A 57,671-nucleotide genomic window follows, 5' to 3' on the forward strand; every position below is an offset into this window, starting at 1 on the left:
CGCGTCGTGGTCGGGCCTGGCGGGAGCCGCGAGGAACGAGCGGCGGATGGTAGACGCGGCACCACCACCCACCCCGCCCACCCCACCCGACCACACGCCGTCGCACCCAAGAACCACGGTTCTACCTCGCGGAACCGCGGTTCTACCTCGCGCGACCGGGGTTGCTTCTCGGTCGGTCAGAGGGCGTCGTTCATGGCCTTCGCGAGGGAACGCAGGCGGGCGGAGTCGAAGAGGTCCTCCAGAAGGACGACGTTGCCCGACGAGTCCCCGAGCGGCACCTTCCAGTTGGGGTACTCCTGGTCCGTGCCGGGCTGGTTCTGCGAGCGGCGCTCCCCCACGGCGTCGGCGAGCGAGACGCCGAGCAGGACGGCGGGTGTGCCGCGGATCAGGCGGTGCAGCGCCTCGACGAGCTCGCGCTCGGACGGGTCGTCGCCCACGAGCCCGCGCTCGCGCAGGAACGCGACCATGGCGTCGCGCTCGGCGCGGGCCGCGCGCCGCACGTCGGCGACGTCCTCCGTGAGGACGCGCAGGCGGTCCCGCAGCTCGACGTGCTCGCCCGCGAGGTACCCGGCCGTGGGCGGCAGGTCGTGGGTCGTGACGGTCGCGAGCGCGAGGCGCCGGTAGTCCTCCGGGGGCAGCGGCCGGCCGTCGTCGGTCTTCTCGAACCACAGGACGGACGTGCCGAGGACGCCCCGGTCCGCGAGGTAGTCACGGACCCAGGGCTCGAACACGCCGAGGTCCTCGCCGATGACCATCGCGCCCGCGCGGTGCGCCTCGAGGCACAGGATGCCGACGAGGGCCTCGTGGTCGTAGCGGACGTAGGCGCCGGCGTCGGCGCGCGCGCCGCCGGGGATCCACCACAGGCGGAAGAGCCCGATGACGTGGTCGATGCGGATCGCGCCCGCGTGCCGCAGGACGGTCCGCAGCATGTCGCGGTAGGGCGCGTACCCGGCGCGGGCGAGCGCGCGCGGGTGCCAGGGTGGCTGGGACCAGTTCTGGCCCTGCTGGTTGTACATGTCTGGCGGCGCGCCGACCGAGACCCCGGTGGCGAGCACGCCGCGGTGCGCCCAGACGTCGGCGCCCTCGGGGTGCACCCCGACCGCGAGGTCGTGCATGATCCCGACCGACATCCCCGCCTCGCGCGCGGTGCGCTGGGCGGCCCGGAGCTGCTCGTCGGCGACCCACTGGAGCCAGCAGTAGAACTCGACGCGGTCGGCGAGCTGCTCGCGCAGCGCCGCGACGGTCGGGCCGTTCGGGTCGTACGCGCCGGGCGGCCAGTCGCGGTCGCCGTAGTGGTCGGCGAGCGCGCACCACGTCGCGAAGTCCTCGAGGCCCCGACCCTGCTCGGCACGGAAGGCGTCGAGCGACGCCTGTCGTGCGGTCGAGCGCGGCGCGGCGAAGACGACCTCGAGCGCCGCCTTCTTGGCGTCCCAGGCCGCGTCGCGGTCGATCGGGCCCGGGTCGGTGTCGAGATCGCGCACGGGGTCGAACGCCCACTCCACGAGCGAGCGGTCCGCCGCGGACAGGTAGCCGGTCTCGCGGATGTCCTCGACGCGGATGTAGATCGGGTTGACGAAGCGCCGGCTCGTCGGCAGGTAGGGCGACGGCGTCATGGGGGTGCGCGGCTCGGCGGCGTGCAGCGGGTTGACGAGCACGAAGTCGGCCCCCGCCTCGCGCGCGGACAGCCACGCGAGGTCGGCCAGGTCGGCCAGGTCGCCGACGCCCCACGACGCCCGCGAGCGCACCGAGTAGAGCTGGGTCATGAAGCCCCACGCACGCCGCTCGGCGACCGCGGCCGGCAGCTCGAGCCGCTGCGGCGTCACGACGAGCGTCGCGCGCGCCTGCGTGCCGTCGCTCTCGGCGTGCAGGTCGTGCCACCCGAGGGGCAGGTCGGCCGGGATCTCGAACGTCGCGCGTCCCACGCGCCGGCCGTCCACCGTGCGCGGCTCGACGAACACGTCGAGCTGGCCGAGGTCGCGACGCTCGCGCGGGGCCCGGGCGGCGTGGTGCCCGGACGCCTGCCCCCCGTGGCGCGACGGCTCCGCCTCGAGCTCGACCCAGACCTCGACGGCGGACCCGTCCGCGACGTGGACGGGGAGCGGGACGGCGTCACCCTGTCGCACGACGACGGTCGGCGGGAGCATCTGGCGCCACGCGTCGTCGCGCGAGTGCTCGAGGCTGACCGCCACCTTCTCGGGCGACGACGCCGGGACCCCGAGCGCCTCGAGCACGGCGACGAGCGTCGAGGCGCGGACCTGCCGCCTCGTCCCGTCGAAGTCCCAGAAGTCGGACGCGACGCCGTGGGCGTCGGCCAGCTGCACCAACGGCTCGGGCAGGTCCGTCTGCGGGGGTTCGCTCACGCCTGCATCCTGCCAGAACGCGGGCCCGCGAGCAGCGCGTTCGCTCGGCGCGCCCAGGGACCGCCCAACGCGTCCGGGTACCCTGCGCTCATGTCCCACCCCGTCCTCGCCCCCGTCCTCGGCCTGCCCGCGGACGCACCGCCAGAGGTGCGCAACGGTTTCGACCCGAGCAACCCCGACGACTGGTTCGAGTGGTTCGTCGGGGTCCCGCTGCGCGTCCTGCTCATCATCGGCGTCGGCGCGATCGCGCTCGCGCTCGTGCGCCGCCTCATCCGCAGGATCACCGAGCACATCGCCGAGGGCACACCCGCCCTGCGCAGCAAGCGGCTGAAGGGCGTCGCCGAGTCCGGGGTCGGCAGCGTCCTGCTGCGCGCGAACCCGCTGGCGTCCGCCCGACGGGCCCAGCGCGCGCGGACGGTCGGCTCGGTGCTGCGGTCCGTCGCCAACATCGTCATCGGGGCGACGATCGTGCTCCTCGTGCTGAGCGAGCTGGGCGTGAACATCGCACCGTTCCTCGCCTCGGCGGGCATCGCCGGCGTCGCCCTCGGCTTCGGCGCGCAGAGCCTCGTGAAGGACTTCCTGTCCGGGACGTTCATGCTGCTCGAGGACCAGTACGGCGTCGGCGACACCGTCGACTTCGGCGAGGTGACGGGCACCGTCGAGGAGGTCGCGCTGCGCGTCACCAAGGTGCGCGACGGCAACGGGACCCTGTGGTTCGTGCGTAACGGGGAGATCCTGCGCACCGGGAACAAGACCCAGGAGTGGGGTCGCGCCGTCGTCGACGTGCGCGTGGCGTACTGGGCGGACGTCGAGGCGGTGCGCGCGGCGCTGCTCGCCGCGGCAGAGGACGTCGGGGCCGACCCCGTGCTCGGCACGTACTTCCTGGAACCCCCGGAGGTCACGGGCATCGAGTCGATGACGGCCGAGGCGCTCCAGCTCAAGGTGCAGGTCAAGACGCAGGCCGCGATGCAGTGGGAGGTGGCGCGCGCGCTGCGCGCCCGCGTCCGGCAAGGGCTGTCCGACGCGCGGATCCCCCTCGCCGGGGCGCAGCAGGTGGTCGTCCTCGACCACTCCCCGTCCGTGCCCGACGACCGGCCCGACGACGGTCCCGGCGCCTCGGCGCGGGACGAGCAGGCGGCGCGCGACCGCCGCGGCGCCGCGGCGGCGGCCGTCGTGCAGGACCGCACCGGCGGCACGGCCGGACCGACCACCTGAGGCGGGTGGCGCCGTCGGGCACGGGGTCCGACGGCGCCGGCCCTCCGCTCCGGGAGGGCCGCCGGGGTCAGCGCAGTCCGTCGAGCTCCGCCGCGAGGTTGTCGGCCTCCGGGCCGACGATGACCTGGACGACACGGCCGGAGCGCACGACGCCGAACGCGCCGGTCGCCTTGAGGCGCGCCTCGTCGACGAGCTGCGGGTCGGTCACCTCGACGCGCAGGCGCGTGATGCACGGCTCCAGGTCGACCACGTTGCCCTGGCCCCCGAGGGCTTCGAGGATCTGCTGTGCCTTCTGGTCCGAGGGGGTGCTCATCGAAAGTGTCTCCTGAGGCGAGTCGCGAGTGGGATCCGCGCGGGGGATCCGGGGTGTCGGGGTGCCGTGCACCCGGTATCAGCCTAGTCTCCTCGCGAGGTTGTCACCGGATCGACGCGGGCCCGCAACCGCGGCGCAACAGACGTGTGCCGGGTGCGTGCGACGGTCGGGACGGTGGCGGGCACGCGTGCGCACCGGCCCGGGCACCCGGGTCGCACGCCCGAGGCGGACAGGAGCGAGGGTCGTGACGGGCGGACTTCAGGACGAGGCACGGCAGGTCATCACGGGCATCGGTGTGTGCCCCGGGACGGTGGTCGGGCCGGTGGTGCTGATGCCGGAGCCGATCGCGGAGCCCGCTCCCGGGCTGCGGATGGGACCGCGCGAGGACCACGAGGCGCAGGCCCGGCGCGTCGACGCCGCGGCCGCGCAGGTCGCGACCGACCTCCAGCGCGCGGCGGACGCCGCCGACGGCGAGACGCGCGACGTGCTGGAGGCGACCGCCGCGATGGCGGGCGACCCCACCCTGGCGGCGGACGCGCGACGCCGCGTCCTCGAGGAGCACCTGGTGCCCGAGCGCGCGGTGTGGGAGGCCGCCGAGGAGGTCGTGCGGCAGTTCACGGAGCTCGGCGGCTACTTCGCCGAGCGTGCGCGCGACGTCGCGGACGTGCGCGACCGCCTCGTCGCGGCGCTGACGGACCGCCCGGCGCCCGGCGTGCCCGAGCACGCGGAGCCGTTCGTGCTCGTCGCGCCCGACCTCGCGCCGTCGGCCACCGCCGCGCTCGACCCCGCGCGCGTGCTCGCGATCGTCACCGACGGCGCCGGCCCGACGTCGCACACCGCGATCGTCGCGAACGCCAAGGGCATCCCCGCGGTCGTGGCGGCGACCGGCGCGAGCGCCGCGCTCGCGCCGGAGGACGTCGTCCTCGTCGACGGCGCTGCCGGGACCGTGGTCGTGCACCCGTCCGAGGAGCAGATCGCCACGGCGCGCGCACGGGCGCAGCAGGTGCGCACGTTCGACGGCACCGGCCGGACGCGCGACGGGCACCGCGTCCAGCTCCTCGCGAACGTCGGCGACCCCGCGGGCGCGGCGCCCGCGGCCGCGGCGGGCGCGGAGGGCGTCGGGCTGTTCCGCTCCGAGTTCTGCTTCCTCGACCGCGAGCAGCCCCCGACCGTCGAGGAGCAGGTCACCGCCTACCGCACGGTCTTCCGCGCGTTCGGCGGGCGCAAGGTCGTCATCCGGACGCTCGACTCCGGGGCGGACAAGCCGCTGCACTTCCTCACCGTCGACGACGAGGAGAACCCGGCGCTCGGCGTGCGCGGGCTGCGCACCGCCGCGCGGTGGCCAGAGCTGCTCGAGCAGCAGCTCGACGCGATCGCCCGGGCCGCCGCGGCCGAGGAGGCCGAGGTGTGGGTCATGGCGCCCATGGTCTCGACCGTCAGCGAGACCGAGTGGTTCGTCGAGCGCTGCCGCGCCCACGGCCTCGACGTCGCGGGCGTCATGGTCGAGGTCCCGAGCGCAGCGCTGCTCGCCGGGCCGATCCTCGCGCGCGCCGCCTTCGCCTCGATCGGCACGAACGACCTCACGCAGTACACGATGGCCGCGGACCGGCTCCTCGGGTCGCTCGCGGAGCTGAGCGACCCGTGGCAGCCCGCCGTGCTGCGGCTCGTCGAGGCGACGTGCGCCGGCGGCGCGCAGCAGGGCCGACCCGTGGGCGTGTGCGGCGAGGCGGCCTCGCAGCCCGTGCTGGCCGTCGTGCTCGTGGGCCTCGGGGTGTCGTCGCTGTCCATGACGGCCCGCGCGATCCCGGACGTCGCCGCGCTGCTGCGCGAGGTCGACCTCGACGAGTGCCGCCGCCTCGCACGGCTCGCGGTCGAGGCGGAGAGCGCGGCGGAGGCCCGCGCCGTCGTCCGCGAGAACCTCCCGGTGCTCACCGCGCTCGGCCTCTGACGCGGAGCGCGTGGCGCGACGTTCGTCGCCGCGAGCGCGGCGCGTCCCGTGTGACGTGCGCCGCGGTCCCCGTGCTCGGGCCGGACAGCACCGCGCCCGGTGCGATGATGGGCCGGTGACGACCGAGCCCAGCCCCCGCACGTCGCTGCCCGTCGCCGGCACGTCCGACGGCACGTCCGACGGCACGGCGACCAGCGCGACGAGCGGCACGACGACCGGCACGACGAACGACGCAGCGCCGGTGCGCCCGAGCCGCACGTTCTACGACGAGGTCGGCGGCCACGAGACGTTCGTCCGCCTCGTCGACGCGTTCTACGAGGGCGTCGCCGACGACCCGGTCATGCGCCCGATGTATCCCGAGCAGGACCTCGGGCCGGCGCGCTGGCGCCTCACCGCGTTCCTCGAGCAGTACTGGGGCGGCCCGACGACGTACAGCGAGCAGCGCGGGCACCCGCGACTGCGCATGCGGCACGCCCCGTTCAAGGTCAACCCCGACGCGCGCGACCGCTGGCTCGCCCACATGCGTGCCGCCGTCGACACCCTCGGCCTGCCGCCGATCCAGGAGGCGACGCTGTGGGACTATCTGGAGCGCGCGGCGCACTCGCTCCTCAACACCTTCGAGGACTGACCGACCCGCCGCCCGAGCGAAGGAGCCCCCACCCGTGACCCCCGAGCCCACGCCGCCGTCGACCTCCTCGGCCTCCCCCGGCCCGACGTCGGACGCCGCCCCGCGCGAGCAGGTCCCCAACCCGCTGAACCACCTCCTCGACGTGCTGCGCCTCGAGCGGGTCGGGGACGGCGACGGGTCGGCCGCCGACCCCGAGCACTTCCGCGGGGTCTCCGTGCACCAGCCGACGGGACGCGTCTACGGCGGTCAGGTGCTCGCGCAGGCGGTCCTCGCGGCCGGCCGGACGGTCCCGGGGGGTCGGCTGCCCCACTCGCTGCACGGCTACTTCCTGCGGCCCGGCGGTCTCGACGTGCCCATCGACTTCGCGGTCGAGCGGCTGCGGGACGGGCGCTCGTTCAGCGCGCGCCGCACGCACGCGATCCAGCACGGCAAGCCGATCCTGTCGATGATCGCCTCGTTCCAGGAGGACCAGGGCGGCATCGAGCACTCGTCGCCGATGCCCGACGCCCCCGCCCCGGAGGAGGTGCCGTCCGCGCTCGACGTGCTCGGCGGCATCGACCACCCGATCGCACGGTTCTGGTCGCACCACTCGGCGTTCGAGCTGCGCCACGTGGGCGGCTCGCTCTACCTCGGTCCCGACCACGAGCCCAAGGACCACCAGATGGTGTGGATGCGGGCGCGCGGCGACGTCGGGGACGACCAGCTGCTGCACCGCGCACTCATGGCCTACGCGTGCGACCAGGTGATGCTCGAGCCGATCCTGCGCCAGTCCGGCACGAGCTGGGTCACGCCCGACATCTCGATCGCGAGCCTCGACCACGCCATGTGGTGGCACCGCGACGCGCGCGTCGACGAGTGGCTGCTCTACGTGCAGTCGGCGTCGAGCGCCCAGGGCGGCCGCGGGCTCGGCGCCGCGCGCGTGTTCGCGCAGGACGGGACGCTCGTCGCGTCCATCGCGCAGGAGGGCATGGTCCGCCTCCCGGCGCTGTGAGCACCGGGAGGCGGACCTCCCTCACCGCTGTGTCAGCCGGGTGTCAGCCGGTGTCAGCCGCACGCGACCGTCGGTGACGACGGCGGCGCGCCCGTGCCGATGAACCCGAACGACGTCGAGCCCCCGGCGGCGAGCGTGCCGTTCCAGCCGACGTTCGTCGCGGTCAGGACGCTCCCGCTCACGCTCGTCGTCGCGTTCCAGGCCTGCGACAGACCTCCGGGCGCGAGGTCGAGCGAGACGGTCCAGCCGGAGAGGCCGGAGGTGCCGGCCGTGACCGTGACCTCGCCCTGGTACCCGCCCTGCCACGACCCGCGCGTCGCGTAGGTCGCGGTGCACGCGCCGGGCTCCGGCCCGCCGTCGTCCGCGAGCGTGGTCGCCTCGGCGGCGAGGGACGCGGGCGAGACGTTCCCCGCCGCGTCGCGCGCCCGCACGGTGTACCGGTACGTGGTCTCGGGAGCGAGGTCCTCGTCGGTGTACGAGGTGCCCGACGCCGTGCCGACCTTCACCCCGTCGCGCAGCACGTCGTAGCCCACCACGCGCACGTCGTCCGTCGACGCCGTCCACGACAGCGACGCGGTCGTCGCCGTCGTCCCCGTCACCGCGAGACCGGTCGGCGTGGTCGGCGGCTCGGTGTCCGGCTCCGTCGGGACGTCCTCGCCGAACAGCCGGTCGTAGTCGGCGAGCGCCGTCGCGACCGCGGTCTGGGCCCAGAACCGGTGGTAGGTGAACTCGGGGGCGGGCCCGCCGTCGAGGTGCGCCTGGACCTTCGACCACTGCGGGTCGTCGAGGTAGAACGACCGCAGGTCGAGGAACGACACGCCGGGCTCGATCACGTCACCGTTCGGCATGGTGCCCGACCACCCGGCCGGCACGTACGTCCCGTCCCCGGTGCTCGACGTCAGGACGTCGTCGAAGCGCGCGTAGTCCGCGCGGGTCTCGGTCGTCGCGACGCCGAGCGGGTCGCTGTTCTGCTCCCAGATCGCGTCGAGCAGGTCGCGCGCGACCTGCTGCGCCGCGTCGTGCTGCGGTCCCTCGCCGCCCGCCGCGTAGTACATGAGCGAGCGGGCGAGCGCGCCGGCGACGCCGACGTCCTGGCCGTAGCCCGTCACCTCGACGCTCAGGCCGGCGTTGTCGCCCGGGTTCTCGGGGTCCCAGTCGTCCGGCTGGCCCGACCACGCGAGGTTCGAGGGGATCTGCCACGAGTCGTCCGTGACCGTGACGTGGTCGATCACCCACGGCACCCACCTGTCCAGGATCGCCTCGGCGCGCTCGTCACCGGTCTCCTCGTAGAGCTGCGCGATCCGCTCGACCCCCCAGCCCTGCATGCCCATCCACGAGTTGGACGGCGGGTCGTGGTACACGGGCGCCTCGGTGTACGCCATCCCGTAGAACGTCGCGACGTCGTCGGGGCGGTCCGCGTAGTGGCCGTCCCACGAGTTCGTGCTGCCGCCCGCGATCCCGCCCTCGGGCGACTGGAGCCACTGGAAGAGCTCGATCTGGCGGTCGAGGCTCGTGCCCCAGTCGTCGCTCGCCGTGGGCGAGGCCGGCTGGAGCGCGGGGTCGTTCGCGAGCGCCCAGGCCGCCATCGGGTTCTGGTACCCGAAGTGCGCGTGGCTCGACCCGATGCGCCAGGCCCACGGGCCGGAGGTGTCGAGCGCACCGCCCCACGCGTAGTACCAGGAGAGCAGGTAGTGCGCGCTGCTGCGGCCCGACCCCGCGGCGCACGACGTGGACTCGCAGCCCGGCGTCTTGAAGTACTTGTCGAACAGCGCGTAGCGCAGGTAGTCGCCCATCTTCGAGGCCTTGCCGACCGTGTCGGCGACGGCCTCGGGCTGGCCCTGCTCGGTCGCGAACTTGTTCGCCCAGTAGGCGGCCTCGACGGCGCGTGCGTCGGCGTCGGGCGCGTTGGTGTACTTCCACTGCTTCGCGTACGACGCGTCGCCCGTGAAGAGGTCGAGGTAGCCGTTCTCGCCGCCGTAGCTGAAGTCGTCGATCGACGGCTGGGGCACCGTCTCCCAGACGGACTCCTGGGGCCCGCGCTGGAACGTGTTGATGTACGACGTGCCCTCGTGGTCCGGCCCGAGCAGCCTCGACGAGCCGGGGGCGGCGCCGAAGCCGTACACGTTGTCGACGTCGGCGAGCCAGTGCATGCCGTAGACCTCGGGCGTGCCGTACGTCGACCGCAGCTCGGCCGCGATCGGGTCGGAGCCGACGGACACCGACGTGTCGAGCCGCGACGGGTACTGGCTCGGGTGGTCGAACTCCGGCGCGTACGTCGCGGGCTTGGCCGGGTCGTACGCCCCGTTGGTGGGCTGGTTCTCCGTGGTGGGGATCATGTACGCCTCGAGCGTGTCCCACGCGTGGTTGAACGGCTCCCAGTCGCCGGTCACCTGGCCGTACGACGTCTCGAGCCACAGCCAGAAGGAGTACGCCTCCGACGTCGTCTCGTGGCCGTAGTCCGGCGCCTCGACCATGAGCGTCTCGACCGCGTGGTACGGGATGCCCTGGGGCGAGAAGTACCCGTTCGCGGGGTCGTGGATCTTGGCGTACAGCTCCAGGAAGCGCTGCGTGTACTCGCCGTCGACGAGCGCCGCGGTCGTGCCTGCCGTCGTCGACCGGGACCCCGCGGGGTCGGCGCTCGCCGGGGGGACGGTGGCGAGCGCAGTGAGCGCGACGCCCGCGGCGAGCGCGGCCGCCGTCGTGCGCCGGCCCCGCGCGGCTCGCGCGTGCGGGGCGGTGGGTGGTGGCGCTGCGCGCCGGGACGTGCGTGGCATCGTGCTCCCTCTCGTCGTCGAGCCCCGCGGCGGCGGTCGCGGGGGCGCCGCCGTCGGCTCCCCCACCCCCACGGGTCGATCGACTCTCGGCGGGCGCGACCGGCCGTCACAACGCACGAAACGTTTCGGACGACGCCGACCACGGCACGACGGTGCCGTGCGCACGCGCCCGGCGCCGCGCGAGCGCGGCCCCGGCACGGCGCAGCACCTCGATCGCGTCGGGCGCGCCGGTGACGTCGCCGAGGTGCTCGACGAGGGCCGACCCGCACGCCCCCGCCGCGCGAACCGCGGCGTGGCGGGCCGCGTCGTCCGACACGCCGTCGAGGAGCACGACGAGGTCCGTCGGGGCCAGCGCGCACAAGGAGCCCGCCGGGCCCAGCGCGTCGCCGAGCCGGTGCAGCGCCGGGACCGTCGGCGGTGCGTCGAGCCCGACGGCGAGCACGTGCGCGCCGTAGCCCGCGACCCGGCCGCCGCGCCCGATCGCCTGCTCGAGCCGGTCCACGAACAGGGCCCGGTGCAGCACGCCCGAGTCGGGGTCGACGAGCGCCCGCTCGCGCAGCTCGCTGCGGTACCGCTCGACGTCGGACAGGACGGCCAGGGCGCCCACCATGCGGGCCGGGCGTCCGCCGGCGTCGTGCACGGTCACCGCGCGGCACCGGACCCGCACGTGCTCGCCGTCCGCGCACCGCAGCCGGTGCTCGACGTCGAGCGGCTCGGTCGTCCCGGCGAGCTGGGCGGCGACGGCGGCGTGCACCGCCTGCACGTCGTCGGGGTGCACGCGGCCGAGCCACTCCTCGGGGTCGTCCCGGAGGTCGGCCACGTCGCAGCCCACGATGCGCGCCCACGCCGGCGACCAGCGCACGGTGCCCGTCTCGACGTCCCAGTCCCACGTGCCGTCGTGGGACGCGATGGACACGAGCGCGGCCCGCTCGGCCCCCGCCTCGACCTCGAGCGCCAGCTCGCGGACGCGGTCGGCCGCGTCGGCGAGCGCGTGGCGCTGCTCCTGCAGCGAGCTGACCAGGGTCTCCCGGTCGAGCGCGACGGCGAGCATCGCGGCCCAGTGGTTGTACCGCTCCCGGGTGCTCGTCGTCCGCGTGTCCACGAGGCCGCCCACGACGAGGAAGCCCCAGTCCGAGCGACCGAACGCGACGGGCGCGACGACCGTGAGCGACCGCGGGTCGAGGAGCTCGCGCGGCGGGAACTGCGCGGTCGGGAAGACCGACCCGACGAGCCGCTCGACGGCCGTCCCGCCGCCGCGCACGCCCACCACCCGCAGCACACGGCGGCCGGAGCCGTCGCCGACGTCCTCCCACAGCGCGAGGGCGGCCGTCCCGCCCACGCCCCGCGGGAGCCAGTCGAGGCGCCGCAGCCCTGCCTCGTCGCCGCGCAGGAGGCCCAGGTCGACCTCGTACAGGTCCACCAGGTCCTGCTCGAGCCGCCCCGTGCGCGCGACCGTCCCGTGCGCGCACCCGCGGGCGACGGCGACGACCACCTCGGCCGCGGTCGCCCGGACCGCCGCGGCGCGTGCCGCGGCAGAGCTCGCCGGGGGGTCGCGGTGGGTGCCGCGCGACAGGACGTTCCGGCCGAGCTGGGACGCACGCGCACCCGGGCGTCGCCGCCGCACGTCGCGCACGAGCGCGGCGACCTCGGTCTCCAGGGCGGGCACGATCTGCTCGAGCGCCTCCTGCGACGGGCGCAGGGCCGCCGTCCGGTCCGCGAGCGAGCGCAACGCCGCGGCCGGCGGGACGGCACCCGTCTCCGCGGCGCCCCGGAGCAGGTGGCGGAGCACCAGGAGCCACGCGTCGACCGGCGCGGGACGCTGGCCACCGTCCGGCCCGCGCCGGCGCAGGACGCCGCGCGCGTCCGACCGTTCGAGGACGGAGGCGAAGACGACGCGGGCGACGTCGTCGAGGGGCCGGTCCGGGTCGGACGGCACCGGCACGGCCGCGGACCGGGCGGCCGGTGCGCCGATGAGCTCGCCCTGCGTCCCCTCGAGGCACCCGCACGACTCGCGCCGGATGAGTGCCGCACGCCCCAACCGGTTCTCGCGCCCGACGCTCTCCCCCCGGGCCCGTGCGACGAGCAGCTCCGCCACGCGCTCGCCGACCTGGTCGTGCAGGGGGTCGACCGTCGACAGCCGCGGACGCGAGCGCGCGCCCGAGTCGGCGTGGTCGAACCCGACCACCGCCTGCTCCGCGGGGAGCTCGAACCCGCTGGCCTGGAGGCCACGCATGAAGCCGATGGCGTTGCGGTCGGTGGCGGCGAGCGTCGCCGTCGTCGGCAGGCCCCGGGCCGCGAGCCGCCGCGCGACGGCCTCGGCGCTCGCCTCCTGGTTGTCGCGCGTGCGGTACACCCACGACGGTGACCACGCGAGGTCGTGCGCCGCGAGCGCCGCGCGGTAGGCGTCGTAGCGCTCGAGCGTGTCGCGCTGCTCGGTGTTGCCGACGAAGCCGATGCGCCGGTGGCCGTGCTCGACGAGGTGGTCGACGGCGGCGCGCACGCCGCCCGCGTTGTCCGGCGACACCGTCGGAGCACGCAGCCCCTCGGCCCGCACGCCCAGGAGCACCAGCGGGACGCCCGAGGCGTCGAGCTCGCGGAGCTCGGCGTCCGCGAGCGCCGTCGTCATGACGACGAACCCGTCGAACGACGAGCGCCCGAGCAGGGGGCGCCGGCCCGGAGGGCCCGGGAACTCGTCACGGTCGAGGTCCGGCGGGTACGTCTGGAGGGCGACCACCCGGTGCCCGTGCGCCCGCAGGACCCGGGCGATCCCCGCCAGGGACCGCCCGAAGTAGAAGCCTCCGACCACGGGGCACAGCACACCGAACGTCAGGTGCTCCCCCGCCTGTCTCGGGCGCCTCGTCGCGTCCGTCGACATCCTCGTCACCGTCCCCCGCCACGTCATCGTCACCGAGTCCTGGTAGGCATCATGCACCCAAACCGGGCACAGTGTGGGAGCGTGACCACCAATTCCCCGGGCGGGATACCCACGCCACGCGCCGCCGGCCCCGCCGAGCGGCGCATCACGATCACCGACGTCGCGCGCGCGGCGGGGGTCTCGATCGCCGTCGTCTCCTACGCGCTCAACGGCCGGCCGGGCGTCTCCGAGCGGACCCGTCGGCACGTCCTGCGCACGGCGGCCGACCTCGGCTGGCGCCCGAGCGCGGCCGCGCGCTCGCTGCGTGCCAGCGCGCGCAGCGTGGCGCTCCAGGTCGTGCACGCGGCGGAGGGAGCCGCCGGGCCCGCCCGCGCCCTCGCGCTCGGCGCCGGCATGCGCGCCGTCCTCGCGGAGCACGACCTCTCGCTCGGCCTGGAGGTGGTCGGCGACCGCGACGAGGGGGCGCGCGAGCTCGAGGCGGGCTGGTCCGAGCGGAGGCACGCGGCGTTCGTCGTGGTCGACGCCCACGCGCACGACCCCCGGCGCCGGGTCGCGCACGATGCCGCGATCCCGCTCGTCGAGGTCGCGCCCGGCGCACCCGGCGCACCCGGCGCCGACGCTCCGGGCGCGCGGACCTGGTTCGCGGGCGACGCGGACGCCCGTGCCGCCCGGTACCTCGTCGAGCTCGGCCACCGCCGGATCGCGGTCCTCGTCTCCGACGCGCAGGACGAGGTCGCCCGCGCACTGGTCGGGGCGGCGCGTGACGCGGGCGGCCCGGAGGCGCGGGTCGACGTCGTCGAGTGCCGCACGTGGGAGGAGACGCGTTCGCGCGCCGCGCGGCTCGTGGCCCACGACTCGCGGCCCACCGCCGTGCTCACGGACACGGACGTCGCGGCGCTCGCCGTGCTCGAGGCGGGCCGCAGCCACGGGTTCGAGGTGCCCTGGGACCTGTCGGTGCTGTCCGGTGAGGACTCCGCGACGTGCCGCCTCGTCGCCCCCGCCCTCACGGCCGTGCACCGCCCGTTCGAGCGGCTCGGAGCGCACGTGGCGGACGTCGTCGTCGCGCGGCTCGGCCTCGGGCGCCCGGTCGCGCGGCCCGACGCCGACCCTGCCTCGGCGCGCCCCGCCGTCGACCGCGACCGCCCGGCGTCGCGCCTGCTGCTGCGCGGGACGACCGCGCCACCGCGGAGCGCCTAAACGTTTCAGGCGGTGGCCGACGTCGCCTCCCGTTCGTCACGTTGTCCCCGCCGGGCAGAGCCGCCCGGTGCGCGGACCCGTCCGCGCCCCAGGACCCTTGGAGGACCACGTGCCATCCCGATCCAGCCGACCGCGCAGGGGCGCGGCCGTCGCCGCGTCGCTCGCGCTGCTCGCCGCCCCGCTCGTCGCGACCGCCGCGCCGGCGAACGCCGCCGAACCGCGCGTGAGCAACCCGTTCGCGGGTGCCACGCAGTACGTCAACGACTTCTGGTCCGCCAACGTCGAGGCCGCCGCCGACCGCGCCGGCGGCGACCTCGGGTCCCGCATGCGGGCGATCGCCGACGAGCCCACCGCGGTCTGGATGGACCGCATCAGCGCGATCGAGGGCAACGCCGACGGCCCCGGTCTGCGGTACCACCTCGACGCCGCGATCGCGCAGAAGCAGCCCGGTGTGCCGATGGTGTTCAACCTCGTGATCTACGACCTGCCCGGCCGCGACTGCTACGCGCTCGCGTCCAACGGCGAGCTCAAGCCGAACGCCACCGACATGGCGAGGTACAAGACCGAGTACATCGACGTCATCGCCGACATCCTCGACGACCCCGCCTACGAGGACCTGCGCATCGTCGCGACGATCGAGCCGGACTCGCTGCCGAACCTCATCACGAACATCAGCACCCCCGACTGCCAGGCCTCCGCGCCCTACTACCGCGAGGGCGTGAAGTACGCGCTGGACGCGCTCCACGACGTCGGCAACGTGTACTCCTACATCGACGCGGCGCACGCCGGCTGGCTCGGCTGGCCGAGCAACGCGGGCCCGGCGGCGAAGCTCTTCAAGGAGGTCGTGCTCTCCACCGAGGCGGGCTACGCGTCCGTCGCGGGCTTCGTCACGAACACCGCCAACTCGACGCCGCTGCACGAGCCGTTCCTCGAGGACGTCCAGCTCGGCAGCACGCCGGTCCGCTCGGCGACCTTCTACGAGTGGAACGCCGACTTCGACGAGGCCGACTGGACGGCGCACCTGTACGACCTGCTGGTCGCCGAGGGCTTCCCGTCGTCGATCGGCATGCTCATCGACACGTCGCGCAACGGCTGGGGCGGCGAGGACCGCCCGACGGCGGTGAGCACGTCGACGGACGTCAACACCTACGTGAACGAGTCGCGCGTCGACAAGCGCATCCACCGCGGCGCGTGGTGCAACCCGGCGGGCGCCGGGATCGGCGAGCGTCCGCAGGCCTCGCCGGCCGGCTTCCCCGAGTCGCACCTGCACGCGTACGTGTGGGTCAAGCCTCCGGGCGAGTCCGACGGCGCGTCGTCCGACATCCCGAACGACCAGGGCAAGCGGTTCGACCGCATGTGCGACCCGACCTTCGTCTCGCCGAAGCTCGCCAACCAGCTGACGGGCGCCCTGCCCGACGCCCCGCTCGCGGGCCAGTGGTTCGAGTCCCAGTTCCGGATGCTCGTCGAGAACGCGTACCCGGCGATCGAGGGTGACGGCAGCGGCGGCCCCGCGGACACGACCCCGCCGTCGGTCCCGACCGGCCTCACGGTCGGGGCGACCACGACGTCGTCGGCGAGCGTGAGCTGGACCGCGTCCACCGACGACCGTGCCGTCACCGGCTACACCGTGCTCGTCGACGGCGTCGCGGTGGCCACGACGGCCGCGACCTCGTTCACGATCACCGGCCTCGACGCGGGCACCTCCTACGCCGTGACCGTCCGGGCGCGCGACGCCGCGGGCAACGTGTCGGCCGCGTCCGCGCCGCTCACCGTGACCACGGACGAGGGCGGCGGCGGGGACGACCAGGCACCGTCCGCCCCGACGGGGCTGCGGGTCTCGGGCGTGACGACCTCCACGGTCGCGCTCGCGTGGAACGCGTCCACCGACGACACCGGCGTGACGGGCTACCGCGTGTTCCGCGACGGGACGCAGGTCGCCGAGGTCTCGACGACGTCGTTCACCGACACGGGCCTCGCGGCGGGCACGGCGCACGTCTACGCGGTGCGCGCGGTCGACGCGGCGGGCAACGTGTCCGCGACCTCCGGCACGGTGACCGGGACGACCGAGGACGACACCCCCACCCCGGTGGGGGCCTGCACGGTCGCGTACACGGCCAGCTCGTGGAACACCGGGTTCACCGGGTCGCTGCGGATCACCAACGACTCCGCCACCGCCCTGCAGAACTGGACCCTGACGTTCGCCTTCGCGAACGGCCAGACGATCACCCAGGGCTGGTCCGCGCAGTACGCGCAGTCCGGCTCGACCGTCACCGTGACCCCCGCGGCGTGGAACACCACCCTCGGCGCGGGCGCGAGCATCGAGGTCGGCTTCAACGGCTCCCACTCCGGGACCAACACCGAGCCGACGTCCTTCACCCTGAACGGCGCGAGCTGCACCGTCGCGTGACCTGACGGCCGGCGGTCGGGGCGCTGCGCCCGGCCGCCGGCCGTTCTCGGGTGGGCCGCCCCCCGGGAACGAGAACCACCGACGTCCGGCGAGCGGTTCGATATCGATATCGAACGCCGGCTCCCGCGCGTCGGACCCGATCACGACAGAGGGTCGCGACGTCGGCCCGGACTGGAGAGTGCACCATGCGCAGGACCAGCCCCAGACGATCTCTCGCGACGACGCTGGCGACGGCGGCGCTCGTCGCCGCGGCGGTCGTCCCGGCCGGCACGTCCGCGACCGCCGCCACGGAGCCGCTCGGCGACGCCGCCGCCCGGCACGGCAGGACCGTCGGCTTCGCGCTCGACCCGAACCGGCTGTCCGAGACCGCGTACCGGACCATCGCCGAGCGCGAGTTCTCCCTGGTCGTCGCCGAGAACGCGATGAAGTGGGACGCGACGGAACCGCAGCGCGGGACCTTCCGCTGGGGCGGGGCCGACCAGGTCGCGGACTGGGCCGACGCGCAGGGCGCGGACCTCTACGGGCACACCCTCGTGTGGCACAGCCAGCTGCCCGGCTGGGTCGAGGGCCTGTCGGGTTCCGCGCTCCGCTCCGCGATGGTCGACCACGTCACCGCGGTCGCCGGCCGGTACGCGGGCCGGGTGGACGCGTGGGACGTCGTCAACGAGGCGTTCGAGGACGACGGCTCGCGGCGCCAGAGCGTCTTCCAGCGGCAGCTCGGCGACGGGTACATCGAGGACGCGTTCCGCGCCGCGCGGGCCGCCGACCCGGACGCCGACCTGTGCATCAACGACTACAGCACCGACGGGATCAACGCGAAGAGCACCGCGATCTACGACCTCGTCGCCGACTTCAAGGCCCGCGGGGTGCCGATCGACTGCGTCGGGTTCCAGGCCCACCTGATCCTCGGGCAGGTCCCGTCGACGATGACGCAGAACCTCCAGCGGTTCGCCGACCTGGGCGTCGACGTGCGCATCACCGAGCTCGACATCCGGATGTCCACGCCCGCCGACGCGTCGAGGCTGGCCCAGCAGGCGTCCGACTACGCGAAGGTCTTCCGGGCGTGCCTCGACGTCGACCGCTGCACGGGCGTCACCCTCTGGGGCATCACCGACCGGTACTCGTGGATCCCCGGCGTCTTCCCCGGGCAGGGCGCCGCCCTCGTCTGGGACGACGCGTACGCGCCCAAGCCCGCGTACGCGGCGATCGCCGAGGTCCTCGGCGCCCGGGACGACGGGCCGGGCGGCGGCGAGCCCGCCGCGGCCTGCACCGTCGCTTACACGGCGAGCTCCTGGGACACGGGCTTCACCGGGTCCGTCAGGATCACCAACGACTCGGCGGCCGCGCTGCACGGCTGGACCCTGACGTTCGCCTTCCCCGACGGGCAGACCGTCACGCAGGGCTGGTCCGCGCAGTACGCCCAGCAGGGCGCGACCGTGACCGTCACGCCGGCGCCGTGGAACACCACGCTCGGTGCGGGCGCGAGCGTGGACATCGGCTTCAACGGCGCCCACTCCGGGATCAACTCCGAGCCGGCCTCCTTCACGCTGAACGGCGCCGCCTGCGACGTCGCCTGAACGACGAGCGACGTCCGGGGCGCGCAGGGGTCGAGGCGCTCGGCTGAGCGGGACCACCCCCCCGGCAGGGCGGGTCGTCCGGCGGCGCGTGCCACCGGTCTGACGCTGTCCCCCTCCGCTCGGCGCGCACGTCGTTCGACGTCCGCGGTCCTCTCCAGCCGTCGCCCGAGCCCGGATCGGCTACCGCGCTAGCACGGCACCTTCCAGTCGGGTCGCGACGTCGTCGGCGAGCCCCATCCGGTAGAGCGCCGCTCGCGGGCCGCTGGAGAACTGCTCTCCGACGAGGACCTGTCTGCCTGCGGTCCCGACGAGGTAGTCTCCGCCGCTCCCTCCCTCCAGGACCTGCTGAGCCTGCTGCAGCAGCGGAGCCAACGCCGCGAGCGCGAGATCCTGGTAGCCGGGCTGGGCCCAGACCGCCGTCGTCGTGCCGAAGGGGCGTCGCGCGACGGTGAGTCCCTCCGCCCACGGCATCGGGAAGACGGAGGCGCGGAACCGGCTGCGGTCGAGCAGGACGAAGGTGGTGGGCAGATCGGTGGTCGCCGCGACGCCCGAGATCCTGCCGTAGCGCACCTGTGCGCGCACCTCGGCCCGCAGCAGCGGGAGCGGTCGGTCGTGCGCGAAGGCCGGACGGCCGGCGTAGCGGCCGCGGATCTCGCCCTGGACCTGCGTCGCACGGTCGCGCTCGCCGGGACCCCGCCAGGAGAGCTGACCGAACAGATCGGGCTGGATCGTGCGCCGCGCCTCGTAGACCCAGCCGTTCTCACGGGCCCAGGAGAGCCGCTCCTCGGGGAACCCCACGATCACTCCTCCGGTGTCGATCTGTCGTGCGGGAGCCGCTGCTCGCCTTCACGGAGCACGGCTCGGGATCGGTCTCGTCGCTAGACGGACGTCGCGCCCGTGGCCGGCGCGGTGCCGGCGACGACCGAGGCGACGCTCGCGGCGAGCGCCAGCCTCCTGACGGCTGTCTCGGGTCGTGGGTCGTCCATCGCGGCGATCACGACGCGGTCGCCCCCGACGCACACGAGGAGCGGGAGATCCGCATGACCGGCGACGACCTCGACGACCTGCGGCACCCAGTCCGGCTCGGGGCCCGGGCCGGCCCACTGGCTCACCCCGTGCCGGGAGCCGCGGAGGCGAACGGGTTCGGCCTCGTCCATCCAGGCCGGTCGGAGGCCGGTCGGGTCGACTCCCACGGCCGTGACCATGCCGAACCGCCCTGCACCGGTGGGCGCCGCGACCGAGACGACCTCACGGCGGCTCCGGCCGAGCCGCGAGGCCACCATCCCCTTGAGCTCCCACGTCTCGACGCGTCCGTGCTCCGTGGTCGTGCGATGCCGGACACCCACGACGTGCCAGCTCCGCGAGACGACGAGCCCGGCCTCGGCGTCGTCCCACTGCGCGCTCGCCTCGTACGCCCAGCCGCGCGACCGGGCCCACGCCGCGCGCGCCCGCCCGATACGACGATCCACGACGTCTGCGCCGGTCCGCGCCCGCAGCACGAAGAACGCGGCGACGAAGACGGCGATGATCCCGGCCATCGCGAACGTCGGAATCGGAGGCTCGAGGTCCTGGAGCAGGGGGACGCTCGCGATCACCGCGACGACGCAGAGGCCGGGCAACAGCCTCGTGACTCCAGCGGCCCGGAGCCATGACCGACGGCGCAAGCCGTGGTCCTGCTCCACCCCCGCCGCCCTCGAGCCGGTACTACCGGGGTCTGCCCTCAGGTGCACGGGGGAAACCGTAGCAGCGGGTCCGATGCTCGTCGCCGCGCGCTCGCCGGGGGTCGGGACCGCGTCCCGCAGGGTTCCCGCACGGCTCCGTGACGATCGGGCCGCACGACGGTTCCCCCCTGAGGACGGCGGTGGCCGGGCCGGGCTGCGACCGCGGCCCCGCCACCCCACACTGACCGGGTGCGACTGCGCCGCGTGTCCGTGAGCTCCCCCGGGTACACCCGCCGCCCGAAGGGCGACGGGTGGCTCTTCCTCGACGTCGAGGGCCTGCCCCTCGCCGACGAGGAGGAGGTCGCGCGGTGCACGCGCCTCGCGGTCCCGCCCGCCTGGACCGACGTCTGGATCTGCCGCTACCCGAACGGGCACATCCAGGCGTTCGGGCGCGACGTCGCCGGCCGCGGCCAGTACCTGTACCACGAGCAGTGGCGGGCGCGGCGCTCGCGGCGCAAGCACGACCACGTGCTCGACGTCGGCCGGCGCCTGCCGGCGGCCCGGCGCCGCGTCGCGCGCGACCTCGCCCAGCCCGGGATGGGCCGCGACAAGGTGCTCGCCCTCGCGTTCCGGCTGCTGGACCTCGCGTACTTCCGCGCGGGCGGCGAGATCTACGCGAAGCAGAACAACAGCTACGGCCTGGCGACGATCCGCAAGGAGCACGCGCGGGTCCGGCGCGACGGGAGCGTGCACTTCCACTACCCCGCGAAGTCGGGCCAGGTGCGCGACGTCGTCGTGGACGACCCCGTGGTCGCCGAGCTCGTCACGACGCTCAAGCGGCGCCGCGGCGGCGTCGAGCTGCTCGCGTGGCGCGAGGACGGCCCCGGCGGGCGTGCCGTGTGGCACGACGTCACGAGCGCCGACGTCCAGGCGGGCATCAAGGAACGGCTCGGCGACGACGCGACGCCCAAGGACTTCCGCACGTGGCACGCGACGGTCCTCGCGGCCCGCGCGCTCGCCGACGCCGGGGCCGCGCCCGCTTCCGAGCGCGCGCGGCGCAGGATCGTCACGGGGATCGTCAAGGACGTCGCGGAGGAGCTCGGGAACACGCCCGCCGTCGCGCGGTCCTCGTACATCGACCCGCGCCTGTTCGACCTGTGGGAGCGCGGCGAGACCATCGGGTCCACGCGGTCGCAGACGCGCGCGGAGCGCGAGCTCCTGGAGCTCCTCTCGTGAGGGCCGCGGTCACCGGCGTCACCGGCTACGTGGGCGGGCGGCTCGTGCCCGAGCTCCTGCGCGCGGGGTTCGAGGTGCGCGCGCTCGCGCGACACCCCGAGCGGCTCGCGGGGCGAGAGTGGGTGCACGACGTGGAGACGGTGGCCGCCGACGCCGCCGACCTCGAGCAGACCCGCGCGGCGCTCGAGGGCGCCGACGTCGCGTACTACCTCGTGCACTCGCTCGGCACCGGGAGCACGTTCGAGGCGCGCGACCGCCGCACCGCGCTGACGTTCGGGCGCGCGGCGCGCGAGGCGGGGGTCGGGCGGATCGTGTACCTCGGCGGCATGTTCCCGGACGTCCCGGAGGGCGAGCTCTCGCGCCACCTGGCCTCGCGCAAGGAGGTCGGCGAGATCCTCCTCGCGTCGGGCGTCCCGACGACGGTCCTCCAGGCGGCGGTGATCCTCGGCTCCGGGTCCGCGTCGTTCGAGATGATGCGCTACCTCACCGAGCGGCTCCCGGCCATGACGACGCCGAAGTGGGTCGACAACCGCATCCAGCCCATCGCGGTGCGGGACGTGCTGCGCTACCTCGTCGGGTCAGCGACGATGCCGCCCGACGTCTCGCGCGCGTTCGACGTCGGCGGGCCCGACGTCCTCACGTACCGCGACATGATGCAGCGCTACGCGAGGGTGGCCGGGCTCCCCCGCCGCGCGATCGTCAGCGTCCCGGTGCTCACGCCGAAGCTGTCGAGCCTGTGGGTCGGGCTCGTCACGCCCGTGCCGTCGGGCATCGCGCGGCCGCTCGTCGAGTCGCTCCAGCACGAGGTCGTGTGCCGGGAGCACGACGTCCGGCGGTACGTGCCCGACCCGCCCGAGGGCCTCCTCGGGTTCGAACGCGCCGTCGAGCTGGCCCTGGAACGCGTCCACGACGGCGAGGTGGTGACGCGCTGGTCGTCCGCCTCGGTTCCGGGAGCGCCGTCGGACCCGCTGCCGAGCGACCCCGACTGGGCCGGCGGCTCGCTGTACGTCGACGAGCGGCGGACGGTCGTCGACGCGCCGGCCGACGTGCTGTGGCGCGTCGTCGAGGAGATCGGCGGGCAGGGCGGCTGGTACTCGTGGTCGCTCGCGTGGCGCGTGCGCGGCCTCCTGGACCGCGCCGTCGGCGGGCCCGGGCTGCGCCGCGGCCGGCGCGACGAGCGGCACCTGCGGGTGGACGACGAGCTCGACTGGTGGCGCGTCGAGGCGATCGAGCCGGGCCGTCGTCTGCTGCTCCGGGCCGAGATGCGCCTCCCCGGGCTCGCGTGGCTCGAGCTGCGCGTCGACGAGGCCGCGGCCGAGCTCCCCGACGCGACCGACCCCGACGCGCCCGGCCCCTCGCCCGAGGACGCGAGCGGGCCCGGTCGGACCTACTTCGCCCAGCGCGCGCTGTTCTACCCCCACGGCCTCGCGGGCCAGCTCTACTGGTGGGCGGTCAAGCCCTTCCACGGCGTCGTGTTCGGCGGGATGCAGCGCAACGTCGCCGCGGCGGCCGAGCGCGCGGCCGACGGCTAAACGTTTCGGTCTCGCGCCCCTCCTTGACCCCGGCTCCGCCGCCTCCGGACAGTGGCGTCGACCTGCGTCGACGCGGACGCAGCCGGACCGAGAGGCAGCCATGCACCCACGACCCACCGCGGTCCTCGCCACGGGCGCCCTGCTCGTCGCGAGCCTCGCGGCCACGACCCCGGCCTCGGCCGCGCCGACCCCGGCGTCGAGCGCAGGGCCGGCCCCCACGGCGGTCGCCGCGGCGGCCGCCGAGCCGAACTACGCCGAGGCGCTGCAGAAGTCCCTGTTCTTCTACGACGCCCAGCGCTCGGGCGACCTCCCCGACGACTTCCGGGTGACCTGGCGCGGCGACTCCGCGCTCGACGACGGCGCCGACGTCGGGCTCGACCTCACCGGCGGCTGGTACGACGCGGGCGACCACGTGAAGTTCGGGCTGCCCATGGCGTTCACCACGACGATGCTCGCGTGGGGCGCGATCGCGAGCCCCGACGGGTACGCGGCGTCGGGCCAGCGGGACGAGCTCCTCGACTCGCTGCGCTGGGTCAACGACTACTTCATCAAGGCGCACCCCGAGCCGGACGTGCTGTACGCGCAGGTCGGCGACGGCGACGCGGACCACAAGTGGTGGGGCCCCGCCGAGGCGATGCAGATGGCCCGGCCTGCGTACAAGGTCGACCGGTCGTGCCCCGGCAGCGACGTCGCGGGCGAGACGGCGGCAGCCATGGCCGCGTCGTCGATCGTCCTCGCCGACTCCGACCCGGCGTACGCCGCAGAGCTCGTGGAGCACGCGGAGCAGCTCTACGCCTTCGCCGACGCCTACCGCGGCAAGTACTCCGACTGCGTGCCCGTGGGCGCGTTCTACAACTCGTGGTCCGGATACCAGGACGAGCTCGTGTGGGGCGCGTACTGGCTCTACGAGGCGACGGGCGACGCGGCGTACCTCGCGAAGGCCGAGCAGGAGTACGCCGGTCTCTCGCGCGAGAGCCAGACGAGCACGCCGTCGTACCGCTGGACGATCGCGTGGGACGACAAGACGTACGGCGCGTACGCGCTGCTGGCCCAGGCCACCGGCAAGCAGCAGTACGTCGACGACGCGAACCGGTGGCTCGACTACTGGACCACCGGGTACCAGGGGTCGCGGGTGCGGTACTCCCCCGGCGGCCAGGCGTTCCTCGACTCCTGGGGGTCGCTGCGCTACGCCGCGAACACGGCGTTCGTCGCCCTGACGTACGGCGACTGGCTGCGCGGGCGCGGCGACACGGCCCGGGCGCAGACGTACCAGGACTTCGGCGAGCGCCAGATCGGCTACGCGCTCGGCGACAACCCGCGCGGCGCCTCGTACGTCGTCGGGTACGGGGAGGACTCGCCGCAGAACCCGCACCACCGCACCGCGCACGGCTCATGGCTCGACTCGCTCGCCGAGCCCGCCGCGACGCGGCACGTCCTGTACGGCGCGCTCGTCGGCGGCCCGGGTGCACCGGACGACGCCTACACGGACCGCCGGACCGACTACGTCGCGAACGAGGTGGCGACGGACTACAACGCGGGCTTCACGTCGGCGCTCGCGTTCCTCGTCGGCGAGCACGGGGGCTCCCCGCTCGCGGACTTCCCGCAGCCCGAGGCCCCCGACCAGGACGAGTTCTTCGTCGAGTCGCGCCTCAACCAGCCCGGCACCGCGTTCACGGAGATCAAGGCCGTGCTGCGCAACCGGTCGGCCTTCCCGGCGCGCGTGCTCGACGACGTCCGCCTGCGGTACTGGTTCACGCTCGACGCCGGTGCCGACCCGGCGACCCTGCGCGCCACGACGAACTACTCCGAGTGCCCCGGCGCGACGGCGAGCGTCGGCCACGCGGGCGGCGACCAGTACTTCGTCGAGATCGACTGCTCGGGCTCGGTCGTCTACCCCGGCGGCCAGTCCCAGCACCGTCGCGAGGTGCAGTTCCGCGTCACGGCGAACGTCTGGGACGCCTCGGACGACTGGTCGTTCGCGCAGGTCCCGACCGGCGACGCCCTCACCAAGAACGCACGCATCACCCTCTACGAGGGCGACGAGCTGCTGTGGGGCGCCGAGCCCGCCGCCGGGCCCGTCGAGCCGGACACGGCGCCGCCGTCGACGCCCGGCACGCCGACGGTCTCGGCCGTCACCGCGACCGGGGCGTCCGTCGCGTGGGCGCCCTCCTCGGACGCGGGCAGCGGCGTCGCGGGGTACGACGTGCTGCTCGACGGCGCCCGGGTCGCGACCACGTCGGGCACGACCCACGCCCTGGCCGGGCTCGCGCCGGAGACGACGTACCGCGTCGCCGTCGTCGCGCGGGACCGGGCCGGGAACGCGTCGGCGCCCGGTCCCGCGGCGACGTTCACGACCCCGGTGACGTCCACGGGACCGGCGCCCGGCGCGTGCGCGGTGCGGTGGTCGTCGAGCGACTGGGGCTCCGGCGGGACCGTGACGCTCCGACTCACGAACACCGGGACCACGCCGCTCGACGGCTGGACGCTCGCGTTCGCCCTCCCGTCCGGGCAGACGGTGACGAACGGCTGGAGCGCCACCTGGACGCAGTCGGGCGCGGACGTCACCGTGCGGTCCGCCGCCTGGAACGGCACCCTCGCCCCGGGGGCGTCCGTCGAGGTCGGCGCCAACGTCGCGCACGGCGGGGTGAACACGCCACCGGCGCGCTTCGCGCTGGTCGGTGCCTCGGGCGAGACGGCGTGCACCGTGGGATGAGACCGACCGACCGCGGTGACCGCGGCCCGCGCCGGGTGCTGCTCCCCGGCGCGGGCCGCGGTCACCTCCGGCGGCGGAAGGCCAACGGCTCCTCGACGAACGGCTCCCACGCCGCCCGCTCGACCTCGGTGATGCGGCGGGGCGCCCCGGTCGCCGCGTCGACCACGACGATCGTGGTCGACGCCTTCGCGTAGGGCGCACCGCCCGAGGTGGGACCGGTGCGCTCGAAGCGGGCGGCGCCGTCGTGCACCTCGTAGCAGACCTCGAGGCTCGCGCCGCCCAGGTGCCCGATCCACAGCTCGACCCGCACGGGCGTGCGCGTGAAGCCGAGCGGGCGCAGGTACTCGATCTCCTGCCGCGCGACGAGCGTGTGGCTCGTCGCGGCCGGCCCGGTCTCCAGGACCGCCGTCGGCCAGGCGTCCTCGCCGGCCTCGGGGTGGGTCCAGAACGCCGTGATGCGCGCGTCCTCCAGCAGGCGGAACATCTCGACGTTGTTCACGTGCGCGTACGCGTCGAGGTCCGACCACCGCAGGGAGACGGGGACGTGCAGACGGGTCATTCGGAGGTCCTCTCGCTCGACGGGGCGCGGCTGACGTTACCTTGTGACCGGCGGGTCAGGAGGCCGCCACGAGGGCCGCGGCGCGACAGCTCGCGAGCGCGGACAGCTCCTCGCCCACCGGGAGCCGCACGAGGCGGTCCGCGACCTGCCCGACGGCGTCGCGCAGCCGGCGTCGGGCCCGCGCCGCCCGGCGACGCCCGCCCACGGACGCGGCGGCGCGCGAGAGCAGGGCGACGAGGACGCCGACGACGACCCCGCCGAGCGCGAGCAGGGTCGGCCACGGCAGCTCCGGGGCGCCCGGTCCGCCGAGCGTCAGCACGGGCGTCGGCGGCTCGGGCAGGCGCAGGTAGGTGAAGCCCCACAGCGCGGCGAGCCACAGCAGCCCGGCGACGAGCGCCGCGAGCACGAGCCACTGGACCGCGCCCACGACGCGCCACCACACGGGGCGGCGCGACGCCTCGAGCTCGGTCCCGGCGACCGCCTGGTCGAGCGCGTCGGCGAGGTCCGCGGCGCCCTCGGAGGCCCGACGGCGCACGGCGAGCGCCCAGTCGCCCGGAAGGCCCGCGGTGGCCTCGGCCGCGTAGTCGCGCACGGCCGTCTGCGCGCCGGCGCGCAGGGCCGCGCCGACCGCGGGGAGCGACGTCCGGGCGAGCTCGGGGCGCACCTCCGCCTCGCCTGCCCCGAGCTCCTTCGCGGCGCGTGCCCGGGCCGAGCCCGGCGCGGGACCGGTCCGCAGCCCGATGCGCCGCAGCGGGTCGGGCCGGAACCGCCCCACCCAGCGCGTGACGGGCCAGCCGGTCGCGGCGCGCGCGTCGCGGACCGCCGAGCCCCGCACGGCCGCGACCACCGTCGGCACGCCCGCGGCGGCCTCGAGCGCGTCCACGAGGCCGTCGCGCGCCCGTCGCGCGGCGCGCTCCGGGACGGGTTCGCCGCACGCGGCGGCGACGCGCCGGGCCACGCCGCGGACGTCGGCGGCGAGCCGGTCGTTCGCCGCACGCCGTCGGGCCGCGGCGTCCGCGAGCAGCCCGCGCAGCTCGTCCAGACCCTGCCCCGTGCGCGCCGAGACCCCGAGGACGCGCGCGTCGCCGAGCCCGTCCTCCGCGGCGAGCCGGCGCAGGTCGGCGAGGCACGCGTCCGCGTCGGCGGGCGTCAGCCGGTCGACCTGGTTGAGCACGAGCACGACGACCGAGCCGTGCCCCGCGAGCGGACGCAGGTAGCGCTCGTGCAGCGCGGCGTCCGCGTACTTCTGCGGGTCGACGACCCACACGAGCAGATCGGCCCGCTCGACGAGCCGCTCCGCGCGGACGCGGTGCTCGACGACGACCGAGTCGTGGTCGGGCAGGTCGAGCAGCACGAGGCCGCTCGTGACCTCTGCGGCGCGCCGGCCCTTGAGGAGCGCGCGGAGCCCGCCTCCCGGCCGCGCGTCGCCCGGGTCGCCCGACGTGAGGGGCGTCCCCATCTCGTGCCGACGGCGTACCTCGAGCCAGTCGAGCAGCGCTCCCGCCTCGGGCGACCCGGCGGGTCCCCACACGGCCGCGATCGGGTGCGACGTCGTCGGCCGCTGCACCCCGACCGTCGCGAGGTCGTCCCCGGCCAGCGCGTTGAAGACCGACGACTTGCCCGAGCCCGTCGCGCCGGCGAGCGCGACGACGGTGTGGTCGGCCGAGAGGCCCGCCCGCTCGCGGGCACGCGCGACGACGGTGCGCGCGTCGGCGAGCAGGTCGGCGTCCACGCGCCCTTCGCCCGCGCGGACGGCGGTCTCGAGGGCGGTCGTGCGCGCGGCGAGGTCGATCGTCATGCGCGCTCACCGCCCAGCAGCCGCCGCCAGAACCCGGGGCGCGACGTGGGCTTCGAGCTCTCCTCGCCCGGCCCCGCGACCGGCTCGTCCTCCGGCGCCGCACGCCACCCCGCGCCGCGCAGGAGCCGCGCGGCGTGCCGCCCGACCGCGACGCGTCCCGCGTCGGGGCCGGTGCCTCGCGCGGAGCGCTCGACGCGCGCCGCCGCCTCGACCGCCCGCGCGGCCTCGCGCACCGAGCGCGCCGTCTCGTCCGCGTCGGCGGTGCCGAGCGCGTCGAGCTGGGCCGTGTAGCGCCGGGCCTCGTCGTCGAGCACGGCCCGCACCCGCTCGGCGAGACGCTCGCGCGCGGTCCGCGTGAGGCGCCGCACGGCGTCGTCTCCGAACACGGCCTCGAGCAGCTTCTGCGCGAGGATCGCCGTCCCTCCGGCGATGCCGACCTCGGCGCCCGTGAGGCCACCGGTCGACGCGAACACCACGACCATGAGGCTCAGCCCGAGCCCGTTGATCCCGAACGACAGCGCGCGTGCTGCCCCGCGCTTGCCCGCGCCCTGCTCGCGCACGAGGTCGAGCACGTCCGACTGCCAGCCCCGGATCTCCTCGGCGACCCGGGCCCGCACGCCTGCCGACGAGCGCGACAGGTCGAGCCCGTCCAGCAGCGCCGTGCCGGCAGGGTCGGCGCGCCACCCGCCGTACGCGCGCTCGGCGGCCGCGTCGGCCGCGTCGAGCACGACGGCCTCCAGCCCGTGCGCGATCGCCTGCTCCACCTGCGGCGCCTGCGCCGGGCGCCCACGGAAGAACGCCGCGACCGCGTCCCGCACGCGCCCCACGCCCTGCTCCACGGACCGGAACAGCTCGCTCGTCCCGACGAAGTCCTGCCAGCGCGCGAGCACCTCGCCGCGCAGCAGCGCCCCGTCGCTCGTCGCGGCGTCCACGGTCGCCGCCGCCTCGTCGTACGCACGCCCGACGACGGCCCGCAGCCGCGCGTCGGACGTCGCCTGGGCGTCGGCCGCGCCCGCCACGAGCACGGCCCGGCGCACGAGGTCGTCCACGACGCCGTCACGCGTCGCGGTCGCGACCCGGTCGCGCGCGTCGCCGTCGGCGCCGAGCGCGGACAGCCACGACGCGACCTCCGCGACGGAGGGCTCCGGGAGGAAGCCGTCCACCAGCTCGGACTCCCCCACCGCGAACAGCGGCGCGGCGTCCAGGCCGTTCTCGTCCATCATGCGGCGCAGGTCGTGGGCCACGGCCTCGGCGCCCGGGTCGACCCGGTCGAGCACGATCGCGACCTGCGCACGACGCTCGGCCGCGCGGTGCAGCAGGTCCCACGGGACGGCGTCGGCGTAGCGCGCGGCCGTCGTGACGAAGAGCCACAGGTCCGCGGCCGCGAGGAGCTGGGCGGCGAGCTCGCGGTTCGCCGTCTCCACGGAGTCGACGTCGGGCGCGTCCACGAGCGCGAGGCCCTGCGGCAGCGCGTCGCTCGCCACGAGCCGCAGCGTGCGCGTCGGGTCGGGCTGCGCCGCGGGAGCGGTCCCGCCCGGGGTCGCGTCGCCGCCCGGGCGCGGCCCGTGCTCGCTCACGCGCGCGAGGCCCGGCAGGACGCGGTCGGTCGAGAACCACCGCTCGTCGAGCGGGTGGTGGACCAGGACGGGCGCGCGCGTCGTCGGGCGCAGCACGCCGGGCGCCGACACGTGCTCGCCGAGCAGGGAGTTCACGAGCGTCGACTTCCCCGCGCCGGTCGACCCGCCGACGACGACGAGCAGGGGCGCGGCGTGCGAGCGCAGGCGCGGCAGCAGGTAGTCGTCGAGCTGGTGCACCGCGAGGTCGAGGTCCTCGCGCGCGGCGCCCGCTCCCGGCAGGTCCAGCGGCAGCCGCGCGGCCGCGAGCCGGCCGCGCAGGATCTCCAGGGACTCCACCAGCCCGGCCGTCGCCCCGGCGCCCGCCGCGACCCCGCCGGGGCGCGGGCCGTCGGCCATCGGCTCGGGGACGCCGCGGACCGCGTCGTCTCCGGGGTCACCGCTGGCCGTCATGCCGCCAGTCTGCCGGAACGCCGCTGGTCAGGCCCGGCGGGACACGGTCAGGTCTCCGCCGGCGCGCCCGAGGCCGACCCGCCGGCACCAGATCGGCCCGCCCGGCACGGCGTCGAAGCGTCGGTCGGGGCCGCACGGGTCGCTCTCGCGGCTGCGGCTCACTCCCCCAGGCGGCGCCGGAGCCACGCGACCCCGACCTCGGCCTGCGTCCGCTGGAACGCCCGCACGTGCGGGATCCCCGGGGGCGCAGGGTCGAGCGAGGACGCGAGGAAGTACCCCGTGAGCGCGGCGAGGTAGCAGGTCACGGCGTCGGGCTCGACGTCCCGCGGCAACGGGTGGCGCCGCAGCACCTCCTCGGGCGGCGGCCCGCCCTCGACCTGCACGGCCGGGAGCATGCCGACCGCGTCGCAGAACGCGGCGCCGCGCGCGGCGTACGGCCAGTCGACGGCGACCGCGACGGACCCGTCGTCGGGCCCGAACGCGGCCCGGTCCACGAGCAGGGCGTTGTCGCCCCGGAGGTCGCCGTGGACGAGGTGGTCGCCCGCCGTGGCCTCGGGCCACGGCTCGGCGAGCGCCGCGAGGCGGTCGAGCCGGGCCGTGACCCACGGGTCGTACGTGCTCAGGCCCCGCGGACGGCGGTCCGCGAGGTCCTCCCACTCGCGCCACCCGACGGTCTCGGCGAAGCGTGGGAGCGGCGAGTCCGCAGGGACCTCCACCTCCGCGACACGGCGCGCGAGGTCGGCCACCGCGGCGAGCTCGTCGTCCCGCCACGGCGTCGCGACGGCCCGTCCCGGGACGGCGTCGAACGCGAGCGCGACCCACTCGCCGGCCCCGTCGAGGGTGCCGTCGAGGACCCACCGGAGCGCGGGCGCCGGGGTGCCCGCGGGCAGCGCCGCGGCGACGCGCGCCTCGAGCCGGTACAGGTCGCGGGTGAACGCGTGCTCGGGCCCGACGGCCTTGACGAACACGGCGCCGTCGCTCGTCCGGAGCGTCGACGCGAGGCCCTGCGAGTAGCCCCCGTCGTGGCTCGTCCACCCCGAGACGTCGGTACCGAGCCGGGCCTCGACGGCAGCGCGCACCTCCGGCGGGAGGTCTGTCCAGGACGGCCGCACGCGCGACGGAGCGAGGTCGAGGGTCATGCGACCCGATCCTGGCGAGGGTTCGAGCGTGCCGTCAACGCGTTTCCACGCCTCTGCGCCGCCCGGCCGCAAAGACCCACGGACGCACGGACGCCGGGCGGGACGAGTCCCGCCCGGCGTCGTGGTCGATCGAGGTCGCGGCGTCAGTCGCGCGTGAGCTTGCGGTACGTCACGCGGTGCGGGCGGGCCGCCTCCGCGCCGAGACGCTCCACCTTGTTCTCCTCGTAGGACGCGAAGTTCCCCTCGAACCAGTACCAGCTCGCCGGGTCCTCCTCCGTGCCCTCGTACGCGAGGATGTGGGTCGCGACCCGGTCGAGGAACCACCGGTCGTGGGACACGACGACGGCGCAGCCGGGGAACTCGAGCAGCGCGTTCTCGAGCGAGCCCAGGGTCTCGACGTCGAGGTCGTTCGTCGGCTCGTCGAGCAGCAGGAGGTTGCCGCCCTGCTTGAGCGTGAGCGCGAGGTTGAGACGGTTGCGCTCGCCGCCGGACAGCACGCCCGCGGGCTTCTGCTGGTCCGGACCCTTGAACCCGAACGACGCCACGTAGGCGCGCGACGGGATCTCGACGTTGCCGACCTTGATGAAGTCGAGGCCGTCGGACACGACCTCCCACAGCGTCTTCTTGGGGTCGATGCCGCCGCGCGACTGGTCGACGTAGGAGATCGACACGGTCTCGCCGACCTTGAGCTCTCCGCCGTCGAGCGGCTCGAGCCCGACGATCGTCTTGAACAACGTCGTCTTGCCGACGCCGTTCGGGCCGATGACGCCGACGATGCCGTTGCGCGGCAGCGTGAAGCTCAGGCCGTCGATGAGCTGACGCCCGTCGAAGCCCTTCTGCAGGTTCGACGCCTCGAGGACCACGTTGCCCAGGCGCGGGCCCGGCGGGATCTGGATCTCCTCGAAGTCGAGCTTCCTCGTGCGCTCGGCCTCGGCGGCCATCTCCTCGTACCGGGCGAGACGAGCCTTCGACTTGGTCTGGCGGCCCTTCGCGTTGGAGCGGACCCACTCGAGCTCGTCCTTGAGGCGCTTGGCGAGCTTCGCGTCCTTCTTGCCCTGGACCTGGAGGCGCTCCTGCTTCTTCTCCAGGTACGTGGAGTAGTTGCCCTCGTACGGGTAGAGACGCCCGCGGTCGACCTCGCAGATCCACTCTGCGACGTGGTCGAGGAAGTAGCGGTCGTGCGTGACGGCGAGGATCGCGCCCGGGTACGTCGCGAGGTGCTGCTCGAGCCACAGCACGGACTCGGCGTCCAGGTGGTTCGTGGGCTCGTCGAGCAGCAGCAGGTCCGGCTTCTCGAGCAAGAGCTTGCACAGCGCGACGCGGCGGCGCTCACCACCGGAGAGCACCGACACGTCGGCGTCCGGCGGCGGGCAGCGCAGCGCGTCCATCGCCTGCTCGAGCTGGGAGTCCAGGTCCCACGCGTCCGCGGCGTCGATCGCCTCCTGGAGCGTGCCCATCTCCGCGAGGAGCGCGTCGAAGTCCGCGTCGGGCTCCGCCATGAGCGCGGAGATCTCGTCGAAGCGCTGCTTCTTGGCGAGGATGTCCGCGACGGCCTCCTGCACGTTGCCGAGCACCGTCTTCTCCTCGTTGAGCGGCGGCTCCTGGAGCAGGATGCCGACGCTGTAGCCCGGGGAGAGACGCGCCTCGCCGTTCGACGGCGTGTCCAGGCCGGCCATGATCTTGAGGATCGTGGACTTCCCGGCGCCGTTGGGGCCCACGACGCCGATCTTGGCGCCGGGCAGGAAGTTCAGGGAGACGTCGTCGAGGATGACCTTGTCTCCGTGCGCCTTGCGCGCCTTGTACATGGAGTAGATGAACTCAGCCACAGCCTGTCGTTCCACCGTTTCGGTCGGGAGAGGTACGGGATTCGTCGACCACTCAGCCTACGCGGTCGGGCCGCCGGGGACGCGCCCGACGGCACCGCGACCCCACAAGATCCCGGCACCGCCCGCGCGACCCCGTCTCAGACCGCTGCCGGCTCCTCGGCGTCGACGTCCTCCCCCTCCGTCGCGGCGCGGGCCGCGGCGTCCGCCGCGGAGCTCTCCCCCGACGGCTCCCCGGCCTCGCCCGCGAGCGCCGCGCCGACGTCCGCGAGCGTCCACGGGTCGTCGAGCGCCGGCGCGTCGTGCGCCGCGAGGCCGGGGTCGTCGGCCCGGCGGTCCGGAGCGTGGGCGCCGTCGGCGGTGGCACCGGTCGCGTCACCACGCCGCGCGCCGTCGTCCTCGCGCCGGTGGACCGTGCGCGCGAACCGGGCCTCCCCGAGGGACAGGTCGGGTCCGAGCGCCGTGGCCTCCACGACGAGGCTCGTGCGCGGGCCGTCGGGGCCGTCCCACTCGTCCAGCGAGAGGCGTCCCGTGACGACCACGGGGTCGCCCTTGTGGAGGGACAGCGCGACGTTGCGCGCGACGTGCTTCCACGCCTTGACCGTGAACCACAGCGTGCGGCCGTCGACCCACTCGCCGCGCTCGCGGTCGAGGTAGCGGCGCGTCTGGGCGATGCGGAAGCTCGTGAAGTCGTTGCCGGACTGCGAGCGGAAGAGCGTGGGCGTGGTCGCGACGAAGCCGGACAGCGTGACCGTGACGTCACCGGGCATGGTTCCTCCTGAGGTCGGCGGCCGGGCTGGTCCCGGCCACCGCCTCAGGGTGCGGTGGGGGCGGCGGCGCCGTCCGTCGTCGTGCCACCGTCTGTGGACGGGCCCGTGACCTCCGGGCCTGTGGGTAGCCGTAGAGCCCCGGTGAGCGGTGCCGCGGGGGCCTTGTCCCGAGCGGACTGTGCCAGCTCGCGCACCTGGCGGTGGGTGTCGAGCAGCGCCTGGGTCGGTGTGCCCATCGCGTCCTGCACGACCCGCTCGATCGCTCCCCGGCCGGAGGCGAGCACCTGCTGCTCGCGGCGTCGCGCGAGCGTGCGGCGCACCTGGAGCGCCACGAGGAACGCGACCACCGCGCCGAGCACCGCGACCGCGGCCACGACCGCGCACACCGTGACGAGGGTCCTGCCGAGGTCGAGCACGCGCAGCGAGCCCAGCACGGCGAGCACGCCCGCGACGACCCCGATGCCCAGCGCCGTCCACGCCGCGCGCCGCGTCGGCCGCGAGGACGACGGACCGCGCGTGTCGAGGGGGATCTTCGCGAGCGACGAACGCGTCGCCTCGGCCACCTTGGGCGCCGGCGCGACGGCGTCGTCGAGGGCCTTCTGCCAGCCGGGCCGCAGCGACCGCCCCGCGCGCGCGAGCCAGCGCGAGCGCGAGAGCGCGACGGCGTCCGGCTGCGGCGGCGAGAACTCGGGCCGCCCGTACCCGTTGCGCACCGCGGCGCCGACCTGGCCGGCGACCGCGGCGAGGCCCGTCGCGTCGGCGAGCGCGTCGACCTCCTCCTCGACCGCCGTGCTCATGGTCCACGGGACGTCGCCCGGGAGCTGCTCCAGCAGGAGCGCGCCCGCCCGGTCGAGCTCACCCGCGACGCGGCTGGCGGCGACGCTGCGCCGCGCGACCGCCTGCTCGAGCAGCGAGCGCAGCTCGTCGAGCCCCTCGCCCGTGCGCGCGGAGACGGTCGTGACGTAGACGCCTTCGAGACCGTCCTCCTCGAGCAGACGGCCCATGTCCTCGACGAGCGCCGCGCGGCGCGCCTCGGGGACGGTGTCGATCTGGTTGAGCGCGACGACCATCGATCCCTCGAGCCCCGTGGACTTCTGGAGGTAGCCCGAGTGCAGCGCGTCGTCCGCGTACTTCTGCGGGTCCACGACCCACACGAGCAGGTCGACGAGCGGGAGCACCCGGTCGACGACGTCGCGGTGAGCCGGCTCGATCGAGTCGTGGTCCGGCAGGTCGAGCAGGACGAGGCCGCCGAGGGCCGACTCGTCCTCGGCGTCGAGCTCGCCGTCGCGCGTGATGCGGCGCTCCGGGTCCACGGCGAGCCAGTCGAGCAGCGCCGTCGCGGCGTCGCTCCACGAGCACGCGGTGACGCGCGCCGTCGTGGGGCGCTTCACGCCCACGTCCGCGAAGTCGAGGCGCGACACGCGGTTGAACAGGCTCGACTTGCCCGACCCGGTGCCGCCCGCGAGCGCGACGACCGTGTGGTCGACGCCGAGCGCGAGGCGCTCGCGCACGCCGCCGATCGCGTCGCGCACCTGGGCCGCGACCGCGGGGTCGAGGCGGTCCCCCGCGAGGTCCACCGCGCGCGCGAGGTCGTCGACCCGGGCACGCAGCTGGGCATCGTGGGACGTCACATGAGCCTCCTCAGCTCGGCGAGTCGTAGGCGCAGCCCGACGGCCGCGTCGGCGGCGAGCGCCGGGTCGGCGAGCGCCGTGAGGACGGGTTCGGCCTCGCGCTCGACCATGGTCGCGGCCCGGTCTGCCAGGTCGTCGCGCAGCGCCGTGAGCGCGTCGTCGCCCGTGTCGGCCAGGACGGTCCGCACGAGGCGTGCTGCGTCGTCGCTCCCGGCGGCGCCCGCGAGCAGGAGGGCCGCGAGACCTGTCTCGCCGAACGCCTTCACCGCGCCGCGCGCGGCCTCGGTCGCCGTCGGCGCCGCGAGCTCGGCGACGACCTGCTCGGCACGCCTGGACCACTGGAGCGCCTGGGTCGTGGCCGCGGCCTCGCGCCGCGCCGCGGCGTCCTCCTCGGTCGGCAGGACTTCGGCCGCACCCGGCAGCGGACGGTCGCCGTCGACGGCCGCGCGCAGTGCGTCGTGGGCGAGGACGCCGTCCGCGGCGAGCGTCCGGCGCGCGGCCTCGCGCGTCTCTTCGAGGAGCGGGGCGAGCACGAGGTCGCGCGCCCGGCCCCGGCGCTTGGACGACCGAGCGACGCCGCCGCGCACCTTGACACGGTCCACGCGCTCGGCGCCGGTCACCTGGGCCCACCGCGCCTCGAGCGACCCGTGCGCGACCGCCCCGTCCAGGGCCGCCTGCCGGGCGGCGTCGCGCACCGGCGGGATCGCCTTCTCGACGGCCGAGCGCAGGTCCGCGGCCGCCTCGACCTGCTGCTCGACGGCGTCGGACACGCCGGTGACCCAGTCGGGCAGCGCACCGAGCGCCCCCTTGAGCGTGCGCACGATCACCGCACGCGAGCGGTCGGGTCCCGCGAGCATCGTCAGCCACCGCGCGACCGGCGCGACGACCGAGCGGTCGAGCAGACCCTCGTGCGGGCCGACGTCCGGCACGACGAACAGCGGGGTGCCGTCCATGCCGTGGTCGCGCAGGCGCTGCAGCAGGTCGCCGCGGATCGTCGTGAGCGTCTCGCGCGGGACGCGGTTGAGCACCATCGCGACGCTCGCCCCGCGCTCCTTCGCGCGCGAGAGCGCCTGCCAGGGCAGCGCGTCCCCGTAGCGCGAGGCGGTCGTGACGAACAGCCACAGGTCGGCCGCCTCGAGCAGCAGGCCCGCGGTGTCGCGGTTCTCCGACAGCAGCGAGTCGAGGTCCGGGGCGTCGAGCAGCCCCGTGCCGCGCGGGACGCCGTCGTGGTCGACGACGCGCGCCACGCGCGTCACCGGTCCCTCGACGATGACGTCCGCGTCGAGCGGGTTGAACGCGAGCACCGGCTCGCGCGTGGTGGGCCGCAGGACGCCCGCCTGCGACACCTCCTCGCCGAGCAGCGAGTTGTACAACGTCGACTTGCCCGCGCCCGTCGAGCCCGCGATGACGACGATCGCGGGCGACGACAGCTCGCGCAGCCGCGGCAGCAGGTGCTCGTCGAGCTGCGTGAGGAGCCGGCGCCGCGAGGCGTCCGACTCCGCGGCGCCGTCGATGGCGAGCGGGAGGCGCACGTCCGCGACGTCGCGGCGCAGGTCGCGCGCGACGTCGTAGACGGTGACACCGAGCTCCTCGGTCGCCTGCGCGGGCCTCCACGAGCCCGGCGACCGGCCGGGCGCGGACGGGCTCACGTCGCTCGTGGCGGCGTCTGGGGTTCTCACTGGTTCATAGTGACGGCTGCCGAGGGCCCCGCCAAACGCACGCGCCGGACGACGCGCAACCACCCGACCTGCGGCTCCACCGCCGCGGCCCCGCCTCCCGAGGACGCCCGGCTCCCACTACGATGGTCGCGCGCCTCGATAGCTCAATGGATAGAGCAACGGCCTTCTAATCCGTAGGTTGCAGGTTCGAGTCCTGCTCGGGGCACCACTCACGCGTCCGGTTCGACGGTGAAACCCGCGCGCTCGGCGGCGGCGAGGAACGCCGCGAGGTCGGGCGCCTCCCGCAGCAGCGACCCGAGCACGCCCTCATGCTCCGGCGCGGAGAAGCTGCCAGTGGCGAAGGGGTGCGTGACCAGCCGGACACCGGGCAGCGGGGCCGGCACCGAGACGCTCACGAGAGTCCCCGGCTCGCTGCGCACGACGAGCACGACCCGCCCGTCCCGCAGGACGCGGTACCGCGGGACCGTCTCGTCCGTCCTCTCGTCGCGGACCCGCCCACGGTACGGCCCGGCCGGCGCTCAGACGATCGCCCCGCACGCTGACGCCCCTTCCCCCGATGGCGGCACGCACGTCCGCGGAGGTCGTGCGCAGCGAGCTCTCGCAGACGGACGACGGTGCGCGGGCGGAACTCGTCGGCCGCCCGGACGTTGGGCCCGACATGGGGAGTTCTCACCCTCTCGATCCCCGGAAAGGGTAAAGATCGAGCCACCCGCCGTAGATATACTCGCCCGACCGGCGCAAGCCGGTTCCGCCCGGTTCGCCCGGGTCGAGGGGTGGCTCGCGAGGGCGCCCCGACCGCCACCGACGGCGTCCGACGGCACGCACGAGCGAAGGACAGACATGACCGAGGCAGCACCGCTCCAGCCCCCCGCACCGACGGAGACCCTCACGCTCAGCGCCCCGGAGCCCGTCAAGCCCGTCGCCGCCACGCAGGCGCCCGCGCTCGCGCCGCGCATCGACGAGGCGGCGATCCCGGGCCTCGAGTCGAAGGTCTCCTCCTACCTCGACCAGCTCCTGTCGACGGACACGCGCTCGCCGGAGTTCGCGGCGAAGGCCGACGACGTCCGCAAGATGGGAGACAAGGACATCCGCGCCGCGGCCGACGTCTCCAACCGCATGCTCGAGATGCCGGTCAAGGAGCTGCGCGAGGGCGGCGTCTCCGAGAGCTCCAAGGTGAGCAAGTCGCTGCTCGAGCTGCGCCGCACGGTCGAGGACCTCGACCCGAGCGAGGCGAGCGTGGGCAAGAAGTTCCTGGGCCTCATCCCGTTCGGCGGCAAGATCCAGGACTACTTCCGCCGCTACGAGAGCTCGCAGAAGCAGCTCAACGCGATCGTCCAGTCGCTCTACAACGGCCAGGACGAGCTTCGCAAGGACAACGCCGCCCTCAACCTCGAGAAGCAGAACCTCTGGGACTCGATGGCGCGCCTCAACCAGTACATCTTCATCGCGGAGCGCCTCGACACCGAGCTCTCGACGAAGATCGCGGAGCTCGAGCCGAGCGACCCGGAGCGCGCCCAGGCTCTGCGCGAGGACGTGCTGTTCTACGTCCGCCAGAAGCACCAGGACCTGCTCACGCAGCTCGCGGTGTCCATCCAGGGCTACCTCGCGATGGACATCATCATGAAGAACAACGTCGAGCTCATCAAGGGCGTCGACCGCGCGACGACCACGACGGTCTCCGCGCTGCGCACCGCCGTGATCGTGGCGCAGGCGCTCGCGAACCAGAAGCTCGTGCTCGACCAGATCACGGCGCTCAACACGACGACGTCGAACATGATCGCCTCGACCTCGAAGATGCTGGCCGACCAGTCGGCGAGCATCCAGCAGCAGGCGGCGAGCGCGACGGTCGGTCTCCCGCAGCTCCAGCAGGCGTTCGCCAACATCTACGCGACGCTCGACTCGATCTCGACGTTCAAGACGCAGGCGCTCGACTCCATGGCGCAGACCATCGGCGTCCTGGAGACCGAGACGACGAAGGCGAACGAGTACCTGGACCGCGCCCGCCGCTCCGACCAGTCGCAGGCGGGCAGCGGCTCGCTCGACATCGGTCGGCTGTGACGCGCCGTCCCCCGACCACCCCGCCCCGCACCACAGATCGGACCCCGAGCTAGATGGGCTGGTTCTCCGACGTGATCGGCCGCCTCGGCGGCCGGTCCCCCGCGCCCGAGCCCGCGCTCGAGCTGCCCGCCCCGCCGACGTCGGCCGAGATCCTCGCCTCGGTCGAGCGGGTCGAGCAGCAGATCGAGGGACGCGTGCCGCCGGCCGTCACGGCGCGCGTGCACCGCATCACCGGCACGGTCGAGGAGATGGTGCCGCGCCTCGACCGCCTCGGCGGCGGGTCGCAGCAGGCGCACACCGTCGTCGCGACGGCCACGAGCTACCTGCCCGAGTCCGTCGGGGCGTACCTGCGCCTGCCGCGCGACTTCGCCGACCGGCGGGTCGTCGCGCAGGGCAAGACGTCGCTCATGCTGCTGTGCGACCAGCTCGACCTACTCGGCGTCACGCTCGACAAGATCTCCGACGCGGTCTCGCGCGCCGACGCCGCGGCGCTCGTCGCGCACGGCGCGTTCCTCGCGGAGAAGTTCCGCGACTCGTCGATCGCGCTCGACCCCGGGGCGGGCCAGGGCACGCCCCAGCCGCCGAGCGGCCCGCCCGCGGAGCCCGGACGACTGGAGGCACCATGACCGGCCCGGTGACCCCGAGCCTCGCGGCGTCGCTCGACGCGCTGGAGGCTGCCGCGCGCGCCGCGGGCGTGGAGGAGGAGGCGGCACGCGACGAGGGCGCCCGGCTCGCGGCGGCCGTCGCCGAGTCCTCCCCCGGAGCCCCCGCCGCGTGGCTCGCCGCGCTCGGGCACGACCCCGCCGCGACGGGCGCGTTCTTCACCGCCGCGTCGAGCGCTCGGCGCTGGCGCACGTCGCCGACGGACGTCCTCGCCGCCCTCGGCGCGGCGCGCTCGAAGCACGCCGCGGCCTACGGGCGGGCGCTCGCCGACGTCGCACGCGCGGCCGGGCACCTCGGCTCGCCCGGCCCGCACGTGGCCGGGGCCGCGGCGGCCACGGCGGCCGTCCAGCAGTCGGGCACCTCCCCGGTGCCGGCCCCGGCCGCCGCTCCGGGCGTCGGCCGGGCCTCGTCGGGCCCGACGGCGGCGCCCGCCGCGGGAGGACCGGTCGCCGCGCGCCCGGCGACCGGCGGCGTGGACCCGTTCGACCTCGGCGACCTGCTCGCCGGGCAGGGCTCGCTCGAGGCCCTGCGACGCCCGGCGCCCGAGGTCCCGTCCGTCGAGTCGATCCTCGACGCGCTCGGCGCACGCCCGACGGCGGCGCCGCCCGGGCCGACGCCCGCCTCGTCGTCGAGCACGACGACGTCGGGCAGTCAGACCGGCACGCCCGCGGGAGGCGCCTACGCCACGGCCGCGCGCGCCGAGGCGGCGACGACGACCGAGGTCGCGGCCGAGGAGGAGCCGCCCCGCTCGATCGAGGAGCTGCTCGCCGAGCTCGACGCGCTCACGGGGCTCACCCGCGTGAAGGACGAGATCCACCGCCAGACCGAGCTGCTCCGCGTCGAGAAGCTGCGCACCGAGGCGGGGCTGACCCGCCCCACACTGACGCGCCACCTCGTATTCCTGGGAAACCCCGGTACGGGCAAGACGACGGTCGCGCGCCTCGTCGCGGGGATCTACCGCGCGCTCGGGCTGCTCGAGAAGGGCCACCTCGTCGAGGTCGACCGCTCCGAGCTCGTCGCCGGCTACCTGGGCCAGACCGCGGTGAAGACGTCCGAGGTCGTCGCGACCGCGCTCGGCGGCGTGCTGTTCGTCGACGAGGCGTACGGGCTCGCGGAGGACCAGTACGGCGCCGAGGCCATCAACACGCTCGTCAAGGACATGGAGGACCACCGCGACGAGCTCGTCGTCATCGTGGCGGGCTACCCCGGGCCGATGGCCGACTTCCTCGCCACGAACCCCGGCCTCGAGTCGCGGTTCTCCACGACCATCACGTTCGAGGACTACGCCGACGCCGAGCTGCGCGACATCTTCGCGGGCATGGCGGCGAAGGCCGACTTCGAGCCCACGCCCGAGGCGCTCGAGGTGTTCGCGCGCCTCGCCGCCGCGCAGCCGCGCACCGAGGGTTTCGGCAACGCGCGCTGGGCCCGCAACGTGCTGGACGCCGCGATCGCGCGGCACGCGTGGCGGCTCAAGGACACCGAGGCGCCGACGATCGACGAGCTCCGCCTCCTGCTGCCCGTCGACGTCGTCGACGGCGAGGGCGCCCCCGCGCTCCTCGCCACGCTCGACCCGCCGAAGACCGAGGACACCCCGACCGCGGACGCGCCCACCGACGACGCACCCGAGTCCGCCCCCTCCACCGCCGAGGAGAACGCATGACGACCACCCCGGTCCGCCCGGCGGGCCAGCAGATCGTCCCCGCGGGCGGCCCCGCGCCGGGCGGCCCCGCGGCCGCCCCGCCCGGGGCTCCCGCCGGTGCGCCGAACGCCACCGTGTCCCGCGCCCGGGGCGCCCTGCGCCGCACGCCCGGCAAGCTGCGGCTCGTCATGGCCCTGTGCGTGCTCGCCGCCGTCGCGCTCGGCGTGCTCGGCTTCCAGGCGGGCAGCGTCCAGTCGCGAGCGCTCGGTGCCGCGAGCGAGGACACCGCGCAGCTCGTCGGCGTGCAGGAGGTGCGCAACGCGCTCGTCGCGGCCGACGCGACGGCGACCGGCGCGTTCCTCGTGGGTGGTCTCGAGCCCGCCGACCAGCGCGCCCGGTACGACGACCTCGTGGACCAGGCGGCGAACGGCCTCGCCACGCTCTCCGGGAGCAACGAGGGCGACGCGGAGCTGCTCGGCCAGGTCGCGGCCGACCTCACGGTCTACACGGGCCTCGTCGAGCAGGCGCGCGCCAACAACCGGCAGGGCTTCCCGGTCGGCTCGGCGTACCTCGACCAGGCGTCGACGATCCTGCGCGAGCAGATGCTCCCGGCGCTCGACGAGGTCGTGCTCGACGACGCCGACCGCGTCGCCGCCGACTTCTCGGGTGTCCGCAACGCGCTGTGGGTGCTCGCGGGCGGGCTCGTCGCGCTGGCCGTGCTCGTCGTCAGCCAGGTCTGGCTCGCGCGTCGCACGCACCGCGTGCTCAACGTCGGGCTAGCGGTCGCGACCGCCGTCGTGCTCGTCGTCGGCATCGTGTCCACGGTCCTGCTCGCCCAGGCGAGCTCGCGCGCGCAGGACGTGCGCACCGGACCCTACGCCGCGACGCTCGCCGCGTCGCAGGCGTACTCGCTCGCGAACGACGCGAAGTCGATGGAGGCGTTCACGCTCATCAAGCGGGGGTCGGGGCAGGCGTACGAGGAGGCGTTCGTCACCGCGACGGACGACGCCGCGGCGCGGCTCGACACCGCGACGTCGGAGGGGATCCTCGACGGGTCGACCGCCCAGGCCCTCGACGCCTGGGTCACCCGGCACGCGGACATCCGCGCGCTCGACGACGCGGGCCAGTGGGACGAGGCGGTCGCGCTGGCGACGGCGACGGACCCCGAGAGCCCCAACGCCGCGTTCGACGCGTTCTCCGCGTCCGCGCGCGGCGACATCGAGACGAACGCGGCCGCCACGAGCGAGCGCCTGGACGGTGCGGCGACGACCGCGACCGTGGCGGGCTGGCTCCTGCTGGCCGCGGGCCTCGTCGCAGCGCTGCTCGCGTGGCGCGGCGTGACCGCACGACTGGAGGAGTACCGGTGACCACGACGCCCGCCACCCCCGACCGGAGCCGTCGCGCCGGTGCCCGCCGGCGCCGCAGCGGCGTCGTGACGACCGGACTCGCCTCGGCGCTGGCCGCGGTGCTCGCGCTGGCCGCGTGCTCGGGACCGTCCGGCGCGGACGACCTCCGCCTCACCGAGGCACCGCAGGACGAAGCGGCCGAGGAGGCGCCGGCCGCGCCGGCCGCTCCCGCGGAGTGCGCCGACCCGCTCGCCTCGTACGCGCCCGAGGGCGCGCTGCCCGGACCCGACGCTTTGCCCGGCGGCAGCACCATGGCCGCGATCCGCGACCGCGGCTCGCTGATCGTGGGCGTCTCGGCCGACACGTTGCTCATGGGCGCGCGCAACCCGTTGTCCGGCCAGATCGAGGGCTTCGACATCGACGTGCTGCACGAGATCTCGCGCGCGATCTTCGGCGACCCCGACCGGCTCACGTTCCGGGTCATCACGTCGGGTCAGCGCCTGGAGGTGCTCGAGAACGGCGAGGTCGACCTCGTCGCGCGCGCGTTCACCATCACCTGCGAGCGCTGGGAGTCCATCGCGTTCTCGGCGGAGTACTACCACGCCGGCCAGAAGGTGCTCGTCACGCGCGACTCGACCGCGAGCGGCATCGCGGACCTGGAGGGCCAGCGCGTGTGCGCGCCGGAGGGCACGACGACCCTCACGCGCCTTGAGCAGTTCTCCGGCATCGAGCCCGTCCCCGCCACGACCCACACCCAGTGCCTCGTGCTGTTCCAGCAGGGCAAGGTCGACGCGATCACGGGCGACGACACGATCCTCGCCGGCTTCGCGGCGCAGGACCCGTACGCGAAGGTCGTCGGCGAGGCGATCAGCGACGAGCCGTACGGCATCGGCGTCCCTGCGCAGAACGTCGACATGGTCCGCTTCGTCAACGGCGTGCTCGAGCAGATGAAGTCCGACGGGCGCTGGGCCGCGATCTACGGCGAGTGGCTCGGCGGGCTCGGCCCCGCCCCGGCCCCGCCGACCGCGGTGTACGGCCGCACGCCGTGACGCGCACGACGGCACCCGAGGCGCCGGGACGGCTCGGCGAGGCGATCCCCGCCGCCGACCTCCTGGCGTACCTCGCCGCGCTCGAGACCTGGCTCGACGAGCGGCGCACGGAGCTCGACCGGCTCGACGCCGCCGCGCAGGCCGCCGCGACGCCCGACGCCTACACGGCCGACCTCGTGCTCGCGCTCTCGCTCTGGCAGGCGATCCGCACGCGCGCGGACGAGATCCGGCCGGTCTGGGACTCGGGCCGGGCGGACGCCGTCGCCCGCGAGAAGATCTCCCAGCTCGTCTGGGGGCGCCTCGACTCCGGGTCGGGTGCCGCGCTCGTCTCGCTCGTGGAGGCGGTCAAGCTGTGCGACGCGCTCGTCGTGCAGCTGCGCACGCGACTGTCCTTCGACCCGCACACCGCCGACCAGGTCGCGCGGCTGCGCGGCGTGCGCGCCGAGCTCGTGCGCTGCGAGGACCTCGCCGGCTCGGACGCCGACGCGCGCGGGCGCGTCGAGACGCTGCGCGGGCGCCTCGACCACCTCGTCGCGCAGGCCGCGCGCGGGGCCGACGTCTCGGGCCCGCTCGCGGAGCTCGAGACCGAGGTCGCGCGGGCCGAGCGCGACCTCATCGTGGCGTCGGCGCAGCGCCGTGAGCTGCGCCGCGACCGCGCACGGACCGAGGAGCAGCGCGCCGCGCTGGAGGCCCGCGAGCCCGCGCTGCGCGAGCTCGTCGCACGCTGCCGGCGCGAGATCGCGCACCCGCCCCGGCTCGCCGTCCCCGACGTCTCGCGACTCGGCCCCGTCCCCGACTCGCGGTTCGAGCTCGACGCCTACGCGGCGCGGCTCGCGACCGTGGCCCGCGCCGTCGAGACCGTCGAGGACGCCTACACCCGGCCCCTGCGCGAGCGCGCCGAGCTGCGCTACAGCCTCGAGCGGCTCGCCGCGAAGGCCGAGGCCAACGGGCGCGCGGCGTCGCCCACGGTGCGCTCCGGCCACGCCGAGGCGCGCGAGGCCGTCGAGGCGGTCCCGTGCGACGTGACGCTCGCGCGCTTCCTCGTCGAGCAGTACCAGTTCCTCACCCGCGACCTGCCCACCCCGGAAGGAGCGTCGTCGTGACCACCACCGCGACCGTCCCGTGCTCGGAGCCCGGCTGCCCGGGCACCATCGAGGACGGCTACTGCAACGTCTGCGGCGCGCCCGCGGGCGGCTCCGGCGGCACGCCGACGGGGACCTCGTCCGGCACCGCCGGGGCACCCGCCCCGGGGAGCGCCGCGGCCGCCTCGCCGTCGGCGATGCTCGGCACCGGCTTCGTCCAGGGGCGCCCCGGGGCGTCCACCGGCGGAGCAGACCCCGACGCCGAGCGCTCCACGCGCACGGGCCGCACGAGCTCGAGCCGCCTGGCGTCCACGGCGCTCGGCTCGGCGCGCACCGCGGCGACCGGCTCGAAGGCGACGCGGCGCGTCGGGACGTCCTCGACGCGACTGCGCGGGCGCGGCCTCGGCGCCGGGCTGACGACCGTGCCGTCCGTCCCCGCGCGCGACCCGCTGCAGTCCGTCATGGCGGTGCCCGAGGTCGCCGAGCGCAAGCGGTTCTGCCCCGCGTGCGGCGAGAAGGTCGGCCGCGGACGCGACGGCCAGCCCGGCCGCACGTCCGGCTTCTGCCCGCACTGCGGCAACCGGTTCGACTTCACGCCGCAGCTCCAGCCGGGCGACCTCGTCGGCGGGCAGTACGAGGTCGTCGGCTGCCTCGCGCACGGCGGCCTCGGCTGGATCTACCTGGCGCGCGACCAGAACGTGTCCGGCCGGTGGGTCGTGCTCAAGGGCCTGCTCAACTCGGGCGACCCGGACGCGTACGCGGCCGCGATCTCCGAGCGGCAGTTCCTCGCGGAGGTCGAGCACCCGCTCATCGTCGAGATCTACAACTTCGCGATGCACGACGGCGCGGGCTACACCGTCATGGAGTACGTCGGCGGCGAGTCGCTCAAGGAGATCCTCCAGGCGCGCCGCGAGGCCAACAACGGGGTCATCGACCCCATGCCCGTGGACCAGGCGCTCGCCTACGTGCTCGCGATCCTGCCCGCGTTCGCCTACCTGCACGACCACAACCTGCTGTTCTGCGACTTCAAGCCGGAGAACGTCATCCAGCAGGGCGACGGCGTCAAGCTCATCGACCTCGGCGGCGTGCGGCGCGCCGACGACATGACGTCGGCGATCTTCGGGACGGTCGGGTACCAGGCGCCCGAGGTGGCGGAGGTCGGTCCCTCGATCGCGTCGGACATCTACACGATCGGCCGCACGCTCGCGACGCTCGTGCTCGACTTCCGCGGCAACACGACGACCTACGTCGCGTCGCTCCCGCCGGTCGCCGACACGCCCGTGTTCCAGCAGTACGACTCGTTCTACCGTCTGCTCGCCAAGGCGTGCGCGCTCGATCCCGCGGACCGCTTCGCGACCGCCGACGAGATGCGCACCCAGCTCCTCGGTGTGCTGCGCGAGGTCGTCGCGGCGGACGCGGGCCCGGGCAACCCGGCGCTGCACTCGGCCGCGTCCGTGCTGTTCGAGGCCCCGGTCGCCGACGTGGCGGCCCGGCCGCTCGCGTGGGACGAGCTCCCCACGCTGCGCCGCGACGACCACGACCCGATGGCGAGCTGGCTCGCCGGGGTCAACGTCGTCGACCCGGACGCGCGCCTCGCCGCGCTCGCCGACGCGCCCGAGGACACCGTCGAGGTGCGCCTCGCGCGCGCCCGCGCGGCGATCGAGGCGGGCCGCTTCGACGTGCTGCGCGACACGATCGGCACGATCCTCGCCGACGACCCGTGGGAGTGGCGCGCGGCGTGGCTCGGCGGCCTCGGCGAGCTCGCCCAGGGCGACCCGGTCGCTGCGCGCGCGTCCTTCAACGCGGTCTACGGCCAGGTGCCCGGTGAGCTCGCGCCCAAGCTCGCGCTCGCGGCGGCGTGCGAGCTGAGCGGCGAGCCGGACATCGCGGAGTCGCTCTACGTGATCTGCGCGCGCACCGACGCCAACTACACCGCGCCCGCCGCGTTCGGTCTCATGCGCATCCGGGAGGCGCGCGGCGACCTCGACGGCGCCCTGCACGCGCTCGACCTCGTCGGCCCGACGCGCGGGTCGTACGTCGAGTCCCGCACGCTGCGCGCGCACCTGCTCGCCGAGTCGGGGCGCGGCCTGCCCGCGCTCGCGGACGCCATGGCGAGCGTCGCCGCGGTGTCGATCGCGCCGCGCGAGCGCGCCGAGCTCTCCGTCGGCGTGCTGCGCTCCGCGCTCGAGACCGTCACGCGCTCCGGGCCCGAGCCGACGACGCGGATCGCGGGCGTGCCCGCGGACGAGCCCGCGCTGCGCGACGCCCTCGAGGGCGCGTACCGCGAGCTCGCGTCGCTCACGGACTCGCGCGACGAGCGGATCACGCTCGTCGACCGTGCGAACGAGGTGCGCCGGTGGACGATCCGATGAGCGAGTCCCCGGCCGCCTCCCCCGGCGGCGCGGTCGCGGAGCCGTCCGACGTGCTCGCTTGCCCCGCGTGCGGGGAGCCGTCGCCCGACGGCGCCCGGTTCTGCGAGGCGTGCGGCACGCCGCTCGCGGCGCTCCCGCCGGCGGGCGAGACGCCCGACGCCGCCCCCGACGGCGGCGCGCCGTCCGAGGCCACGCCCTCGGACGCGGCGACGTCGGACCCCGGGGACGGGGAGCCGTCGGCTCCCGCCGCGCGACCGTGCGTGCGCTGCGGTGGCCGCGTCGCCGAGGACGGGTACTGCACCGAGTGCGGCGAGCCCGCAGCCTCGGAGCGCGACCACTGGGCCGAGCGGCCCGCGGCGTGGGTCGCCGGCGTGTGCGACCGCGGCGTGCGGCACTCGCGCAACGAGGACGCGATGGCGCTCGCCGCGAGCGCGTCGGCGACCGCCGAGCGCGCGTTCGCCGCGCTCGTCGTGTGCGACGGCGTCTCCTCCGCCCCCGACTCCGACGTCGCGAGCCTCGCGGCCGCGCGCGCGGCACGCGACGTCCTCGCCGCCGGTGCTCCGGAGGGTGCCTCCCCCGTCGTCGGCGAGCCGACGGCGCGGGTCGCCGCCTGGTCCGCGCTCGTCGGGGACGCCTCGCGCGCCGCGCAGGACGCGATCCTCGCGACCGTGGGCGCGATGGCCGACCGCGAGAACCCGCCGTCGTGCACGTTCGTCGCGGCGGTCGTGGACGGCCCGCTCGTGGTGACGGGCTGGGTGGGCGACTCGCGCGCCTACTGGATCCCCGACGACGGGGAGGCGCACCAGCTCAGCGTCGACGACTCGTGGGCGCAGGAGATGATGGCGCAGGGCATCCCCCGCGCCCAGGCGGAGAGCTCGCCCCAGGCTCACGCGATCACGCGCTGGCTCGGCCCCGACGCGCCGGACCCCGTCGCCCGGACGGCCGCGACCTTCCCCGACCGTGACGGCTGGGTGCTCGTGTGCTCGGACGGACTGTGGAACTACTGCTCCCCGGCCGCCGACCTCGCCGCGCTGCTCCACGACACCCAGAGGCGGGTCGGCGACGAGCCCCGCACCGTCGCCGGCGCTCTCGTGGACTGGGCGAACGCCCAGGGCGGCCGGGACAACATCACGGCGACGCTCGCGCGCTTCGTCCGGTCGTCGACCGCGGCCCCCGCGGAGCTCGACCCGGACCTCGAGACGACGATCCCGAGGACCTGACCCGGCCGTTCCCCACCGTCCGGCACGACCCGCCCACGACCCGATAGCCTGCACGAACACCCGCACCACCGAAGGAGCCCCCATGGCCGAGTTCGCCGCCGAGGTCTACCAGAACGAGTTCCTGTCCGAGGGCGCCACGGACGTCCACGCGATCGTCACCGTGACGTGCACGGGTGCCGGCAGCGCGGGGAGCGCCAGCGGTGCGGGCGGGGTCGCCGAGATCATCATGGTCGACACGTCCGGGTCGATGTCCGGCCGCAACATGGAGGCCGCCAAGCACGCCGCCCAGGTCGCCGTGGACCAGATCCTCGACGGGACGTGGTTCGCGATCGTGGGCGGCAGCCACGTCGCGAACCGCATCTTCCCGTACCCCAACGCGCGCATGGCGATGGTCCAGATGGAGCCGGGCGCGCGCGCCGAGGCGAAGCGCGCGATCTCGATGCTCACGCCCGGCGGCGGCACGGCGATGAGCACGTGGCTGCGCCTCGCGGACCAGCTCTTCGCGACCGTCCCGCAGGCCACCCAGCGGCACGCGATCCTCCTCACCGACGGCAAGAACGAGTCGGAGCCGCGCGCGAACCTGTCCGCGGCGGTCCGCGACGTCACGGGCCACTTCCAGTGCGACGCGCGCGGCGTCGGCTCGCGGTGGCAGGTCGACGAGCTGCGCGAGATCTCGACCGCTCTCCTCGGCACGGTGGACCTCATCGCGGACCCGAACGAGATCGCGGCCGACTTCGAGAAGCTCATGCAGGCGTCCATGGCCCGCGGCGTGGCCTCGGCCGACCTCCGCGTGTGGGCCCCGCAGGGCTCCCAGGTGCTGTTCGTGCGCCAGGTCGCGCCGACCGTCGAGGACCTCACCCACCGCCGCTCCGAGGTCAACCCGCTCACGGGCGCCTACCCGACCGGCTCGTGGGGCGACGAGTCGCGCGACTACCACGTCGCCGTGCGCGTCGCGTCGAAGCCGGTCGGGTCGGAGCAGCTCGCGGCGCGCGTGCAGCTCGCGGTGAACGGCGAGGTCGTCTCGTCGGGCCTGGTCAAGGCCAAGTGGTCCGACGACGAGTCGCTCACCACGCGCATCAACCCCGAGGTCGCGCACTACACGGGCCAGACCGAGCTCGCCGCGGCCATCCAGGAGGGCCTCGCCGCCAAGGCGGCGGGCGACGAGGCGACGGCGACCGTCAAGCTCGGGCGCGCCGTGCAGCTCGCCCAGCAGACCGGCAACGACGAGGCGACGTCGCGGCTGCGCAAGGTCGTCGACATCGACAACGAGGAGCAGGGGACGGTGCGCCTCAAGCGCAACACCTCGACCCTGGACGAGATGGCGCTCGACACCGCCTCGACGAAGACGACCCGGGTCCGCCGGTGAGCGCCGTCGTCTGCCCCAACGGGCACCCGTCCGAGTCGACCGACTACTGCGACGTGTGCGGCGAGCCGATCGGCGCCGCGTCGGCACCCGTCGCGTCCGCCCCGAGCGGCTCGGCGCCCGCGCCGGGCGGCGCCGCGACCGCGCCCGCGACGACGTGCCCGAACTGCGGGTCCCCGGCCCCCGACGGCGCGCTGTTCTGCGAGAACTGCGGCTACGACTTCACGACGGGCGCCCTGCCCGACCCGGTCGAGCCCCCGTCCGCGCTCTCGCTCGACCCGCCGTCGCGCCCGACACCGCCCGCACCCGCGGCACCCGCGGGAGGCACGGCCTCGGGGTCCACCCCGCCCGCGCCGTCGGCCTCCGGCGCGACCCCGGCGTCGTCGTCGACCCCGCCCCCGCTGCCCGCCCCGACGACGCCCACCGCTCCCGAGGCGGGTGCCGCAGGCGAGCCGGCCGACCCGGGCGTCCCCGCGACGTCGGGCACCCACCTGCCCACGCCCCCGGTCCCGGGACCGGACCAGTGGGTCGTCGAGATCTGGATCGACCCCGACTGGTACACGGCCCAGCAGCCCGAGGACCCGATGCCCTCCGCGGGACTGCCCGGTCTCGTCGTGCTGCGCGAGCGGAGCGTGCTCGTCGGGCGGCCGTCGGTGTCGCGGGGCATCCACCCGCAGGTCGACTGCGGCGCGGACACCGGCGTCTCGCGTCGGCACTGCCAGCTCAGCACCGACGGCCAGCGGTGGTGGGTCGAGGACCTGCAGTCGTCGAACGGGACCTACGTGAGCCCCGCGGGCGAGCCGCTCCCGACGGACCCGATCCCCGCCGGCCAGCGCCGCGAGCTGGCCGACGGGGACCGGATCTACCTCGGCGCCTGGACGCGGCTCGTCGTCCGCAAGGCGCTCCCGGGCGAGGTCTGAGCCGCGCTCAGCCCTCGCTCGCCAGAGGCTCGGCCTCGGCCGTGATCTGCGTCGCCGCACCGCCGCCCGCGCGGTGCGCGACCTCGATCCGGCGGGGCCGGGCCTCCTCGGCGACCGGGATCGTCAGCGACAGCACGCCGTCCTCGTACGACGCCGAGATCTTGTCGAGGGCGAGCCCGCGCCCCACCGTGAGCTGGCGCGCGTAGGTGCCCGAGGGCCGCTCGCGCGCGAGCCACTGGACGTCGGGGTCGGTCCGCGGGCTGCGCTCGGCGCGGATCGTCAGCGTGCGGTCCTCGACGGACACGTCGATCGTCCCCGGGTCGACGCCGGGAAGGTCCACGGTCAGGACGTAGTGGTCACCCGCCCGGAACAGGTCGAGCGGCATGCCGCCCGACGCCGACGCGGCGGTCGCGCGAGCCCCGGACGCGAGCTGGCCGACCAGCCGGTCCATCGCGTCGAAGGTGCTCGTGAACGGGTCGATCATCGCAGCCACACCTCTCACCTCCTCGTCGGTCGGCCCCGGACCGTCCGGGACCGGTCGGTGCTCCCGCGAGGTAGGCACCTCGCGGGCGGCTACACGTCTGTTTTAGCACTCGGGCCCCGAGAGTGCCAAGAGGTCCTCGTGGCTCTCCGCACCCGGCGCACGGGACCGCGGTTGTCGACATCCTCCGAGGCCGCTCCCCGTCGGCGCGGTGGGGTTGGCGGAACCCTCCAACCCGTTGTGCGATCCGTGCACGCGGAGCCACCGCCGTCGTCCGTGGCCCCGTCGCTGCGCACGGCCGTCGCCGGGGAGAGTGGACCTGGCCACGACGGGTCGAGCACGGGCCCGCGACGACGACGCAGGGAGCGCCCATGACCGACACCTCGACCGGGACGACCACCGGGACACCGCGGACCGCCACGACGACGCCCGGCCCGGTCGCCGTGGCCCGCGGACCGCTCGCGCTCGACGCGGGCGACGCGGCGCGCGTCGCGACGTTCGCAGCGCTGGTCGCGGTGCTCGGGATGCCGGGATCGATCGCGCTGTTCGGCAACGCGGTCCCGATCACGCTCCAGACGCTCGGCGTCATGCTCGCGGGCGCGCTCCTCGGCGCGTGGCGCGGGTCGCTCGCCGCCGCGACCTTCCTCGCGCTCGCGGCCGCCGGGCTCCCGGTCCTCGCGGGCGGGCGCGGCGGCCTCGGCGCGTTCGTCGGCCCGTCGGCGGGCTACCTGGTCGGCTTCCTCGCGGGGGCGGCGGTCGTGGGCTGGCTCGTCGACCGGCTCGGCCGGGTGACGTTCGGCCGCGTTCTCGTGGCGTGCCTGGTCGGCGGGGTCGGGGTCGTCTACGCGTTCGGCGTCCCGGTCCAGTCGCTCGTCACGGGGGTGCCGCTCCCGACGACGGCCCAGCTCTCGCTCGCGTTCCTGCCCGGCGACGTCCTCAAGGCGCTGGCCGCCGCGGCGATCACCGTCGGCGTCGTGCGGGCCTACCCGGCCGCCCGCCGGAGCGGACGCACCGCCGGCCGCCGCGCGACCGCCGGCCCCGCCTCGTCCTGACACCTGCGAGAGTGTCCGCGTGCCCGTCGCCCACCAGGTCCTGACGCACGCCGCCGACCCGGCGGTGCGCGACCGTGCCGCCCTGCGCACGCCCGAGCGGTCGCGCACCTATGCCGCGCTCGCCGCGGACCTTCGCGCGGGCGCGACGCACCTCGCGGCGACGGGCACGCGCCCCGGCGACCTCGTCGCCGTCTCCCTTCCCGACCCCCTGGACCTGCTCACGGCGGTCCTGGCCGCCGACCACCTCGGCGCCACGCCCCTCGTCTGCGACCCGGCGTGGCCGCGCGCCCACCGTGCCGAGGTCCTGCGCACGCTCGCGCCCCGCACGTTCGTCGAGGTGCCGCTGCCGCGCGGGACCAGCGCGGTCCTGGACCCCGTGCCGGGGACCGCCCCGCAGGGGGGAGCGAGCCCCGGCACGGGCCACGTGCCCGCCCCGGACGACCTCGCGTGGGCGGGCTTCTCCTCGGGCAGCACGGGCCGGCCGCGCGCGGTCGTGCGCACGCGCGCGTCGTGGGCAGGGTCGTTCGACGACGTCACGCGGCTCCTCGGCCTCCGTCCTGCGGACACGGTGCTCGTCCCGGGTCCGCTCGCGTCGTCCCTCTACTGCTTCGCCGCCGTGCACACGCTCGCGGTCGGCGCGTGCGCGTACCTCACGCGCACGCCCGCGGCCACGACGTCCGCGCTCGCGAGCAGCGACGTCGTCCACCTCGTGCCGCAGGTCCTCGACGACGTGCTCGACGCCGTCGCGGCGGGCGCGCCGTCGAGGCTGCGGCACGCGGTCGTCGGCGGCGCGTCCCTCGCCCCGGGGGCGCGGTCGCGCGCGGCGGCCCTCGGCATCGACGTGCTCGCCTACTACGGCGCGGTCGAGCTGTCGTTCGTCGCCTACGACCCGGACGGGTCGGGGCTGCGCGCCTTCCCGGGCGTCGAGCTCGCGGTGCGGCCGCTGCCCCGCGCGAGCGTCGGCGAGGTCTGGGTGCGCTCCCCCTGGGTCTCGCAGGGGTACCTCGCGCACGCCACGGGTCCGCTGCGGCGCGACGGCGCGTGGAGCACCGTCGGCGACCTCGCCGACCCCCTGCCCGAGCCCCCGACGAGAGCCGCGCCCTCGTCGGCGTCGGTGCCGGCGGCGACGCCCGGCGGGGCCGCGCGCGGCGGGCTCGTGCTCCGCGGACGCGGTGACGGCGCGATCCTCACCGGCGGGTCGACCGTCGTGCCCGAGGACGTCGAGGTCGTGCTGCGCGCGGTGCCCGGGGTGCGAGACGTCGTCGTGCTCGGGACCTCGCACCGTCGCCTCGGTGCGGTCGTGAGCGCCGTCGTGGAGTGCGACGACCGCCCGGGCCTGCGCGCCCACCTCGAGCGTGTGGCGCGCGCGGCGCTCGCCCCGGCGCAACGGCCGCGGCGCTGGTACGGCACGCGCGCCCTCCCGCGGACCCCGTCCGGCAAGCCCGCGCGCGGGGCCGTGAGCGAGGCGCTCGGGGCGACCGAGCTCGGGCGGTCGGGCCTGGAGCCGCTGCGATGAGCGCGCGCGGTGGGTGGGACGCGCCCGTGGTCGTGGCCGCGCGACGCACGTGGCTGGGGACGGCCGGGCACGGGCACCGGTCGCTGTCCGAGGTCGACCTCGCAGCCGGGGCCCTCGGCGCGACGCTCGGCGACGCGCGCGCCTTCGGGATCGAGGCCGACGTCGCGGACGTCGTGCTGGGCTGCTGCAGGGGGCCGGGCGGGAACGTCGCCCGGGTCGCGGCGCTCGCCGCGGGCCTGGGCGTCGCCGTCCCCGGCCTCACCGTCGACCGCCAGTGCGCCTCCGGCCTCGCGGCGGTGCTCCTCGCTGCGCAGCAGGTCCGCGCGGGCGAGGCCCGCCTCGTCCTCGCGGGCGGGACCGAGAGCGCGTCGCGCTCCCCCGCGAGCGCGCACCGCACGGCGTGGGGCGACGTGCCGTTCGCGCGCGCCGCGTTCGCCCCGACGCCGTGGGCCGACCCCGGCATGGGGGCGGCCGCCGACGAGCTCGCGCGCCGCCGCGGCGTGACCCGTGAGCGCCAGGAGGCGTACGCGGTGCGCAGCCACGCGCGTGCCCTCGCGGCGCACGCGGGCGGGCGGTTCGCGGCCGAGACCGTCCGGGTCGGCGTCCCGGGTCGCGCGCTCGCGCGCGACGAGCGCGCACGCCGCCTCGACCCTGCCGTGCTCGCCCGGCTCTCCCCGGCCTTCACGCCCGGCGGCACCGTCACCGCCGCCACCGCGAGCCCGGTCAGCGACGGCGCTGCGACCGTCGCCGTCGTGCCCGAGGACGTCCGGCGCGGCCTCGGGGTCCCCGGCCTGCGCGTGCTCGCGTCCGCGACCGTCGGCTGCGACCCCGCGGTGCCCGGCTGGGGACCCGTCCCGGCCGTGCGTGCCGTGCTCGACCGCGCAGGTGTCGGCGTCGAGGACCTCGCGGCGGTCGAGGTCGTCGAGGCGTTCGCCGCACAGGCCCTCGCGATCACCGACGCGCTCGGCCTGGACCCTCTGGGCGACCCGGACGACGACGTGCGCGTGTGCGCCGACGGCGGCGCGCTCGCGCTCGGGCACCCGTGGGGCGCGAGCGGGGCGGTGTCCGTCGTGCGGCTGTTCTCCCGGCTCGTGCGCGAGGGCGCGCCGGCCGGGACGCTGGGTCTCGCGACGGCCGCGGTCGGGGGCGGGCTGGGCGTCGCGGCCCTCCTGGAGGTCGTCCGGTGATCGGCTGCACCGTCCGGCTCGCGGACGTGCACGTGCGACTCGGCGAGCGGGAGGTGCTGCGCGGGATCGACCTCGAGCTGCGCGAGCGGCGCGTGGGGATCGTCGGGGCGAACGGCTCCGGCAAGAGCACGCTCGCGCGCCTGCTCAACGGGTTGGTCGTGCCGACGTCGGGCCGCGTCCTGGTCGACGGGCTCGACACCCGGCGCGACGGCGCCGCGGTCCGGCGGCGCGTCGGCTTCGTGTTCACGGACCCGGACGCGCAGATCGTCATGCCCACCGTCGCGGAGGACGTGGCGTACTCGCTGCGTCGTGTCCCCGCGGCCGAGCGCGACGCGCTCGTGCGGACGGCCCTCGCCGCGCGCGGCCTGGCGGGCCACGCGGACCACCCCGCGCACCTGCTCTCGGGCGGGCAGAAGCAGCTCCTCGCGCTGACGTCGGTGCTCGCCGCCGAGCCGCGGCTCGTCGTCGCCGACGAGCCGACGACGCTCCTCGACCTGCGCAACACGCGGCGGTTCGCCGCGGAGCTCGCCGGGCTCCCCCAGCAGGTCGTGCTCGTCTCGCACGACCTGTCCCTCATGGACGCGATGGACCGCGTGCTCGTGGTCGACGACGGGCGGGTCGTCGCGGACGACGCGCCGGGGCCCGCCGTCGCGCACTACCGGCGCCTCGTCGAGGGGGCGTCGTGACGGCGGGGACGTACCGACCGGGGGCGTCGGTGCTGCACCGGGCGCCCGCCGGGGCGAAGCTCGTGGGGCTGGCCGTGACGTCCGCCGTCGTGCTGCTGGCGTCCTCGCCCCCGGCGGTCGCCGGGGTCGTCCTCGGCGTCGGCGTGCTCTACGCGGTCGCCGGCGTGGGGTGGAGCGCGGCGTGGGAGCAGGTCCGCCCGCTGCGCCTCGTCGTACCCGTGCTCCTCGTCGTCCAGTGGCTCGCCCTCGGGCCGGTGCCCGCGGTCGTCCTCACGACCCGGCTCGTCGCGCTCGTCGCCCTCGCCGGGCTCGTGCTGCTGACGACCCGGACCTCCGCCGTCCTCGCGGCGATCGAGCGCGGCCTGCGGCCGCTGCGGCGCCTCGGGGTCGACGTCGACCGCGCCGCCCTCGTCCTCGCGCTCGCCGTGCGCTGCGTCCCCGTCGTCGCCGCGCTCGCGCAGCGCGTGCGCGACGCGTGCCGCGCACGTGGCCGCGAGCACGACGTCCGCGCGTACGCCGTCCCCCTCGTCGTCGGAGCGCTGCGCCAGGCCGACGCGCTCGGCGACGCCCTGCGCGCTCGCGGGCTCGACGACTGACGACCTCCCGTCGAGGCTCTACCTCGGCGGGGCGGTGGCGCGGTGACCGCGCAGGGCGACGGCGGCCGCGAGGACGATGCCGACGACCGTCACGACGAGCAGCAGGCGGTAGTCGACCGCTCCGACGAGGGCGGCGCCGACCACGGTGAGCACGAGCTGCGGGACGTTGACGAGCAGCAGGCTCGCGGCAGCGACGCGCCCCTGGAGACCGGGGGGCGTGCGCAGCTGACGCTCGGTGACGAAGCCGACGATCGACCACGTGGCCCCCAGCCCGACCGCGCCCAGCCCGAGCACGATCGCCACGACGTTCGAGCCCGTCGCGGGCACGATGCCGAGCGCGAGCACGAGCAGGCCCAGCGCGACGAGCCGCTGCGCGCCCCAGCGCGCGGCGAGGCGCGCGGCCGTGAGCCCGGCGACGATCGCGGTGAGGGCCTGGACCGAGGAGATGGGGCCCAGGAGCGCCGGCGGCAGCCCGAGCCCGTCCTCGACGATCGCGAGGCTGACCGCGTTGAGGAGCCCGACGCCCGCAAACGCGACGAGCATGGCGAGCGTGAGCACGCCGAGCGGCGACGTGCGCACGAGGTGGCGGAAGCCGGCCAGCATCTCCGCGAGGTACGGCTCGCGCTCGGCGGCAGGGGGCGGCGGCGTCTCGACGAGCCGGACCCGGCCGATCACCGCGCCGGCGACGGCGAACGCGACGGAGGCCGCGACCACGAGCGGCCACGCGCCGGCGAGCGCGTAGGCCCCGGCGCCGACGACCGGCATGAGGAGCCGGAACACCTGGTCGATCGTCGTGAGGCGGCCGTTCGCCGGCGCGATCGCGTCGTCCGGGAGCATGTCCCGCACGAGGCCGGCCTGCGCGGCGGCGGTCGCGAACCCGACGCCCGAGTAGACCACGGTCACGACGTACACGACCCACACCTGCTCGGGCCCGCGGACCGCGAGGAGGGCGAGGAGGCTCACCGCGCCGACCAGGTACGTGACGACGAGCATCCGCCGACGCGACACCCGGTCGGCGAGCTGGCCGAGGAGCGGCGACGCGAGCGCCGGCAGGCCGAGCGCCGCGAACACGAGCCCGGCGGCACCGTTGGAGCCGGTGAGGTCCTTCACCCAGACGGCGAGGATGATCGCGAGCACGGAGTCGGCGAAGTTCGTGAACCCCCACGCGACGGACAGGAGACGAAACGGGCGGCCGCGCAGCGCGGCGCGGGTGCCGGGTGCGGGAGCCACCTCCCCGGCGGTCCCGGGCACCGCGGCCCCGGGCACCGCGGCCCCGGGCACCGCGGCCCCGGGCACGGCCGTCTCGGCCACGGCAGTCCCGCGTGTCGCCGTGGCGGCGCCGGTCGGCTCACGGGCCGCGCTCATCGGGGGGTGTCCGGGGGGTCGGCGTTGACGACGGAGAAGAGGCGCGCGCGGCGCGCTCCCGGGGGGCGGAGCGACGGGTCGTCCCAGCGCCCCCGGAAGCGGTCCGTGAGGGCCTCGACCTCGCGCGCGAGCGCGTCCAGCTCCTCGCGCGTCGCGTAGAAGGACGCGCCGGTCATCGTCGAGGCGAGGAGCCACTGCGGGTCGTCGGCGGCGGACCCGGCGA

43 protein-coding genes and 1 tRNA gene (1 of these 44 running past the window's edge) are annotated in these 57,671 nt (G+C 75.7%); 26 read left to right on the plus strand and 18 right to left on the minus strand.

Annotated elements, in window-relative coordinates; translation table 11 throughout:
- Positions 1 to 176: 176 nt before the first annotated feature.
- Entirely contained in the window at positions 177 to 2,360 is a 2,184-nt protein-coding gene (gene malQ, locus JN535_RS07915) for a 4-alpha-glucanotransferase (protein ID WP_205204790.1), read from the minus strand.
- 90 nt (positions 2,361 to 2,450) lie between these two features.
- On the opposite strand from malQ, the gene JN535_RS07920 reads away from it, so the two are divergent.
- Positions 2,451 to 3,575 (plus strand): mechanosensitive ion channel family protein, encoded by a 1,125-nt coding sequence (locus tag JN535_RS07920; RefSeq protein ID WP_205204792.1) that lies wholly within the window; start codon positions 2,451 to 2,453, stop codon positions 3,573 to 3,575.
- Positions 3,576 to 3,642: 67 nt separating this feature from the next.
- Here JN535_RS07920 and JN535_RS07925 read toward each other — a convergent pair whose 3' ends face one another.
- A complete protein-coding gene (locus JN535_RS07925; RefSeq protein WP_255318904.1) occupies positions 3,643 to 3,960 on the minus strand; it encodes a glucose PTS transporter subunit EIIB in 318 nt (105 codons plus the stop codon).
- Between the two features lie 172 nt (positions 3,961 to 4,132).
- On the opposite strand from JN535_RS07925, the gene ptsP reads away from it, so the two are divergent.
- The 3 genes from ptsP to JN535_RS07940 all read left to right on the plus strand — a co-directional run bounded on the left by ptsP (position 4,133) and on the right by JN535_RS07940 (position 7,455).
- Positions 4,133 to 5,836 (plus strand): phosphoenolpyruvate--protein phosphotransferase, encoded by a 1,704-nt coding sequence (gene ptsP, locus JN535_RS07930; RefSeq protein WP_205204801.1) that lies wholly within the window; start codon positions 4,133 to 4,135, stop codon positions 5,834 to 5,836.
- 241 nt (positions 5,837 to 6,077) lie between these two features.
- Positions 6,078 to 6,464, plus strand: coding sequence for a globin (locus JN535_RS07935; RefSeq protein WP_205205396.1), 387 nt, complete (start codon positions 6,078 to 6,080; stop codon positions 6,462 to 6,464).
- A 142-nt stretch (positions 6,465 to 6,606) separates the two neighbouring features.
- The gene (locus JN535_RS07940; RefSeq protein ID WP_307868529.1) at positions 6,607 to 7,455 is read left to right on the plus strand and encodes an acyl-CoA thioesterase; all 849 of its coding nucleotides are present in this window, start codon (positions 6,607 to 6,609) and stop codon (positions 7,453 to 7,455) included.
- Between the two features lie 53 nt (positions 7,456 to 7,508).
- Here the strand turns inward: JN535_RS07940 and JN535_RS07945 are convergent, their stop codons facing one another.
- Both JN535_RS07945 and JN535_RS07950 read right to left on the minus strand, forming a co-directional pair.
- Positions 7,509 to 10,229, minus strand: a complete 2,721-nt coding sequence (locus JN535_RS07945) for a glycoside hydrolase family 48 protein (RefSeq protein ID WP_240200846.1) — start codon at positions 10,227 to 10,229, stop codon at positions 7,509 to 7,511.
- 106 nt (positions 10,230 to 10,335) lie between these two features.
- On the minus strand, positions 10,336 to 13,104 hold the full coding sequence (locus tag JN535_RS07950; RefSeq protein ID WP_205204812.1) for a substrate-binding domain-containing protein: 2,769 nt from the start codon (positions 13,102 to 13,104) through the stop codon (positions 10,336 to 10,338).
- Between the two features lie 81 nt (positions 13,105 to 13,185).
- Here JN535_RS07950 and JN535_RS07955 point away from each other — a divergent pair, with 81 nt between their 5' ends.
- The 3 genes from JN535_RS07955 to JN535_RS07965 all read left to right on the plus strand — a co-directional run bounded on the left by JN535_RS07955 (position 13,186) and on the right by JN535_RS07965 (position 18,285).
- Positions 13,186 to 14,301 (plus strand): LacI family DNA-binding transcriptional regulator, encoded by a 1,116-nt coding sequence (locus tag JN535_RS07955; RefSeq protein ID WP_205204814.1) that lies wholly within the window; start codon positions 13,186 to 13,188, stop codon positions 14,299 to 14,301.
- 109 nt (positions 14,302 to 14,410) lie between these two features.
- On the plus strand, positions 14,411 to 16,708 hold the full coding sequence (locus JN535_RS07960; protein WP_205204816.1) for a glycoside hydrolase family 6 protein: 2,298 nt from the start codon (positions 14,411 to 14,413) through the stop codon (positions 16,706 to 16,708).
- Between the two features lie 185 nt (positions 16,709 to 16,893).
- Positions 16,894 to 18,285 (plus strand): endo-1,4-beta-xylanase, encoded by a 1,392-nt coding sequence (locus tag JN535_RS07965; protein WP_205204817.1) that lies wholly within the window; start codon positions 16,894 to 16,896, stop codon positions 18,283 to 18,285.
- 180 nt (positions 18,286 to 18,465) lie between these two features.
- Here JN535_RS07965 and JN535_RS07970 read toward each other — a convergent pair whose 3' ends face one another.
- Entirely contained in the window at positions 18,466 to 19,083 is a 618-nt protein-coding gene (locus tag JN535_RS07970) for a hypothetical protein (protein WP_205204818.1), read from the minus strand.
- Positions 19,084 to 19,163: 80 nt separating this feature from the next.
- Positions 19,164 to 19,904, minus strand: a complete 741-nt coding sequence (locus tag JN535_RS07975; protein ID WP_205204819.1) for a hypothetical protein — start codon at positions 19,902 to 19,904, stop codon at positions 19,164 to 19,166.
- Between the two features lie 291 nt (positions 19,905 to 20,195).
- Here JN535_RS07975 and JN535_RS07980 point away from each other — a divergent pair, with 291 nt between their 5' ends.
- The 3 genes from JN535_RS07980 (at position 20,196) to JN535_RS07990 (ending at position 25,427) form a co-directional block, all read left to right on the plus strand.
- On the plus strand, positions 20,196 to 21,182 hold the full coding sequence (locus tag JN535_RS07980; protein ID WP_205204820.1) for a DNA topoisomerase IB: 987 nt from the start codon (positions 20,196 to 20,198) through the stop codon (positions 21,180 to 21,182).
- Positions 21,179 to 22,714 (plus strand): SDR family oxidoreductase, encoded by a 1,536-nt coding sequence (locus JN535_RS07985; protein WP_307868413.1) that lies wholly within the window; start codon positions 21,179 to 21,181, stop codon positions 22,712 to 22,714. Before JN535_RS07980 ends, JN535_RS07985 begins: the two co-directional genes overlap by 4 nt.
- A 100-nt stretch (positions 22,715 to 22,814) precedes the next feature.
- Positions 22,815 to 25,427, plus strand: coding sequence for a glycoside hydrolase family 9 protein (locus JN535_RS07990; RefSeq protein ID WP_205204822.1), 2,613 nt, complete (start codon positions 22,815 to 22,817; stop codon positions 25,425 to 25,427).
- A gap of 61 nt (positions 25,428 to 25,488) precedes the next feature.
- On the opposite strand, the gene JN535_RS07995 is transcribed toward JN535_RS07990, so the two are convergent.
- From JN535_RS07995 to JN535_RS08030, 8 genes are all read right to left on the minus strand, one after another.
- Positions 25,489 to 25,986 (minus strand): acyl-CoA thioesterase, encoded by a 498-nt coding sequence (locus JN535_RS07995; RefSeq protein ID WP_205204823.1) that lies wholly within the window; start codon positions 25,984 to 25,986, stop codon positions 25,489 to 25,491.
- 55 nt (positions 25,987 to 26,041) lie between these two features.
- Positions 26,042 to 27,784, minus strand: coding sequence for a GTPase (locus JN535_RS08000; RefSeq protein WP_205204826.1), 1,743 nt, complete (start codon positions 27,782 to 27,784; stop codon positions 26,042 to 26,044).
- Positions 27,781 to 29,811, minus strand: coding sequence for a dynamin family protein (locus JN535_RS08005; RefSeq protein ID WP_374100486.1), 2,031 nt, complete (start codon positions 29,809 to 29,811; stop codon positions 27,781 to 27,783). The genes JN535_RS08000 and JN535_RS08005 overlap by 4 nt, the downstream gene beginning before the upstream one ends.
- Before the next feature lie 158 nt (positions 29,812 to 29,969).
- Positions 29,970 to 30,950: a phosphotransferase family protein gene (locus tag JN535_RS08010; RefSeq protein ID WP_205204828.1), complete on the minus strand. Its 981-nt coding sequence runs from the start codon at positions 30,948 to 30,950 to the stop codon at positions 29,970 to 29,972.
- 143 nt (positions 30,951 to 31,093) lie between these two features.
- Positions 31,094 to 32,776, minus strand: a complete 1,683-nt coding sequence (gene ettA, locus JN535_RS08015) for an energy-dependent translational throttle protein EttA (protein WP_205204830.1) — start codon at positions 32,774 to 32,776, stop codon at positions 31,094 to 31,096.
- Positions 32,777 to 32,913: 137 nt separating this feature from the next.
- Entirely contained in the window at positions 32,914 to 33,543 is a 630-nt protein-coding gene (locus tag JN535_RS08020) for a single-stranded DNA-binding protein (RefSeq protein ID WP_205204839.1), read from the minus strand.
- A 44-nt stretch (positions 33,544 to 33,587) separates the two neighbouring features.
- Positions 33,588 to 35,174 (minus strand): ABC transporter, encoded by a 1,587-nt coding sequence (locus tag JN535_RS08025; protein ID WP_205204841.1) that lies wholly within the window; start codon positions 35,172 to 35,174, stop codon positions 33,588 to 33,590.
- Positions 35,171 to 36,853, minus strand: coding sequence for a GTPase (locus JN535_RS08030; protein WP_307868416.1), 1,683 nt, complete (start codon positions 36,851 to 36,853; stop codon positions 35,171 to 35,173). The genes JN535_RS08025 and JN535_RS08030 overlap by 4 nt, the downstream gene beginning before the upstream one ends.
- 132 nt (positions 36,854 to 36,985) lie before the next feature.
- Here JN535_RS08030 and JN535_RS08035 point away from each other — a divergent pair.
- Positions 36,986 to 37,061, plus strand: a tRNA-Arg gene (locus tag JN535_RS08035).
- 1 nt (position 37,062) lies between these two features.
- Here the strand turns inward: JN535_RS08035 and JN535_RS08040 are convergent.
- Positions 37,063 to 37,281: a hypothetical protein gene (locus JN535_RS08040; RefSeq protein WP_205204843.1), complete on the minus strand. Its 219-nt coding sequence runs from the start codon at positions 37,279 to 37,281 to the stop codon at positions 37,063 to 37,065.
- Positions 37,282 to 37,693: 412 nt separating this feature from the next.
- On the opposite strand from JN535_RS08040, the gene JN535_RS08045 reads away from it, so the two are divergent.
- The 10 genes from JN535_RS08045 to JN535_RS21530 all read left to right on the plus strand — a co-directional run bounded on the left by JN535_RS08045 (position 37,694) and on the right by JN535_RS21530 (position 50,565).
- Positions 37,694 to 38,911: a toxic anion resistance protein gene (locus JN535_RS08045; RefSeq protein WP_205204845.1), complete on the plus strand. Its 1,218-nt coding sequence runs from the start codon at positions 37,694 to 37,696 to the stop codon at positions 38,909 to 38,911.
- A 53-nt stretch (positions 38,912 to 38,964) separates the two neighbouring features.
- On the plus strand, positions 38,965 to 39,537 hold the full coding sequence (locus tag JN535_RS08050) for a hypothetical protein (RefSeq protein ID WP_240200848.1): 573 nt from the start codon (positions 38,965 to 38,967) through the stop codon (positions 39,535 to 39,537).
- Positions 39,534 to 41,234, plus strand: coding sequence for an AAA family ATPase (locus JN535_RS08055; protein ID WP_205204847.1), 1,701 nt, complete (start codon positions 39,534 to 39,536; stop codon positions 41,232 to 41,234). Before JN535_RS08050 ends, JN535_RS08055 begins: the two co-directional genes overlap by 4 nt.
- On the plus strand, positions 41,231 to 42,580 hold the full coding sequence (locus tag JN535_RS08060) for a hypothetical protein (RefSeq protein ID WP_205204849.1): 1,350 nt from the start codon (positions 41,231 to 41,233) through the stop codon (positions 42,578 to 42,580). The genes JN535_RS08055 and JN535_RS08060 overlap by 4 nt, the downstream gene beginning before the upstream one ends.
- Positions 42,577 to 43,608, plus strand: coding sequence for a glutamate ABC transporter substrate-binding protein (locus JN535_RS08065; RefSeq protein ID WP_307868419.1), 1,032 nt, complete (start codon positions 42,577 to 42,579; stop codon positions 43,606 to 43,608). Before JN535_RS08060 ends, JN535_RS08065 begins: the two co-directional genes overlap by 4 nt.
- Positions 43,605 to 44,711 carry a hypothetical protein gene (locus tag JN535_RS08070; protein WP_205204851.1) on the plus strand — a complete coding sequence of 369 codons (1,107 nt, stop codon included), beginning with the start codon at positions 43,605 to 43,607 and terminating at the stop codon, positions 44,709 to 44,711. The genes JN535_RS08065 and JN535_RS08070 overlap by 4 nt, the downstream gene beginning before the upstream one ends.
- Entirely contained in the window at positions 44,708 to 47,062 is a 2,355-nt protein-coding gene (locus tag JN535_RS08075; RefSeq protein ID WP_205204859.1) for a serine/threonine-protein kinase, read from the plus strand. Before JN535_RS08070 ends, JN535_RS08075 begins: the two co-directional genes overlap by 4 nt.
- A complete protein-coding gene (locus JN535_RS08080; RefSeq protein WP_205204869.1) occupies positions 47,059 to 48,282 on the plus strand; it encodes a PP2C family serine/threonine-protein phosphatase in 1,224 nt (407 codons plus the stop codon). The genes JN535_RS08075 and JN535_RS08080 overlap by 4 nt, the downstream gene beginning before the upstream one ends.
- Before the next feature lie 82 nt (positions 48,283 to 48,364).
- Positions 48,365 to 49,648, plus strand: coding sequence for a VWA domain-containing protein (locus tag JN535_RS08085; RefSeq protein ID WP_205204871.1), 1,284 nt, complete (start codon positions 48,365 to 48,367; stop codon positions 49,646 to 49,648).
- Positions 49,645 to 50,565, plus strand: a complete 921-nt coding sequence (locus JN535_RS21530; protein ID WP_205204878.1) for an FHA domain-containing protein — start codon at positions 49,645 to 49,647, stop codon at positions 50,563 to 50,565. The genes JN535_RS08085 and JN535_RS21530 overlap by 4 nt, the downstream gene beginning before the upstream one ends.
- A 7-nt stretch (positions 50,566 to 50,572) precedes the next feature.
- Here the strand turns inward: JN535_RS21530 and JN535_RS08095 are convergent, their stop codons facing one another.
- Positions 50,573 to 51,058: an Hsp20/alpha crystallin family protein gene (locus JN535_RS08095; protein WP_374100487.1), complete on the minus strand. Its 486-nt coding sequence runs from the start codon at positions 51,056 to 51,058 to the stop codon at positions 50,573 to 50,575.
- Between the two features lie 359 nt (positions 51,059 to 51,417).
- Here JN535_RS08095 and JN535_RS08100 point away from each other — a divergent pair, with 359 nt between their 5' ends.
- The 5 genes from JN535_RS08100 to JN535_RS08120 are packed head-to-tail and all read left to right on the plus strand — an operon-like array spanning position 51,418 to position 56,083.
- Complete coding sequence (locus JN535_RS08100; protein ID WP_205204886.1) at positions 51,418 to 52,098, plus strand: biotin transporter BioY; 681 nt, start codon at positions 51,418 to 51,420, stop codon at positions 52,096 to 52,098.
- Positions 52,099 to 52,117: 19 nt separating this feature from the next.
- Positions 52,118 to 53,614 carry a class I adenylate-forming enzyme family protein gene (locus JN535_RS08105; protein ID WP_205204893.1) on the plus strand — a complete coding sequence of 499 codons (1,497 nt, stop codon included), beginning with the start codon at positions 52,118 to 52,120 and terminating at the stop codon, positions 53,612 to 53,614.
- The gene (locus tag JN535_RS08110; RefSeq protein WP_205204895.1) at positions 53,611 to 54,801 is read left to right on the plus strand and encodes a thiolase family protein; all 1,191 of its coding nucleotides are present in this window, start codon (positions 53,611 to 53,613) and stop codon (positions 54,799 to 54,801) included. The genes JN535_RS08105 and JN535_RS08110 overlap by 4 nt, the downstream gene beginning before the upstream one ends.
- A complete protein-coding gene (locus JN535_RS08115; RefSeq protein WP_205204897.1) occupies positions 54,798 to 55,487 on the plus strand; it encodes an energy-coupling factor ABC transporter ATP-binding protein in 690 nt (229 codons plus the stop codon). The genes JN535_RS08110 and JN535_RS08115 overlap by 4 nt, the downstream gene beginning before the upstream one ends.
- Positions 55,484 to 56,083: an energy-coupling factor transporter transmembrane component T family protein gene (locus JN535_RS08120; protein WP_205204899.1), complete on the plus strand. Its 600-nt coding sequence runs from the start codon at positions 55,484 to 55,486 to the stop codon at positions 56,081 to 56,083. Before JN535_RS08115 ends, JN535_RS08120 begins: the two co-directional genes overlap by 4 nt.
- Positions 56,084 to 56,101: 18 nt before the next feature.
- Here JN535_RS08120 and JN535_RS08125 read toward each other — a convergent pair whose 3' ends face one another.
- A complete protein-coding gene (locus JN535_RS08125) occupies positions 56,102 to 57,448 on the minus strand; it encodes an MFS transporter (RefSeq protein ID WP_205204900.1) in 1,347 nt (448 codons plus the stop codon).
- Positions 57,445 to 57,671, minus strand: partial view of an ArsR/SmtB family transcription factor gene (locus JN535_RS08130; RefSeq protein ID WP_205204902.1) — the end only. The gene runs 451 nt beyond the window's last position; only the last 227 of its 678 coding nucleotides appear in the window; its start codon lies off the right edge, out of view; its stop codon occupies positions 57,445 to 57,447. Before JN535_RS08130 ends, JN535_RS08125 begins: the two co-directional genes overlap by 4 nt.

Source organism: Cellulosimicrobium cellulans (genome assembly GCF_016921195.1).
Taxonomy (GTDB): Bacteria; Actinomycetota; Actinomycetes; order Actinomycetales; family Cellulomonadaceae; genus Cellulosimicrobium; species Cellulosimicrobium cellulans_F.

Bases quoted from the DNA above. Each gene is read 5' to 3' on its own strand.
- JN535_RS07920 (WP_205204792.1), top strand. From the start codon at position 2,451: ATGTCCCACCCCGTCCTCGCCCCCGTCCTCGGCCTGCCCGCGGACGCA.
- JN535_RS07945 (WP_240200846.1), bottom strand. From the start codon at position 10,229: ATGCCACGCACGTCCCGGCGCGCAGCGCCACCACCCACCGCCCCGCAC.
- JN535_RS07950 (WP_205204812.1), bottom strand. From the start codon at position 13,104: ATGTCGACGGACGCGACGAGGCGCCCGAGACAGGCGGGGGAGCACCTG.
- JN535_RS07965 (WP_205204817.1), top strand. From the start codon at position 16,894: ATGCGCAGGACCAGCCCCAGACGATCTCTCGCGACGACGCTGGCGACG.
- JN535_RS07990 (WP_205204822.1), top strand. From the start codon at position 22,815: ATGCACCCACGACCCACCGCGGTCCTCGCCACGGGCGCCCTGCTCGTC.
- JN535_RS07995 (WP_205204823.1), bottom strand. From the start codon at position 25,986: ATGACCCGTCTGCACGTCCCCGTCTCCCTGCGGTGGTCGGACCTCGAC.
- JN535_RS08000 (WP_205204826.1), bottom strand. From the start codon at position 27,784: ATGACGATCGACCTCGCCGCGCGCACGACCGCCCTCGAGACCGCCGTC.
- JN535_RS08005 (WP_374100486.1), bottom strand. From the start codon at position 29,811: ATGACGGCCAGCGGTGACCCCGGAGACGACGCGGTCCGCGGCGTCCCC.
- JN535_RS08010 (WP_205204828.1), bottom strand. From the start codon at position 30,950: ATGACCCTCGACCTCGCTCCGTCGCGCGTGCGGCCGTCCTGGACAGAC.
- JN535_RS08020 (WP_205204839.1), bottom strand. From the start codon at position 33,543: ATGCCCGGTGACGTCACGGTCACGCTGTCCGGCTTCGTCGCGACCACG.
- JN535_RS08045 (WP_205204845.1), top strand. From the start codon at position 37,694: ATGACCGAGGCAGCACCGCTCCAGCCCCCCGCACCGACGGAGACCCTC.
- JN535_RS08050 (WP_240200848.1), top strand. From the start codon at position 38,965: ATGGGCTGGTTCTCCGACGTGATCGGCCGCCTCGGCGGCCGGTCCCCC.
- JN535_RS08055 (WP_205204847.1), top strand. From the start codon at position 39,534: ATGACCGGCCCGGTGACCCCGAGCCTCGCGGCGTCGCTCGACGCGCTG.
- JN535_RS08060 (WP_205204849.1), top strand. From the start codon at position 41,231: ATGACGACCACCCCGGTCCGCCCGGCGGGCCAGCAGATCGTCCCCGCG.
- JN535_RS08080 (WP_205204869.1), top strand. From the start codon at position 47,059: ATGAGCGAGTCCCCGGCCGCCTCCCCCGGCGGCGCGGTCGCGGAGCCG.
- JN535_RS08085 (WP_205204871.1), top strand. From the start codon at position 48,365: ATGGCCGAGTTCGCCGCCGAGGTCTACCAGAACGAGTTCCTGTCCGAG.
- JN535_RS08100 (WP_205204886.1), top strand. From the start codon at position 51,418: ATGACCGACACCTCGACCGGGACGACCACCGGGACACCGCGGACCGCC.
- JN535_RS08110 (WP_205204895.1), top strand. From the start codon at position 53,611: ATGAGCGCGCGCGGTGGGTGGGACGCGCCCGTGGTCGTGGCCGCGCGA.
- JN535_RS08125 (WP_205204900.1), bottom strand. From the start codon at position 57,448: ATGAGCGCGGCCCGTGAGCCGACCGGCGCCGCCACGGCGACACGCGGG.